Origin of the sequence: Shewanella litorisediminis, assembly GCF_016834455.1 — a bacterium.
GTDB classification, from domain to species: domain Bacteria; phylum Pseudomonadota; class Gammaproteobacteria; order Enterobacterales; family Shewanellaceae; genus Shewanella; species Shewanella litorisediminis.
Genome location: NZ_CP069213.1, coordinates 107,672 through 165,342 on the forward strand (window position 1 = coordinate 107,672; position 57,671 = coordinate 165,342).

At 55.3% G+C, this 57,671-nt stretch carries 49 protein-coding genes, 1 pseudogene and 1 riboswitch (2 of these 51 running past the window's edge); of the genes and pseudogenes, 22 read left to right on the plus strand and 28 right to left on the minus strand.

What is annotated here, in order from left to right; translation table 11 throughout:
* Positions 1-248, plus strand: partial view of a lipid IV(A) 3-deoxy-D-manno-octulosonic acid transferase gene (waaA, locus tag JQC75_RS00480; RefSeq protein WP_203327081.1) — the final stretch only. Its footprint begins 1,015 nt before the window's first position; 248 of the gene's 1,263 nt are visible here — the last part of the coding sequence; its start codon lies off the left edge, out of view; it ends in the stop codon at positions 246-248.
* On the opposite strand, the gene JQC75_RS00485 is transcribed toward waaA, so the two are convergent.
* Positions 233-946 (minus strand): 3-deoxy-D-manno-octulosonic acid kinase, encoded by a 714-nt coding sequence (locus JQC75_RS00485; RefSeq protein ID WP_203325617.1) that lies wholly within the window; start codon positions 944-946, stop codon positions 233-235. The genes waaA and JQC75_RS00485 overlap by 16 nt on opposite strands.
* An 81-nt stretch (positions 947-1,027) precedes the next feature.
* Here JQC75_RS00485 and JQC75_RS00490 point away from each other — a divergent pair, with 81 nt between their 5' ends.
* The 4 genes from JQC75_RS00490 (at position 1,028) to JQC75_RS00505 (ending at position 5,344) form a co-directional block, all read left to right on the plus strand.
* Positions 1,028-2,080 (plus strand): glycosyltransferase family 9 protein, encoded by a 1,053-nt coding sequence (locus JQC75_RS00490; protein ID WP_203325618.1) that lies wholly within the window; start codon positions 1,028-1,030, stop codon positions 2,078-2,080.
* A gap of 262 nt (positions 2,081-2,342) precedes the next feature.
* Positions 2,343-3,410, plus strand: a complete 1,068-nt coding sequence (locus tag JQC75_RS00495; RefSeq protein WP_203325619.1) for a hypothetical protein — start codon at positions 2,343-2,345, stop codon at positions 3,408-3,410.
* Positions 3,407-4,519 carry a glycosyltransferase gene (locus tag JQC75_RS00500; RefSeq protein WP_203325620.1) on the plus strand — a complete coding sequence of 371 codons (1,113 nt, stop codon included), beginning with the start codon at positions 3,407-3,409 and terminating at the stop codon, positions 4,517-4,519. Before JQC75_RS00495 ends, JQC75_RS00500 begins: the two co-directional genes overlap by 4 nt.
* A 69-nt stretch (positions 4,520-4,588) precedes the next feature.
* A complete protein-coding gene (locus tag JQC75_RS00505) occupies positions 4,589-5,344 on the plus strand; it encodes a glycosyltransferase family 2 protein (protein WP_203325621.1) in 756 nt (251 codons plus the stop codon).
* On the opposite strand, the gene JQC75_RS00510 is transcribed toward JQC75_RS00505, so the two are convergent.
* From JQC75_RS00510 to JQC75_RS00520, 3 genes are all read right to left on the minus strand, one after another.
* Positions 5,309-6,163 carry a glycosyltransferase family 2 protein gene (locus tag JQC75_RS00510; RefSeq protein WP_239002056.1) on the minus strand — a complete coding sequence of 285 codons (855 nt, stop codon included), beginning with the start codon at positions 6,161-6,163 and terminating at the stop codon, positions 5,309-5,311. The genes JQC75_RS00505 and JQC75_RS00510 overlap by 36 nt on opposite strands.
* A 187-nt stretch (positions 6,164-6,350) precedes the next feature.
* The gene (locus JQC75_RS00515; protein WP_203325622.1) at positions 6,351-7,373 is read right to left on the minus strand and encodes a glycosyltransferase; all 1,023 of its coding nucleotides are present in this window, start codon (positions 7,371-7,373) and stop codon (positions 6,351-6,353) included.
* Positions 7,373-8,128: a glycosyltransferase family 2 protein gene (locus JQC75_RS00520; RefSeq protein ID WP_203325623.1), complete on the minus strand. Its 756-nt coding sequence runs from the start codon at positions 8,126-8,128 to the stop codon at positions 7,373-7,375. Before JQC75_RS00520 ends, JQC75_RS00515 begins: the two co-directional genes overlap by 1 nt.
* A gap of 178 nt (positions 8,129-8,306) precedes the next feature.
* Here JQC75_RS00520 and JQC75_RS00525 point away from each other — a divergent pair, with 178 nt between their 5' ends.
* From JQC75_RS00525 to JQC75_RS00535, 3 genes are read left to right on the plus strand one after another with little or no spacing between them, the layout of a single operon-like run.
* The gene (locus JQC75_RS00525; protein WP_203325624.1) at positions 8,307-9,071 is read left to right on the plus strand and encodes a glycosyltransferase family 25 protein; all 765 of its coding nucleotides are present in this window, start codon (positions 8,307-8,309) and stop codon (positions 9,069-9,071) included.
* 2 nt (positions 9,072-9,073) lie between these two features.
* Positions 9,074-9,559, plus strand: a complete 486-nt coding sequence (gene coaD / locus JQC75_RS00530; protein WP_203325625.1) for a pantetheine-phosphate adenylyltransferase — start codon at positions 9,074-9,076, stop codon at positions 9,557-9,559.
* Between the two features lie 19 nt (positions 9,560-9,578).
* Positions 9,579-11,063 (plus strand): capsule assembly Wzi family protein, encoded by a 1,485-nt coding sequence (locus JQC75_RS00535; protein ID WP_203325626.1) that lies wholly within the window; start codon positions 9,579-9,581, stop codon positions 11,061-11,063.
* A 71-nt stretch (positions 11,064-11,134) separates the two neighbouring features.
* Here the strand turns inward: JQC75_RS00535 and JQC75_RS00540 are convergent, their stop codons facing one another.
* The 9 genes from JQC75_RS00540 to JQC75_RS00580 form a co-directional block, all read right to left on the minus strand.
* On the minus strand, positions 11,135-12,025 hold the full coding sequence (locus JQC75_RS00540; RefSeq protein WP_203325627.1) for a DMT family transporter: 891 nt from the start codon (positions 12,023-12,025) through the stop codon (positions 11,135-11,137).
* Between the two features lie 165 nt (positions 12,026-12,190).
* Positions 12,191-13,006 (minus strand): bifunctional DNA-formamidopyrimidine glycosylase/DNA-(apurinic or apyrimidinic site) lyase, encoded by an 816-nt coding sequence (mutM, locus tag JQC75_RS00545; protein WP_203325628.1) that lies wholly within the window; start codon positions 13,004-13,006, stop codon positions 12,191-12,193.
* A gap of 19 nt (positions 13,007-13,025) precedes the next feature.
* Positions 13,026-13,484 (minus strand): hypothetical protein, encoded by a 459-nt coding sequence (locus JQC75_RS00550; RefSeq protein ID WP_203325629.1) that lies wholly within the window; start codon positions 13,482-13,484, stop codon positions 13,026-13,028.
* Between the two features lie 61 nt (positions 13,485-13,545).
* Positions 13,546-14,529, minus strand: a complete 984-nt coding sequence (moaA, locus tag JQC75_RS00555; protein WP_203325630.1) for a GTP 3',8-cyclase MoaA — start codon at positions 14,527-14,529, stop codon at positions 13,546-13,548.
* 9 nt (positions 14,530-14,538) lie between these two features.
* A complete protein-coding gene (locus JQC75_RS00560; RefSeq protein ID WP_203325631.1) occupies positions 14,539-16,338 on the minus strand; it encodes a bifunctional molybdopterin-guanine dinucleotide biosynthesis adaptor protein MobB/molybdopterin molybdotransferase MoeA in 1,800 nt (599 codons plus the stop codon).
* Positions 16,339-16,353: 15 nt separating this feature from the next.
* Complete coding sequence (mobA, locus tag JQC75_RS00565) at positions 16,354-16,944, minus strand: molybdenum cofactor guanylyltransferase MobA (protein WP_203325632.1); 591 nt, start codon at positions 16,942-16,944, stop codon at positions 16,354-16,356.
* Entirely contained in the window at positions 16,928-17,620 is a 693-nt protein-coding gene (locus JQC75_RS00570; protein ID WP_203325633.1) for an energy-coupling factor ABC transporter ATP-binding protein, read from the minus strand. Before JQC75_RS00570 ends, mobA begins: the two co-directional genes overlap by 17 nt.
* Positions 17,620-18,327: an ABC transporter permease gene (locus JQC75_RS00575; protein ID WP_203325634.1), complete on the minus strand. Its 708-nt coding sequence runs from the start codon at positions 18,325-18,327 to the stop codon at positions 17,620-17,622. Before JQC75_RS00575 ends, JQC75_RS00570 begins: the two co-directional genes overlap by 1 nt.
* A complete protein-coding gene (locus JQC75_RS00580) occupies positions 18,324-19,136 on the minus strand; it encodes an ABC transporter substrate-binding protein (RefSeq protein ID WP_203325635.1) in 813 nt (270 codons plus the stop codon). The genes JQC75_RS00575 and JQC75_RS00580 overlap by 4 nt, the downstream gene beginning before the upstream one ends.
* Positions 19,137-19,411: 275 nt before the next feature.
* Here JQC75_RS00580 and JQC75_RS00585 point away from each other — a divergent pair, with 275 nt between their 5' ends.
* Together JQC75_RS00585 and JQC75_RS00590 are read left to right on the plus strand one after the other, a co-directional pair.
* Complete coding sequence (locus tag JQC75_RS00585; RefSeq protein ID WP_203325636.1) at positions 19,412-20,794, plus strand: sigma-54-dependent transcriptional regulator; 1,383 nt, start codon at positions 19,412-19,414, stop codon at positions 20,792-20,794.
* A 2-nt stretch (positions 20,795-20,796) separates the two neighbouring features.
* Entirely contained in the window at positions 20,797-22,923 is a 2,127-nt protein-coding gene (locus JQC75_RS00590; RefSeq protein WP_203325637.1) for a sensor histidine kinase, read from the plus strand.
* 768 nt (positions 22,924-23,691) lie between these two features.
* Here the strand turns inward: JQC75_RS00590 and JQC75_RS00595 are convergent.
* Both JQC75_RS00595 and JQC75_RS00600 read right to left on the minus strand, forming a co-directional pair.
* A complete protein-coding gene (locus JQC75_RS00595; RefSeq protein WP_203325638.1) occupies positions 23,692-24,153 on the minus strand; it encodes a GNAT family N-acetyltransferase in 462 nt (153 codons plus the stop codon).
* Between the two features lie 82 nt (positions 24,154-24,235).
* Positions 24,236-24,895 carry a 7-cyano-7-deazaguanine/7-aminomethyl-7-deazaguanine transporter gene (locus JQC75_RS00600; protein ID WP_203325639.1) on the minus strand — a complete coding sequence of 220 codons (660 nt, stop codon included), beginning with the start codon at positions 24,893-24,895 and terminating at the stop codon, positions 24,236-24,238.
* 269 nt (positions 24,896-25,164) lie between these two features.
* Here JQC75_RS00600 and JQC75_RS00605 point away from each other — a divergent pair, with 269 nt between their 5' ends.
* Positions 25,165-25,896, plus strand: coding sequence for a substrate-binding periplasmic protein (locus JQC75_RS00605; protein ID WP_203325640.1), 732 nt, complete (start codon positions 25,165-25,167; stop codon positions 25,894-25,896).
* Positions 25,897-25,965: 69 nt separating this feature from the next.
* Here JQC75_RS00605 and JQC75_RS00610 read toward each other — a convergent pair whose 3' ends face one another.
* Positions 25,966-27,324 carry an isochorismate synthase gene (locus JQC75_RS00610; RefSeq protein WP_203325641.1) on the minus strand — a complete coding sequence of 453 codons (1,359 nt, stop codon included), beginning with the start codon at positions 27,322-27,324 and terminating at the stop codon, positions 25,966-25,968.
* 876 nt (positions 27,325-28,200) lie between these two features.
* Between JQC75_RS00610 and JQC75_RS00615 the strand changes: the two genes are divergently transcribed.
* Entirely contained in the window at positions 28,201-29,397 is a 1,197-nt protein-coding gene (locus tag JQC75_RS00615) for an HD-GYP domain-containing protein (RefSeq protein ID WP_203325642.1), read from the plus strand.
* Between the two features lie 21 nt (positions 29,398-29,418).
* Here the strand turns inward: JQC75_RS00615 and moeB are convergent, their stop codons facing one another.
* The 4 genes from moeB to JQC75_RS00635 form a co-directional block, all read right to left on the minus strand.
* Positions 29,419-30,183, minus strand: coding sequence for a molybdopterin-synthase adenylyltransferase MoeB (moeB, locus tag JQC75_RS00620; protein ID WP_203325643.1), 765 nt, complete (start codon positions 30,181-30,183; stop codon positions 29,419-29,421).
* 5 nt (positions 30,184-30,188) lie between these two features.
* The gene (gene moeA, locus JQC75_RS00625; protein WP_203325644.1) at positions 30,189-31,430 is read right to left on the minus strand and encodes a molybdopterin molybdotransferase MoeA; all 1,242 of its coding nucleotides are present in this window, start codon (positions 31,428-31,430) and stop codon (positions 30,189-30,191) included.
* A 135-nt stretch (positions 31,431-31,565) separates the two neighbouring features.
* Complete coding sequence (locus JQC75_RS00630) at positions 31,566-32,636, minus strand: efflux RND transporter periplasmic adaptor subunit (RefSeq protein WP_203325645.1); 1,071 nt, start codon at positions 32,634-32,636, stop codon at positions 31,566-31,568.
* Positions 32,633-35,713, minus strand: coding sequence for an efflux RND transporter permease subunit (locus tag JQC75_RS00635; RefSeq protein WP_203325646.1), 3,081 nt, complete (start codon positions 35,711-35,713; stop codon positions 32,633-32,635). The genes JQC75_RS00630 and JQC75_RS00635 overlap by 4 nt, the downstream gene beginning before the upstream one ends.
* A gap of 212 nt (positions 35,714-35,925) precedes the next feature.
* On the opposite strand from JQC75_RS00635, the gene ftnA reads away from it, so the two are divergent.
* Positions 35,926-36,453 (plus strand): non-heme ferritin, encoded by a 528-nt coding sequence (gene ftnA, locus JQC75_RS00640; RefSeq protein WP_203327083.1) that lies wholly within the window; start codon positions 35,926-35,928, stop codon positions 36,451-36,453.
* Between the two features lie 40 nt (positions 36,454-36,493).
* On the opposite strand, the gene JQC75_RS00645 is transcribed toward ftnA, so the two are convergent.
* Entirely contained in the window at positions 36,494-39,703 is a 3,210-nt protein-coding gene (locus JQC75_RS00645) for an EAL domain-containing protein (protein WP_203325647.1), read from the minus strand.
* 384 nt (positions 39,704-40,087) lie between these two features.
* Positions 40,088-40,756, minus strand: coding sequence for a 3,4-dihydroxy-2-butanone-4-phosphate synthase (gene ribB / locus JQC75_RS00650; protein ID WP_203325648.1), 669 nt, complete (start codon positions 40,754-40,756; stop codon positions 40,088-40,090).
* Between the two features lie 176 nt (positions 40,757-40,932).
* A riboswitch (FMN riboswitch) is annotated at positions 40,933-41,143 on the minus strand.
* 151 nt (positions 41,144-41,294) lie between these two features.
* On the opposite strand from ribB, the gene JQC75_RS00655 reads away from it, so the two are divergent.
* The 6 genes and pseudogenes from JQC75_RS00655 to JQC75_RS00680 all read left to right on the plus strand — a co-directional run bounded on the left by JQC75_RS00655 (position 41,295) and on the right by JQC75_RS00680 (position 47,382).
* Positions 41,295-43,442, plus strand: a complete 2,148-nt coding sequence (locus JQC75_RS00655) for a S9 family peptidase (protein WP_203325649.1) — start codon at positions 41,295-41,297, stop codon at positions 43,440-43,442.
* 5 nt (positions 43,443-43,447) lie between these two features.
* Positions 43,448-43,759 (plus strand): annotated as a pseudogene (locus tag JQC75_RS00660) (GIY-YIG nuclease family protein); the annotation flags it as partial.
* Positions 43,756-44,415, plus strand: a complete 660-nt coding sequence (locus tag JQC75_RS00665; RefSeq protein ID WP_203325651.1) for a response regulator transcription factor — start codon at positions 43,756-43,758, stop codon at positions 44,413-44,415. The pseudogene JQC75_RS00660 and the gene JQC75_RS00665, both read left to right, overlap by 4 nt.
* Entirely contained in the window at positions 44,412-45,626 is a 1,215-nt protein-coding gene (locus JQC75_RS00670; RefSeq protein ID WP_203325652.1) for a sensor histidine kinase, read from the plus strand. Before JQC75_RS00665 ends, JQC75_RS00670 begins: the two co-directional genes overlap by 4 nt.
* 52 nt (positions 45,627-45,678) lie before the next feature.
* Positions 45,679-46,479, plus strand: a complete 801-nt coding sequence (locus tag JQC75_RS00675; protein WP_203325653.1) for a phosphatase PAP2 family protein — start codon at positions 45,679-45,681, stop codon at positions 46,477-46,479.
* Positions 46,480-46,590: 111 nt separating this feature from the next.
* Positions 46,591-47,382, plus strand: a complete 792-nt coding sequence (locus JQC75_RS00680) for a class I SAM-dependent methyltransferase (RefSeq protein WP_203325654.1) — start codon at positions 46,591-46,593, stop codon at positions 47,380-47,382.
* A 222-nt stretch (positions 47,383-47,604) separates the two neighbouring features.
* Here JQC75_RS00680 and JQC75_RS00685 read toward each other — a convergent pair whose 3' ends face one another.
* Genes JQC75_RS00685 through JQC75_RS00695 form a run of 3 tightly spaced genes read right to left on the minus strand, consistent with a single transcriptional unit; the run spans position 47,605 to position 48,729 of the window.
* Positions 47,605-48,090: a DUF2846 domain-containing protein gene (locus JQC75_RS00685; RefSeq protein ID WP_203325655.1), complete on the minus strand. Its 486-nt coding sequence runs from the start codon at positions 48,088-48,090 to the stop codon at positions 47,605-47,607.
* Between the two features lie 10 nt (positions 48,091-48,100).
* Positions 48,101-48,400, minus strand: a complete 300-nt coding sequence (locus JQC75_RS00690; protein WP_203325656.1) for a hypothetical protein — start codon at positions 48,398-48,400, stop codon at positions 48,101-48,103.
* A gap of 11 nt (positions 48,401-48,411) precedes the next feature.
* Positions 48,412-48,729, minus strand: a complete 318-nt coding sequence (locus tag JQC75_RS00695) for a hypothetical protein (protein ID WP_203325657.1) — start codon at positions 48,727-48,729, stop codon at positions 48,412-48,414.
* A gap of 460 nt (positions 48,730-49,189) precedes the next feature.
* Between JQC75_RS00695 and JQC75_RS00700 the strand changes: the two genes are divergently transcribed.
* Positions 49,190-49,549, plus strand: coding sequence for an ATP-binding protein (locus JQC75_RS00700; RefSeq protein ID WP_203325658.1), 360 nt, complete (start codon positions 49,190-49,192; stop codon positions 49,547-49,549).
* 312 nt (positions 49,550-49,861) lie between these two features.
* Complete coding sequence (locus JQC75_RS00705) at positions 49,862-53,188, plus strand: NPCBM/NEW2 domain-containing protein (RefSeq protein ID WP_203325659.1); 3,327 nt, start codon at positions 49,862-49,864, stop codon at positions 53,186-53,188.
* 87 nt (positions 53,189-53,275) lie between these two features.
* Here JQC75_RS00705 and JQC75_RS00710 read toward each other — a convergent pair whose 3' ends face one another.
* Positions 53,276-54,214, minus strand: a complete 939-nt coding sequence (locus JQC75_RS00710) for an MBL fold metallo-hydrolase (RefSeq protein ID WP_203325660.1) — start codon at positions 54,212-54,214, stop codon at positions 53,276-53,278.
* Between the two features lie 117 nt (positions 54,215-54,331).
* Here JQC75_RS00710 and JQC75_RS00715 point away from each other — a divergent pair, with 117 nt between their 5' ends.
* Entirely contained in the window at positions 54,332-55,240 is a 909-nt protein-coding gene (locus JQC75_RS00715) for a LysR family transcriptional regulator (protein ID WP_203325661.1), read from the plus strand.
* Between the two features lie 299 nt (positions 55,241-55,539).
* On the opposite strand, the gene JQC75_RS00720 is transcribed toward JQC75_RS00715, so the two are convergent.
* Positions 55,540-57,372, minus strand: a complete 1,833-nt coding sequence (locus JQC75_RS00720) for a M14 family metallopeptidase (RefSeq protein WP_203325662.1) — start codon at positions 57,370-57,372, stop codon at positions 55,540-55,542.
* A gap of 229 nt (positions 57,373-57,601) precedes the next feature.
* On the minus strand, positions 57,602-57,671 hold the end of the coding sequence (locus tag JQC75_RS00725; protein WP_203325663.1) for an ExbD/TolR family protein. 335 nt of this gene lie beyond the right edge of the window; the window shows 70 of its 405 coding nt (coding positions 336-405); the start codon falls outside the window, past its right edge; its stop codon occupies positions 57,602-57,604.

Sequence of the window (57,671 nt, forward strand, 5' to 3'; positions counted from 1 at the left end):
CAGCCATGGGCTTACCGGTGGCAATGGGGCCAAACCACTGGGACTTTAAAGAAATCACCCAGCTGCTGCAGCGGGCGGGCAATCTTACCCTGTGTGCTAATCCGGACGCCTTCAACGACTGGTTGCTGACCTTTGCTCAGGATACAAATGGTCGCGCCCTTGCCGGCGAAGCTGGTCTCAGAGTGGTTGAGAGCAATCGCGGGGCGCTCAGTCGTCAACTGGCGGTGCTGGGTTACGCCGCGGCGTAACCCTCCAGCAGCCATTGCCAGCAGGATTCATCGAAGGCAAGCGAGGGAAGCTTGCCTTTTTCTTTATCAAAAGAACGTCTCAGTCTGGACAGGTTAGCTTGCTGCCAGCTATTTGATGGTGTGCGGATTTCACCCCGGTCAAAATCAATCAGCGCAAAGCCCTGCGGCCCCTTGAGGATATTTTTGGCGTTGAGATCGGCATGGTAGACGCCGCGGCGATGAAATCGGGCGATGCAAGCCCCCAGTGCTTTCCACTCAGCCTCATCCAATGGACCTTGTTCCAGCCAGGCCAGCAGGTCGCGACACCCCGGCATCCGCTCAATCAGGATGTCGGCGCTGTACCAGAGACCATATCGACGTACCCTGGCACCCACTGGGCGGGGTACGGGAAAGCCCTCTGCATGGAGTTTTTCAAGCAAAGCCAGCTCTGCGATGGCGCGGGTATTCGCCATACCTGTGTACAGGTATTTATCTTTACTGAACTTTTCCATCAGTCCGCCGCGCCAGTAATGTCGCAGCACCCAGTCCTGATTTGCCTCTGGGTGGCGCACAAACCAGGTGGTGTAGCGCCCCTTGGAGGTGCCAGTGACGGCACTCACCCCTTGCCAGTGAGCAGGCTCAAAGTCGCTGGGGATCAGTGAGCAGGGTTCACCCGCGGCCGTGGCCACGAAAAAAGGGGGATGCTTTTGCAGTTGCATGGGGGAATTCTTGTCCAAAGCGTGGAACCTGCGGCCATTCTACATTAAGATCCGGCCTTTGCACCAAGCTGTGTCCATGCCATGAACTTTGACCCCAACACGATGAAATCTTTGTGCCTGCTGCGCCTTTCTGCCATTGGTGATGTGTGCCATGCGGTTGCCATGGTGCAGGCAATTCAGCGCCGTTATCCCGAGCTCGCCATCACCTGGGTGATAGGCAAAGTGGAATATCAGTTGCTTAAGCATTTACCGGGCATCGAGTTTGTGATTTTTGATAAGTCACAGGGTTTTAAGGCCTATGGCCAGCTGCGCCGTACGCTCAAAGGGCGCCATTTCGATGTTCTTTTGCATATGCAGGTGGCGCTAAGGGCCACCATCGCCTCATTAATGATCCCGGCTAAAGTGCGAATGGGTTTTGACCGTGCCCGCGCCAAAGAAGGCCAGTGGCTGGTGACCAATGAGCGGGTTGAAGCCCTGGCGACGCCCCATGTGCTGGAGGGATTTATGGGCTTTGCCAGGAAACTTGGCGTGACCGACCTGTCTCCCCGCTGGGACATGCATGTTCCTGCCGCTGACGAAGCGTTTGCGAAGGATCTGGTTGCCGATGGCGAAAAGGTGCTGGCCATTTGCGCTGCTGCCAGTAAGGCCGAACGCAACTGGCTGCCCGAGCGTTATGCCGCCGTTGCCGAGCATGCGGTTGCCAATGGATATCGGGTATTGCTTTGCGGCGGCCCGGCCCAGCTTGAAAAAGATCTGGCAGCGGCGATTGAGGCTAATTGTTCGGCCAAGCTAACCAATCTTGTTGGAAAAACCTCTTTAGTGCAGCTTCTCGCGGTATTGAAGCGGGTTTCGCTGGTAATTGCCCCGGATACGGGCCCAGCGCATATGGCGGTGACTCAGGGCACGCCTGTGATAGGTCTGTACGCTCATTCCAACCCGGGACGCACCGGCCCTTATCTCTATCAGGGCTCTGTGGTGAGTGTTTATGATGAGGCTATCCGCGAGCAGCACCCGGGCAAAACGATTCCCTGGGGGCTTCGCGCCAAAGGCAGTCATCTGATGGAAAAGATAAGCACAGACACTGTGATAGCCATGTTTGATCGGGTGACTGCCAACACAGATCGGCCAGTATAAATCAGGCGCGATAGACAGGCCGCAGCCGCCATAGAATGTTTGTAATCAGCTGGTCGTAATAGACAGGTTGCATCAGACCTGTCGAAATAGGCCGGCCGCAACAGCCTGGCGCAATAGCCAGGTCAGATCATTTGAAAGCAAGGCTTTTTAAGCCACCGAATCGCGGCGCGTTTATGGCCAAAGCTTTTCGGGGCTGGCACAGACAATTCAATAATCAGGCAGGCAAGATAGCCTGCACCAAGTAAAGGGAACCAGGCTACCAGTGGAAGGGAAGCAACCTAAGTTTCTGTTTTTACCCGTTTCTGATGCTACCGGCATCGGCGAGTATATGCGCTCGGTGATCATCGCCGACGAAATAGTGCGCCTGTATCCAGAAGCGAGAATCCATTTTTTGCTGAGTTGTGAGGCGCCTTACGCCAGCAGTTGCCCCTATCCTGCAACCTTACTTGACGACAGCCCGACCCTGGCGGTCGGCGCCGTGTGTGACTTTATCAGCGACTTCAGCCCGGACGTGGTGCTGTTTGATGCCTCCGGCCGCCGCTCGCAGCTTGCCCACGCCAAACGCTGCGGCGCGCGGGTGATTTTTATCAGCCAGCATGCTCGTAAACGCCGCCGTGGCATGAAGCTTTCCCGCGCGCGCCTCACCGATGTGCATTGGGTGGCGCAGCCTGAATTTGCCATTGCGCCGGTATCAGGGTTTTCCCGCAATAAACTCAAGTTGTTTCGCCTGCCGCAGCCGGTGGCAACCGGCCCTTTTTTCAGCCGTCCGACCGCGTCGCATCAGCTGGCGCTGCTTGAGCAATTTGAGCTTGAGCGTGACAACTATTGGCTGGTCAATGCCGGCTCCGGCGCCCATCAGTTGCAAGGGCAGCCAGCCGTGCTTAAGTTTGCCGAGGCGGCCTCTGCCAGTTTTGCCAGCAGTCAGGTTCCGGCGCTGGTGGTGCTCGGCCCCGGCTTTAAAGGCGAGACGCCGAGCCTGCCTGGGGTAACTTTTGTGCCGTCACTTGGTAATCGCGATTTTATTAACCTGCTAGAGGCGGCCCGCGGCGCCTTGCTCTCGGGCGGCGATGGTTTGTTGCAGGCCATTGCCCTGAAAAAACCTTGCCTTGCGGTAGCCGTCGCCAAAGATCAGCCGCTGCGGATAGCCGCCTGTATGCGCATGGGCCTTGTTGTTGGTGGTGAGGCCGATGCCATTAGTGAGGGAATGGTAGTGCTTAATGCAAAATTGCCTGAGCTTAAAGTTGCGCTGTCGCAGCATAGCTGCGGCAATGGTCTGGACTGGGTCGGCGCTGAATTGTCCCGGCTGCTTGATTGGAAACATGCAGGATGAAGAAGCGCGTCGCGATAGTGATAGATAGCCTGGCTGGCGGCGGCGCCGAGCGGGTGATGCTGACGCTGGCAAGCTCATTCCTTGAGGCCGGCCATTCGGTCGACATGATTACGCTCGAAGATGACAGGGAGCACAGCCTACCGCCGGGGCTTAGGGTGCATTGCTGCTTTGGCGCCAAATCCGGTGCCATTACAGGATTTTGGCGGGCGGCGCAGTCTGCAGCCAAGCTTGGGCGCTTTATCGGCGCCATTGAGGCGGCCCATGGCCCGTTTGACCTTATCCTCTCTAATCTTGATAAAGCCAACCTCTTGATGGCGCGGCTTAAGCTGCCACACCTCTTTTTTGTGGTGCATAACTCAGTAGAAGAGGAGCTTAAGCGTCAGCGTAAGCTTGGGCCTTTGGCGTATTTTTCCATGCTAAGAGCAAAGCTGGCGCTTACAGGTAAGCGTCTGGTGGCGGTGTCGCGCGGCATTGCCGATGAAATCCTGCAGACCGGGCGCATCCACCCCCTCAGTATTGAGGTGATTTACAATCCATTCGATTTTCCCGCGTTGGCGGAAAAAGCTTCCGAGCCGCAGGACTTGCCCAAGGGCGATTATCTGGTGCACGTTGGGCGGATGGCCAAACAGAAGCGACATGATGTGCTGTTTCAGGCGCTGGCACAAAGCCGCCATGGTTTGCCGCTGGTGCTTTTGTGCCAGAATGTAAAAAAAGCCCGTAAGCTTGCCAAAAAATATGGGGTCGAGGACAGGCTTATTTTGCCGGGGTTTCAAACCAATCCTTACCCCTGGATTAAAGAGGCTAAATTACTGGTACTGAGTTCAGATTACGAAGGCCTGCCGACTGTGCTGATTGAGGCGCTGGCGTTAGGCACGTCCGTGGTCAGTACCGATTGCCCCCATGGCCCGAATGAAATTTTAACCGGCGAGCTTAAGCGCTTTTTGGTGCCAAGGCGCGACAGCGCGGCGCTGGCGGCTGCGATGGATGATGCTGTTAACCATGCCGCGGCATCTGATGCGCTGCGCCCCGCATTGCCAGAATCGCTCAGGCGCGAGCTTGAGGCAACGCAGGTGATGGCGCGCTATCTGGCGCTGTGCGATAAAAGTTGATAACTTGCTCGCGCATAACAGTCAGCTTATGTGCTCAGCATAAAGACGGATTTCAATCCAAGGATTTTTATGACCCAACGTGACGTCGCTCTGGTGATTACCAGCTGCAACAGATTCGATTTGCTTGAAGATACCCTGCGAAGCTTTTTTGCCTTCAACACCTATCCCATCAAGCAGCACATCATAGTGGAAGACAGCCACAACATCGCCAAGTTGCGCGCGACCCTGGCCAAGTTCCCCGGGGTGGATTTCACTGTGCTGCACAACGACCCGCAGCTTGGGCAGATGAAAAGCATCGACCGGGCCTACGCCGAGGTGCGCTGCGATTACATTTTTCATTGTGAGGATGACTGGGAGTTTTATCGCAAGGGCTTTATCGAGGATTCGTTCAAGGTGCTCGACAGCGATGAAAAGATAGTGACTGTGTGGCTAAGAGAGCAGGACGACACCAACGGTCATCCGGTGGCGCCTGAGATTTATAAAACGGCGGATGCCGAAGCTTTGCCATATCAGCTGATGATCACCCATCATCGCAAGCATGAAAAAGCCGATTTATGGCACGGGTTTACCTTTAATCCCGGCCTGCGCCGCTTAAAGGATTACCAGTTGGTGGCGCCCATCAGCAGTTATTCAGGGGAGCGTACCCTGTCTGAAGCCTATTTCTCCCACGGCTTTCGCGGCGCCATTTTCCCAAAGGGTTATGTACGCCACATAGGTGACCATCGCGGTATCCGCTATAAGCTAACAACGCCGCTGTGGGTTAAAGATTTGTCGGTATCGTTTCGCCGTTTACGCCGAAAGCTGGCAGCGCTGGTCGGCCGCTGAGGTTGGCGTCGGGCACTCATTCACGCACTCATTCAGACCCTGGTCGCAGCGCACTTTGCGCTCGGCCAGGCAGGCCTCAAACAGCAGGTTGTTTTTCTCAAGTGCCGCTTTGCAGTTCTCTTTGTGATACAGATGAAAGGCAACCCCGGCAAATTTCAGTACTTTGCGTTTAAGCCCCAGATGTAACAGCCGGGCGGCAAATTCTTTGTCTTCCGGTCCCCAACCTTCAAAACCAATATTAAAGCCGTTGATGGCCAGTGCATCGGCGCGCCAGAAGGCGAGGTTGCAGGCATGTATGCTGTCGGCCGAGCTGCATTTTGACATTGCCACTTGCCGGGAGAGCCAGGCAAAGCGCAGCGCCGTGCTGCGGCCGCGATACAGGCCTTTTGAAAAGACACTGGGCACCAATCCTGTTTTAATGACTTTGTCACTGAGCGCTGCAGTCATGCGGGCGCGTTTGCCGCTGACAAAGTGCCCGCGTGCCGCGGCCTTCAGGTGATCGGCGATAAAGTGGCGCTGCAGCACCAGATCGCCATCAATCAGCACTATGTAATCACCCCTGGCTTTGGCGATGGCCTTGTTGCGGCTCATGGCAACCCTGAAGCCCTTATCCTCTTGCCAGCTGTGAATCAGCGGCACCGGAAACCGCGCCTGAAAATCTGCAATCAGCGCCGCGGTGGCCTCGGTTGAACCGTCATCTGCGATGATCACTTCATCGGGCAGATGCGATTGGCGCAGCACAGATTCGAGCACGCACTTGAGCGCCTCGGGCCAGTTGTAGGTGGTAACAATCAAAGAGACAGACAGAGCTTCGGACATAGTCGCAAACAGAAAACGAATATTCCGGACATTATATTGTTTTAAGCGTATGCGGCGTAATGAAAATATGTTAATTAACCATTTCGTTGTATTGGTTAACTTTATATTTACACTTTGTCATGGTTTGCACGAGAGCCGCTAACCAAGCGGCAGCAAAGTCGCGCAGAAATGTTGGGCAGCAAGCCTTTCAGAGCGTGGCCACAAAGGCTTCGAAGGCGTCGGTCACTGCCGCTGTGGAGTAATGCTCTGGCAGCGGTTTGGTAAAAGACTGAGGGTTTGCCAAAGCGTGCGCGATAATGTCGCCTAACTGCGATTCATCGTTTACCAGCCCGGGAAACTCTTTGCCAAGCACTTCGCACGCCCCCAGGGTTGCCGTGCTGACCATGGGCACATTCAGCGCCATGGCTTCGAGCAGCACATAGCCCATGGTTTCTGTATCAGAACAGAGCACCAGACAGGATGCCTGCTTAAGCAGCGGGAAAGGGTTATAAAGATTGCCGGTAAATATCAGGTTATCCACCACCCCAAGCTCGGTAGCAAGCGCCTGCAAACCGGGAATGCGGGGCTTGGATTCGTCCTGCTCTTTACCGACAAACACCAATTTATGGCCATGCAGTGCCGGGGTTTGTGCATAGGCACGAATGAGCCTGTCCTGCCTTTTCTCGGCGCTGATGCGGCCGATGTGGATAAGGTAAGGCTCAGTTATGGCGTGGGTGGGCGTTTGCTGTGCCTGATGTTGCACGGCCTGCTCATCGAAAGGGTTGTTGATTACCCTGTGCTGCCGTCCGGTCCAGTGACTGAGCTCATCTGCCATAGCGCGGGACACCAGAATTTCGCGGCCGCGATAGCGCTGGCGTGCCTTAAATCGATTCAGCAGGCGCGTAAACCTGCCGCGACCCTGGCGATAGGTGGCGCAGCAGTCGCTGTGGATGATAGCGATGGCGGCATTTTTGGGGGCATGGCGATGGCCGACGTTATCAACCAGCACCAGTTGCTCATTTTCCTTTGGCTGGTATTGCCTGAGCCACTTTTTATCGATGGCACATACCGCATCAAAGCCCTGCCAGTGGCTCGCTTCTTCGCTGCTGAATGTGCCAAGACAGAGTATTTCTACCCTGTGGCCACGGCGTTGCAGCGCGTTGCCAAGCAAGGTTGTAGCCAGCTCAGCGCCGCCCGGGGCCAACTGGCGCAGTACAAAACGGTAGTGCATTAGGGTTTGTTGTTTTCGTGGAATTCGTACAACTTGGCCTCTTTCAAAAAGGCGTAATAGGCTTCCATCACCGACAGAATAAAGCCGCGTTTGCCGGAAAAGATTTTACGTTGCAGCAGGTATTCTTTTAAGAATACCAGCGGGAATACCAGCAGTAATTTGGCGAGGGAATAGCGCTTACCCTTCACAAACTTCTCGTTGGCCTTGAGTGTTGAGTAAGTGTTGTTTTTGGTGGTGATAGCTGAAATAGAATCGTAGCCGTAATGATCGAAGGCGTGATTGATGAATATTTCCTTGCCATCCACAGAGGCACTTTCGTGGGCCATACGCGAGTCGTCAAAGTGCGATTTGGACTTTTTATAAAAGCGATGATTGTTGGCTTTTTTGCTGAAGCGCGACAGGGGTTTTCCAATGAAAATATCGTTGCGCCAGAAGCGCACGCTGTCGGCCTTGTCCTGTGTCATGATGTCGCGAAATGCGGCCACCAATTCAGGGTTAATGGCTTCGTCACCATCGAGATTAAGCACCCACTCGTGCTTGCAAAGCGACATAGCGTATTGTTTTTGCTTGGCATATCCCATCCAATCGTGGTGGTGAATGCTGGCGCCATAGGCTTTGGCTATCTCGAGGGTTTTGTCGGTACTGCCTGAGTCCACCAGGATGATTTCATCCATGTCCTGCACGCTGGCCAGGGTTTTGGCCAGATGCTTTTCTTCATTCTTGGTGATGATAAAGACACTGATGGGCAGCTTCATTGAAATCTCGACTCTCCGGGTTAAGCTGCGGATTATATCATTTGTCGCGCCCTTGTCTTGTTAACTCGGTTTTATCCGTCTTTGAGACAGAATGAATTTAACACCGCTTGTGGTACTATCCGGCCAATTAGTTGGTGTACGGCGGCGATATCGCGGCTGATGAAGGGAAACAGTTCTGATGAAATTTAAGGTCCTGGTGATCAATCTGGACTCCAGTGTCGACAGATTGACTTCAATGCAACAACAGCTCGACCAGCTCGGGCTGGCCTTTGAGCGCATCAGCGCCGTGCGCGGCAGTTTGCTGAGCGCCGCCGAAAAGGCAAAGGTGTATGACCTTAAGGCCAATCAGGCCAAGTACGACAAAGTGCTCAACGATGGCGAAATCGGCTGCTATCTAAGCCATGTGCGCAGCTGGGAAAAAATCCTCGAAGACCACCTGGATTTTGCGCTGGTGCTGGAAGACGATGCGATTTTAACTCCTGAAATCACCGGGTTTATTAGCAAGCTGGCAGAGCTGTCCCAGGACTGGGATTACATCAAGCTGTCCCACGGCAGCAAGACCAAACGTATCGAGCAACAGCTTGATTTGGGTGATGGCCTGTCGCTTGGCACCTGTCTTAAGCTGCCATCCACCACCACGGGGCAGTTTGTCTCGGCCAGTGGCGCAAAAAAGCTGCTCGCGAGCGCCTATCCGATTGCCCGCCCCATCGACATGGATATTCAATACTGGTTTGAAAAAGACCTGCGCTGCCTGGTAACCCGGCCGTTTCCGGTGCTCAATGGCGACTTTGGCAGCGAAATCAACAAGACCGCCGATCGCCGCCAGGTGGAGCGCAATCGCCTCAAACGCCTGTGGCAAAAATTGACCTATGAAACAGGCCTGTGGCTCTCCCGCTCGCGGATGGGAACTTTGCCTGTTCCATTGAAGCGAGAGGAGCGCTGAGCATGCATACCCGTGCCATCTACCCGGGCACCTTTGACCCGGTCACCAACGGCCATGCCGATTTGATAGAACGTGCCGCCAACCTGTTCAGGCATGTGGTCATAGGCGTTGCCGCCAGCCCCTCGAAACAGCCGCGCTTTTCGCTGGAAAAGCGGGTGGAGCTTTTGAAAGAAGTCACCGCCCACCTGGACAATGTGGAAGTGGTGGGTTTTACGGGTCTGTTGGTGGATTTTGCCAAAGAACAGCATGCCAGTGTATTGGTGCGGGGCTTGCGCGCCGTATCCGACTTTGAGTATGAGTTTCAGCTGGCCAATATGAACCGCCGCCTCAGTCCGGAGCTCGAAAGCGTGTTTCTCACACCTGCGGAAGAAAACTCCTTTATTTCTTCGACGTTGGTGAAGGAAGTGGCCCTGCACGGCGGTGATGTCAGTCAGTTTGTTCATCCCGAGGTTGCCAAAGCGCTGCTGGCGCTGCCCCGCAAAAAGTGATTAACGAAAAGGGATTTCGATGAAGTACGTAACACTCTCAGCCCTGAGTCTGGCAATGTTTGCCACTCAGGCCCACGCGGCTCCCTGGGTCGACAGTTCAGATTTGTACCTTCGCGCCGACATTCAGGCGCTGGCGGATGCCGGCGTTATCACTATGCCGGTGAATACCTTCCCCCTGATGTGGGCGGGTATTGGCGTGGATCTGGGAAAAGCTGAACCATCCGTTATGGCGCCTGATATTGCCGCCGCCTATGCAAGGGTTAACTATTACTACCGTCAGGCGGTTGATAATCGTGGCAATACCCGAATTAAGGGGGCCATTGCCTCTGACCCAGCCCGCTTCCAGCATTTTGGCAGTGATTACCGTGAAAAGGCTGAAGTTAAAGCATCCCATGAATACATGGATAACCGCTTCGCTTTCAAAGTCTCAGCCACCGCTGCATACGATGCCCAGGATGACAAAGATTTCCGTCTGGATGACTCTTGGGGCGCGGTCGTGCTGGGGAATTGGATTATCAGCGCTGGGGCTATTGAGCAGTGGTGGGGGCCCGGGTTTGATACCGCGCTGCATAAATCCAATAACGCCCGTCCAATGCCATCTCTGATACTGAGTCGCAATAATGCGGCGGCTTTTGAAACGCCCTGGCTGTCGTGGATTGGTCCCTGGACCCTGACTACGGGCATCAGCTGGATGAATGATGACCGTGCTGTGGAAGACACCTTGCTGTGGAACTTCCGAGGCACTTTGCGCCCCATCAAGCAGGTCGAAATCGGCGCCTCCTGGACAGTGCAAATGTGTGGTGAAGGTCAGGACTGCGGTTTTGGTACCTTCTGGGACACCATCACGGGTGGTGGTGAGTGTGCCGATGGCTCCGTGGACTGCGACCCATCTTTGAATTCGCGTCTCGGTAACCAGATGGCCGGCTGGGATATCCGCTACGCCGATACCTGGTTTGAGGTGCCCGTGGGCATTTACCTTGAGCGTACCTGTGAGGATTCAAGTGGCCCCATGCCCTGGGATCTGGCAGATTGCGCCAAGCTGGCTGGGGTGGACACCCGCTTTGGCAGCAAGGATCAGCAATATAAGCTGTTCCTGGAATACACTGACACCATGGTGGCCTGTGGCACCGACAGTAACGCTTTTAACTGCTTCTATGAGCACAGTACTTATCTTTCCGGTTCGCGTTATTATCGCCGCTCGCTGGGTTCAACCTATGACAGCGACGCTAATACCTGGGTGTTGGGCCTGATAGGCCAGTTTGGCGACAGCAAGGGTATTAATGCCTATCTGCGTTATGCTCAGCTTAATAAAGACGGCAAAAACCGGGGTGGCGATTGGGTACCTCAGCCTCCCAAGGAAGATTTACTGATGCTGGAAGTATCCTACCGTCAGCCGCTGCTCAAAGGCATGGTGACTGTGGGTGGCACAGTATCGAAATCGGATTACGAGCTAGACTCAAGTAACGATGCGACCGTGTTTGGCAGTTACGAATACCGTTTTTGATTACCTCGTCCCCACGAAAGACATCAAATAGAAAAAGCCCCCGATTCGGGGCTTTTTTGTATCGGGCAGGCCTAGTGCGCCAGAATCAGCACAGTGCCCGCTACTGTCATGATGGCGCCGAGCCAGGCGCCCACAGCCGGACTTTTGCGATACACCAGCCACAGCAGCGGCAACACCAGGATAGGGCTCACGGACGACAATATGGCCACCAGACCGGCGTTACCGTGTTTGAGAGCCTGCAATATCAGGGTCATACCCAGCACCATCGACAGTGCTGCGTTGCCAATGGTGAGTGCCAGTACCTTGGGAGTTGCGGGGGTTCTGGCCCTGGCAACGGAAAAGCCCAGCAGCAACAGGGCGAAATGCAGCACAAAGGCCGTACTCATGCGCACTGCCGACGCCGCCACTGCATCTATGTCGGTTTCCATCAGGGGTTTGAGCATCAGGGTCGACACCGATTGGCACAGGGCTGACAAGAGTGCCAGTGCCATACCGCGTTTGACCTGCTGATTACCGTTTTCCCAGGCATGTTCTTCGTTTTTTCGTTTACCGAAAAATATAGCTACCATCACGCCGCTGATGAGCAGGCTACTGCCAAACAGGGTCCATCCCCACAGGGTTTCACCGAGAAACAAATAGGCCAGTACAGCCGAAAACAGGGAATGGGTGGCAAAGAGTACCCCGGCTCTTCTGGGGCCTAAGCGATTCATGGCGGCAAACAGCGCCGTATCACCAATGAAAATGCCGATAAGCCCCGAGAGTGCCAGCAAATAAAGGCTGTCCAGCGTCAGGCTGTGCCAGCTGCCAAGGAGCAGCGTCAGCAGCCAGAGCATAACGCTGGCACTGAGCATTCTGATGCGGGTGAAGGCAAAGGCGCCAAGATGTGTGGCGGCGGTGGCCGACATCAGGCTGCCAACGGCCCAGCAGGCAGCGGCGAGTAACGCGAGGTATTCAAAGCTCAAGGATCGGCCTGTGAGTGCAATGGAGATCAGGGGGCGCCATTATAGAGACTTGGCTATTAATGCTCCAGCATTCGGTAAAGGGTAATCTGCCAAAGTGCATTTATAGATGAATAAAAAGAACTCAAAAACGCAAATTGGACATGTTTTATCTGATTACGGATGAAATTATTTTGTCTGACATAGGCTGCAAAATACCGTGGTGCGCTGACCGAGGCGGATTTCACTCAGCAGGTGGCCACACTCGGTGCAGGTCTCGCCGCCGCGGCCATACACATGTAATTTCTGGGCAAAGTAACCGGGCTTGCCGTCGGCGTTGGTAAAGTCTTTGAGGGTGGTGCCCCCCTGCTTGATGGCGTGGGCAAGAATGGTCTTCACTTCGGCGGTGAGCACAGTAAGGCGCTTGGCATCCACTTTACCTGCCTCGGCCTCGGGATGAATACCGGCGGCAAACAGGGCTTCGTTGGCGTAGATATTACCCACACCCACCACTATGGCATTGTCCATCAGGCACAGCTTGATGGCTTTCTTTTTGCCTTTGAGCGCCCCTTGCAGGTAATCGGCATGGAAAGCGGCTGACAGTGGCTCCGGCCCAAGCTTTTCAAGCAGTGGGTGAGCAGCCTCCGGCAATTCGCTCCAGAGCCAGGCACCGAAGCGGCGGGGATCGTTAAAGCGCAGCACCCGGCCGTTCTGCATTACCAGGTCGATATGGTCATGCTTTTCGACCGGGGTATCCTTGGGCAGCACTCTCAGGCTGCCGGACATGCCCAGATGCACTATGGTGGTACCCGCCTGCGTATCTATCAGCAGATACTTGGCCCGGCGCCTGACACCCAAAATGGTTTGGCCAACGATGTTTTGCGCAAGCGCAGGCACCGGCCAGCGCAGGCTGGCATTGCGAACTATCAGGGCTTCAACGCGGTTGCCTTCCAGATGGGGGGCAATACCCTGACGGGTGACTTCAACTTCCGGTAATTCTGGCATGCTGCTCTCGTGCTGCGGGTTATTGGGGTTGGGTTGCCACCTGGGGTTTCAATTGAGGTTCCAGGGCTTGGCGCAGGCTGGGGGGAATAAGGTACCAGCGTCCCTGGGGGGATTGCAAAAATCCGTCATCAAACAGCAGCCAGGTTTGTGGGGAGAGGGTACCTATGAGGATGGTCAGCTCCCTCGGCCCGGTGGGCTGGCCCGGCGGCTGAGAAAGTGCTGAAACCTTGAGGCTTAACCAGGCCTTGCCCCAGTCATCACAATTGCTGACCTGACTGTCGCAGGCAAAGATGCCATTGGTACGCTCCAGTGCCACGCCGTCCAGTTGCAGGCCGGTAAGCGGCGTGGAGGCATCAAAGAGCGGCGCGGCATCTTCCGGCAGGCTGTTCATGCGCTGGTCAAGCAATGTCAGCACAGAGACCATCAGGATGCAGGCGATGATAATGATGTTGTTCCAGGTACGGCGTTTAAGTCCCATGGGAAAAAATCAAGCGAAACCCTGGCGTTGAGTGTAACACGAGATGCGTTGGGGTGAAGGGTCAGCCTCCGGTCGCATTCATGAACCTGAGGATCTGTATCTCGCCGGTCTCGAACCTGTGCTCACGGGGTTTAAGCGGCATCGCGGCGAGAATGGCCGCTTTAAGCGCCTCTGTGTCGTCGGGGTGGTTTCTCAGGACAGCCTTGAGGTCGACCGAGTGCTCGTTTCCAAGGCATAACAGCAAACGTCCCTCAACCGTCACCCTGACCCTGTTACATTCGTGGCAAAAGTTATGGCTGTGTGGGGAAATAAACCCTATGTGGATTGGGCTGTCACTCATCCGGTAATATCGTGCCGGACCGCCGGTGCGCTTGTCTGAACGTGTGAGCGGATAACGGCTTTCAATGATGGTCCGCACCGCATCGCTGGATAAGTGCCTGGATGATGCTCTCTCATCCATCACTCCTATGGGCATCTCTTCGATAAAAGCGATATCCAGCCCACGGCCGCGGCAAAACGCTACCAGATCCAGCACTTCATCGTCGTTGCGGCCCTTGAGGATGACGGCATTTATCTTGATGCGCTTGAAGCCGGCATTGATGGCGGCATCGATACCGCCAATCACCCGCTCCAGCTTGCCGTTGCGGGTCAGGGCCTCGAAGCGTTCCGGTTTTAAGGTATCCAGACTGATGTTGAGCCGCTTGAGACCGGCTGCCTTGAGGGAGGGGGCCAGTTTGGCGAGCCTCGAGCCATTGCTGGTCATCGAGAGATCGTCCAGCCCCGGCAGGCTGCCGAGCTGCCTGACCAGCTCTTCGCAGTCGGTGCGGATCAGCGGCTCACCACCGGTCAGACGAATTTTTTTCACCCCAAGCTCGGTAAAGGCGCGGCCAATCAGAGCCAGCTCCTCAAGACTCAGTACCTGCTCCTTCGGCAGAAAACAGGGGTCTTCTTCCATGCAATAGACGCAGCGAAAATCACAGCGGTCTGTTACCGATAGCCTCAGGTACTCGACCTGACGGCCAAAACTGTCGTACAGGGCCGGCATGGTCAGATCTCAGAGCAAATCGGCAAAGGGCTGGATATAGACCCTGCTGCCGACAGCCAACTGTTCGTCGGGCTCTGCGAGCACTATCAGGCAGTTACCTTTCACCATGGAGCTCAACATCCCGGAACCCTGTGCGCCTGTGGTTTTCACATGAAGCTGGCCATCATCACCCAGATAGTAAATACCCCGGAAAAACTCGGTGCGACCCGCACGGCTTCTGAGCGCCTCGTCGGTGATGGCGGGGATAAACTTGGGCTGATAGTCTTTTTCACCGGCGAGTTTACGCAGGGCCGGCTGCACGAATTGCAGGAAAGACACCATCACGGCCACGGGGTTGCCGGGCAGGCCAAAAAACAGGGCCTGGTTGATTTCACCAAAGGCCAGCGGCCTTCCCGGGCGCATGTTGATGCGCCAAAAGCCAATTTGTCCAAGCTTCGCCAGCGCCGTCTTGATGTAGTCGGCATCGCCCACCGACACGCCGCCAGAGCTTATCACCACATCTGCACAGCTTGCGCCCTGCTCGAGGGCCGCCATCAGGCTGGCTTCTGAGTCTTCGATAATACCAAGGTCAATCACCTCACAGCCCAGACGTTTGGCCATGTTTTTGATGGTGAAGCGATTAGAGTCGTAGATACAACTTGGCGCGAGGGGTTCTCCCGGGGCACTGACTTCATCGCCGGTGGAAAATACAGCCACCCTTGGACGACGTTTTACCTGCACCTTATCAAAACCCAGCGACGCCAACAGGCCGGTGGCGGCGGCATCGATGCGCTCGCCTGCGCCAAGTGCCACTGCACCTTTGGCAATGTCTTCTCCGGCGAGGCGCACATGCTGACCGACGTCCAGCTTGCCCTGCAGCGACACAGTATCGCCTCTGTCATCGGCAAGCTCCCGCGGCTGCACCGTATCGGCACCCTCGGGCAGTGGCGCGCCTGTCATAATACGTACCGCCTCACCGGGCTGGACGACGCCTGCAAAACCGTGTCCGGCAAAGGAGGCGCCAACAATATTGAGCGCGTCCGGCATGGGGTCGGCAAAGCGGAAAGCAAATCCATCCATGGCCGAATTGGTTTGCTGGGGCACGTCCACCGGCGAGATGGCGTCGCTGGCCAGTACCCTGCCATCAAGCTCATCCAGCGGCGCCAGTTCGGTTTCACTGACCGGGGTGACTTTGGCGAGAATGGCGTCCATACCCTGACGGACCGACAGGGTTTTGCTCATATCTGCTTCGCAGCCGCAAGCAGGGGCCAGGGGTAATGACGGCGTGGCCGGGCACCAATCGGCAATATATCGCTGCACAAAATCAGCGATTTCGGCCACATTGTTGATATCGAGTCTTGGCAGGTCGGACGGCAACTGGGTGTCACCACAGCAGGCCACGGCAAGAATATCCGGGTCCTGGGTATGGATAAAAGGCTTGCCGTGGGCGGCCCGGTGCAGCTCTATCTTGGGCAGCGACAGCTTTTTAAAGCCCTCTACCAGCACTATATCTACCTTGTCTGCTTCGATTTGATTCAGCAGATGGGGCAGCTCGGGGTCTGAGTCTCTGGCATCTTCTGTCATCAGTGCCCAACGCACATGGGAGGCAACCAACATCTGTCGTGCACCGGCCTTGCGCAGCTCGTAGCTGTCTTTGCCGGGAATATCCACATCAAAGTCGTGGTGGGCATGCTTAACGACAGCCAGCTTTAAGCCGCGGCGATTGAGCTCGGGGATGAGCTTCAACAGGAGTGTGGTTTTACCTGTGCCACTGTAGGCACAAAATCCCAGTACAGGCACGGGAAGGGGATTGCGAAAGGCTGTCGTCATGCTCACCTCAAAAAATCACTGTGTCAGCGCCTTGGATAGTTGTTCTATTTGCTCTGGCGTGTTGACGTTTACAAAGGCATTGGGCTGGTCGGCAAAGGGCACCACGGCCACCTTGTGTTTGGCGTACCAAAAATCAATTTTGCGCTCACCGGCCGCTAAAAAAGCCTTCATGGAATCGCGCAGTGATGGCTTGAGCAGCATCACCACGGGTTGTTCATACTCGCCATCGCTGGCCACGGCGAGTTCCGCCGCTTCGGCCTCCAGCGCGGCGGCCATCCTTGCCACCAGGTCTGCGGGCAGGCAAGGGCAGTCACAGGGGACGACCAGCAGCAGATCGGCCTCGGTTTTCCCCATGGCGGTTACCATGCCGGCGAGGGGCCCCAAAAAGCCGCTGTCTTCATCACCAAATACGCAGTCGGCAAACTCAGCATACAGGTTTTGATTGCGGTTGGCGTTGATCAGGATCTCCTTAACCTGAGGCTGAATGCGTGAAATGGCATGTTCAATCATGGGTTTGCCAAGGAGCTCTACCAGCCCCTTGTCCTGGCCGCCCATGCGACGGGCCTGGCCGCCGGCGAGGATAACGGCATCAATGCGCAAGGACATATTCGCTTTCCTGTGGTTGTGGAGGTTTGACTTCGAGGCGGCCGGTGAGGATATGGCCGTCCTGGATCAGCCAGTGGTGTTGGCACAGTGCCGTTAAGCGGCCGTGCTGGTGGCTGGCTATCAGCAGGCCCGTGCCGTCTGCCTTGAGCTGCTGTGTCATGGCGAGCACCAGCTCGCGGGAGTCCTTGTCCATATTTGACACGGGTTCATCGAGCATCAGCAGTCTGGGTCTGAGTAGCCAGGCGCGGGCAATGGCGAGGCGCTGGCGCTCGCCGCCGGACAAGTGGCTCGCCTGACTTTGTTTAAGGTGCCCCAGCTGGGCCATGGCCAGCGCCTTTTCGATACGGGAGTCTTCCTGGCATCCCAATTTAAGGGCAAGGTGCAGGTTTTCCAGCACTGTGCCTTCAAACAGGTAAGGATGCTGGTGCAGGTATACGGCGCAGCCATGGAGCTTACTCTTTTGCCACAGGCCGCGGGATGGAAATCCTTCTGCGGTTATTGTGCCCTGGGAGGGAGTCAGCAAACCGGCGAGGATTTTCATCAGTGTGGTTTTGCCGCTGCCGTTGTCACCCATCAGGTAAATACAGTCACCCTCGGCGAAGGTTAAATTGGCCGAATGGAACAGTCTTCTTTTGCCGAAGGCAATGCCCACATCATGGGCAAGTATCCTCGCCATCAGTGACTCCTTACCTGATTCTTACCCCTGAGATTCCCCAGGGCAAAGTTCATAATAATCGCCAGAAACAGCAGCACCAGTCCCAGAGCTATTGCCTGAGCAAAGTCCCCCTTGCTGGTTTCCAGTGCAATGGCGGTGGGAATATTGCGGGTGACGTATTCGATATTGCCGCCGACCATCATGGAGCAACCCACCTCAGTCACAATGCGGGAAAATGCGGCGATAACGGCCAGCAGCAAGGGGCCGCGCAGCTCGCCGCTGACCATGAGTATGGCCCTGGGCAGTGAGGCACCCAAAGTAAGGGCGGTTTCCCATGCGCGCCTGTCTGCGCTGGTAAAGGCAGCCTGGCTCATGGCTATCAGCACTGGGGCGCAAATCAGCATTTGCCCTAGGATCATCCCCTGCTGGGTAAAGAGCCAGCGCAGGTCGCCCAAAGGCCCCATGCGGGTCAGCAGCAAATACACCAACAAACCAATCACCACCGTGGGGATGGATTGCAGTGTTTGCACCAGATTAAGGACAAAGTGACGGCCGGGAAACTGCTTGAAGGCCAGCACAAAGCCCAGCAGCATCGAAGGGAGCAGGGTGATCAGCAAGGCCGCAAGGGAAACGCCAAAAGACACCCAGATAATCGACCAAAGGTCTTTATCGAGGGAAAATAGCAGGCCCAGGGCCTGCTGTATCAGTTCAAACCAACTTTGACTCATTGACGATAAGTGGCCTTGAAGAGCTGCTCTCCCTGTACCTTAAATTCACTGATCATCTTCTGTCCTTCGGCGCTGATCAGCCAGTCACTCAGTGCCTTGGCACCCTTGTGGTTCAGATTGGGGTGCTTGGCAGCATTAATCAGGATGACCTGATAGGGGTTGGCCAGGGTGGCGCCGCCTTCAAAATCGATATCCAGATCCAGCTTGCCCTTGTAAGCGATATACGTGCCACGATCGGTCAGGGTGTAGCCCTGCAGCTCGTTGGTCATCAGCAGGGTTTTGCCCATGCCCTGGCCCACGGAAGTGTAGCCCTTGAACTCAGGCTTCACATTGGCGGCTTGCCAAATCTTCAGTTCTTTCTTGTGGGTGCCCGAGTCATCGCCACGGGAAATAAAAGGTACGCCGGCAGCGGCAATTTTACCGAAGGCCTCTTCGGCGCTGGTGCTGCCTTTAATATTGGCGGGGTCATTCTTGGGTCCCAGGATGACGAAGTCGTTTTCCATGATGCCACGGGGTTCGCTTCCAAACCCTTCTTCAACAAACTTGGCTTCGGCAGCGGGGGCATGGGTCATCACCAGGTCAACGTCACCCTGACGGCCCAGCGCCAGCGCTTTACCTGTACCCGTGGCGATAACCTGTACCTTGTAGCCACTGTGGGCTTCAAAGGTGGGCAGCAGTTCTTTCAGCAGGCCTGAGTTTTCTGTGCTGGTGGTGGTGGCCAGCTTTATCACTTCTTCGGCCTGTACAGGGGCGATACTCAACAGGGTGGCCGTAAGGGCTGCGCCCAAAATATGTTTGGTGTAGAACATGCTTTCTCCTTGGCTTTACTTCGTCGCCTTCAAATCGGGCCCGACAGACATTGCGGGCAAATAGCGCCATACCATTAGCAATTTGAGTGCCAAAGAATATATAGGGATTTGCTTCACATTCCTGTCGGCAAATTGTGAAGCAGCTCCCAAGTGCGACAAAAACCTTCAGACAAATTGTCCCAACGCTCACTTTAGCTGGTCCATAGTGACCTATCGACCATTTTCCGGTGATAGAATGACCGCATTATGCGTCAAAATGTCCAGAAGAAGACAAGATGAACCAGAACGAAGCCATTGCTAAACCTCTGCCTACTGCTGTGTCTGTGCTGATTGTTGATGATGAGCCGGGCATGCGTTCCTTTTTAAATAAGGCGTTGTCGAAAAAGTTTGCCCTGGTGGAAACCGCCGGCAGCGTGGAGGAAGCTGAGCAACTAAGAAGCCGTTGTCACTTCGATTTGATCATTGTCGACATTCGTTTGCCGGGGCGGTCCGGCATCGAATGGCATGAGGCCCTCTCTGATGAAGACAGGCGCTCGGACATTATTTTCATGACCGGTTATGCCGACATGGAAGTGGCCATTCAGGCGCTGCGGGCCGGAGCTTCCGATTTCATCATGAAGCCTTTCCATCTGGAACAAATGCTTAAAGCGGTGGACAGGGCTATAGAGCGCAGGCTGCTCAAGCGTGAAAACCTGATGCTGCGCCGGGAAGTGTCTATCGGTTATTCCTCCAGCATCATAGGCAACAGCGCCGCCATGCAGGAAGTGAAAAACATCATCGCCCGGGTGGCGCCCACCAACGCCGTTGTGCTCATTGAAGGTGAGTCGGGCACAGGCAAAGAGCTGGTGGCCAGACAACTGCATCAACTCTCTGGCCGTCAGGGACCCTTCGTACCCGTTAACTGCGGTGCCATAGCGCCTGAACTGCTGGAAAGCGAACTCTTTGGTCATGCGGCAGGCTCTTTTACCGGTGCCAAGGGAGCCCGCGAGGGACTGTTCAGTTTTGCCTCGGGCGGCACCATCTTCCTCGATGAAATCGGCGAAATGCCACTCAAGATGCAAACCGCGCTGCTGAGGGTGCTGGAGCAAAAAGCCATACGCCCGGTGGGCAGCGAAAAAGAGGTCAGTATCGATGTGCGGGTGGTGGCGGCCACCAACCGCAAGCTGGCTGATGAAGTGGAGGCCGGGCATTTCCGCCGCGATCTCTTCTATCGTCTGAACGTGCTGGAAATTCAAATACCTCCCCTCAGAGACCGGCCCGAAGACGTGGTCGAATTGACCCATCACTTTACCCGGGTGCTGGGTGCCGAACTTGGGGTGCGTGAGTTGGTGTGGAGCCATGAGGATTTAAGCCGCCTGCAACAACACGACTGGCCGGGCAACATCCGCGAGCTGCGCAACCTGATTGAGCGCAGTATTCTCTTGGGTAAACCTCCGGCAGAATACTGGAAGACCACCATCAAGGAAGTTGAACCCGGCCAGTTTGGATTCCCGCTCGAATGGCCGCTCAAGGACGTGGAGAAACACCACGTACTGGCGGTGGTTGAGGCACATGGTGGCAATAAATCTGCGGCTGCCAGGGACTTGGGCGTTTCCCGCAAGACATTGGACCGAAAATTCAAAGAGTGGTTTGGCACAGACAGTGACGAGGAAGAATAACCATGTCCTTCTTCACCCAATTGTTTGGTGTTAATTGGCGCCAAATGCAGGCTAAGGTGCGCTACCGCATTCTCATTCTTACTCTGCTGCCAATATTACTGACCCTGGTGAGCCTGGTGTTTATTACCATCTACTGGAACATCAGCTACACAGGGCAGCAGCTGTTTATGAAGGTAAAAGCCGACCTCACGGTGGCCAACAACACCCTCGAACAGGTCCAGAGGAGGCAGGAAAAAGAGCTGGAGAATCTGCTGCAGTCCTGGGAGTTCCAAAACTTTTTCCGTGCCGCTCAAGGCGATAAACTGCAGCTTGCCACCGACTTCAATGCGTTTTTGGCCGAGCGTCAGGTTGCCATGGATTTGGACTTTTTACGGCTCATTAATGTAGAGCGAGCCGCGGCCGATCCTGACTTGCGCCATTTACTGACCAAGGTGAAAGGTGGCGAGCCTTACACAGGCCTGATGGTGCTTTCGTCAAAACGCCTTGCGCGGTTGGATCCGGTATTGGCCGAGCGAGCCAGGCTGGCGCTGTTGCCCACGCCCCGCGCCGATGTCCCCGACAGGGAAGCTGAAGACAGGGGAATGTTGAGCCGCAGCCTGATGCCTATCGTCGACAGCGAGGGTGAAGTAGCCTGGTATCTGGACGGCGGCACCCTGCTGAACCGGGATACCCGCATTGTCGACCACATCCGCGATCTGGTGTACGACAAGGGCACATTGCCTGAACGTTCCATCGGCACAGTTACTATCTTTTTGGACAATGTGCGTATCAGCACCAACGTGCCGCTGCACTTCTTCCCCCGGGATGGCGAAGACAAGGGGAGGGCGCTGGGCAGCCTGGTGTCCGAAGAGGTTAAGCACAAGGTGCTGACACAGGGGCAGACCTGGGTCGACAGAGCCTTTGTTTACAACGACTGGTTTATCTCTGCCTATGCGCCATTAACCGATGTGCGCGGTGAACGTATCGGCATGATCTACACCGGATTTTCCGAAGCGCCTTTTATCCATAATTATCTGCTTAATATCATAGAGCTGGGCACCATCTTGATGTTGGTGCTGCTGGTCTCCGGCATGTTGGTGTATCGGGGGGCTTATAGTCTGCTGCAGCCTATTGAGCGTATCCACCATGTGGTGAAGGCAGTGCAGTCTGGCCGTAATGTGCGCATCGGTGAATTGGGGCTGGAGAAAGACAACGAGCTTGCCAACCTGGCGGAGCAGTTTGATCGCATGCTCGACCTGCTGCAAAGGCGCAACGCACAGATCCAGTCTGCTGCCGAGCAGCTGGAATTAAAAGTGGAAGAGCGCACCCGCAGTTTGCAGGAAAAGACCGAAGAGCTGCAGCGTAACGTGTCGCTGCTCAACGAAACCCGCGCCCAGCTGGTCACCAACGAAAAACTCACGGCACTGGGTGAGCTTACTGCGGGTATTGCCCACGAAATCAATAATCCCACGGCGGTGATCCTCGGCAACATGGAACTGCTGCGCTCTGAGCTTGGTGACAAGGCAGGGCAGGTAGAGGAGGAAATCGACCTGGTTATCCAGCAGGTTGGCCGCATAAGCACCATCATTCGCAGCCTGCTGCAGTACAGCCGCCCCGGTGAGTTCAATGCGCCGCTGGAGATGCACCAGATTACTCCCATCATCGAAGAGATGCTGGTATTGGTGCGCCATTCCATCAAAAAGCAGGACGTGGTGCTGCATCAGGAACTCAACGCCAGTTATCCGGTACAAATCAACCGGCCTCAGCTGTTGCAGGTTTTGATTAATCTTGTGGTTAACGCAGCCCATGCCATGGATGGAAAAGGACGGATTTGGATCCGCACCTACGACTGGGTGGTGCAGGACGAGCCGGTTGGGGTCAAGATTGAAATCGAAGATGAGGGCTGTGGTATTGCCGCTGAGCAGCTTGGCCGTATCTTTGACCCCTTTTACACCACTCGACCGGATGGCACGGGTTTGGGGTTGTCTTTGAGCTACGGCATTATCAAACGGATTGGCGGCACAATTGAAGTGACCTCCACATTGGGCAAAGGCACCCTCTTTACCATAGGCCTTTACCATGAGGCGAGGGAAGAGAGCGGCTTGAATCCATACGAGGGCTTGATGCTGGGCGCCGGTGGACTGGCCTGAAACGGAGTAAGTAAAAAAAAGCCGGACGCTGAGTCCGGCCACAAAAGTGTGTGAGCAATGTCGTGCATGTTAACTCGGAGGCACCGACCCACTTGCAGAGCGGTGATGAGTTTGGAACGCATCTAAATAATAATCATTCTCATTTTTAATGCAAGCACTTTTGTGACTTTTTATTCTCTTTACCCTTTGTTGACTCTCTCAGAGGTTATCATCAAGTGCGCTCCAGGGAGCCGGATAATCTGCCTGACTCCCGGCAAGCATAAGCCAGCCATTGGCCCTGAAGTCCGGCATCCCCGGCTCAAACCCTGCTTGTTGAGTGTAGCCTCGTCTGCTTCTTCACTGTGGCTTAGCCTGTTTACGACTGAGTCAACTCATGCAAAGCAATCCAACCTCGCACCCTCAGACCTGCAGCGCTTTATTCTCGCCAGGCACCTTCAGGTGTCGCTCTATATCAACGCGGCACTTAACAGCACTCGGCAAGTTGCAGTGAAATGGCGGCTGCCGGAAACGAAAGGTGATGACGGTAGAGATGATGTCGGCAAGGCGGGTGAATTGGCGCTAATAACGTAAAAGATGGGCAAGCGCCAAAGATAAAAAAAGAGCCGGGTCAAGGACCCGGCCACCAAATGAGTGTGTGAGCAATGTCGTGCTATGCAAACTCAGGAACACCATAACCCGAAGAATTCGCTTCAGTTAAGGATGAGTTTTGGAACGCAAGTTAACGATAATCATTATCAATTGCGTTTGCAAGTTATTTCTGCACCTTTCTCAGACAAGCGATTTTTGCAGACTGATTTTGTGTTCGGTCAGAGGCAATCCGGCGCCGTTAAGGTCGGTGATCTGATAGCGGTTTTGCACCAACATTGCCAGCATGGCTCCAAAGCGGTTAAGGGTTTTCACGCTCAATTCGCTGTAACCCTGCTCAGTGGCCCAACGTTCCTGAACATCCAGCATCTGCTGTGCCAGCCCCAGTTTCCGGTAGTCCGGCAATACACCGCCAAGCCAGCTGTAGAAGGCTCCCGGCGCCCTCTGATAACCCAGTTTAAAGCCTGCCAATTCACCTTCAACATAGCAAAGCAGCAACAGGGCTGGTGCATCGCCAATACGTTCCAACATGGCTTCACCGCTGACAGGGGCATCAAATTCAGGGATTTGTTGCATCAAGCCAGCAGTGATTTGGGCGTCGGCCAGCGTCAGTTGGGTAACGGCCTGTATCTTAATGGAGTACATCTTTTTCTCCCGGTGAAGATGCCGTCGCCCCGCGACGGCTGAACAAAAAAGCGCCGCATTATAACAGGTCTGGCCAGTTGGATCAGCAGATTTGCTGCCGGGCCTCGGTTGCCAGGATCCTGTCCTGCAGGATGCGCAGCAGCATACCGTAGGCGGGCAAGAAAAGAGCGAGGCTTACCAGCAACTTAAAGCCGTAGTCCACGGTGGCAATCTCAACCCAGTGTTCGGCCATAAAGGCATCGGTGGAGGCATAGAAGGCAACACTGAAAAACACCAGGGTATCCAACAGATTGCCGATGAGGGTCGATGCGGCCGGCGCCACCCACCAACGGCGGCTTTGACGAAGACGGTCAAATACCCTGATGTCCATCAGTTGCCCTACCAAGTAGGCTGCGAAGGAGGCAAAGGCGATACGGAAGACAAAGCTGTTGAACTCCATGGCGGCCGCGCCGCCCTGCCACTGACCCTGATGAAAGAGCACGCCCATAAAATAGGATATGAGCAGCGCAGGCATCATGGCACGGAAAATAATGCCACGGGCGGCTTGCTGGCCGAAAATCCGAACCGTCAGATCGGTCGCCAGATACACGAAGGGAAAACTGAAAGCACCCCAGGTGGTGTGAAAGCCAAACAGCTGAAAAGGAAGTTGAACCAGATAGTTACTGGCACTGATAACCAGAATGTGAAATCCAGCCAACAGCAAAAGGGCGCGCCTGTACTGCGCGTGAGATAACTGCAACATATTGTGGCCTTTTTATTGGGTTAGGCGGGGTGAGGGAACCCGCAATGGAACAAGTGGCGCCGTGCCTTAGTGGCTGGGCATAGTGCCTGTGTATGGCCGAGTCTGTACTCAGTTGTCGGCCGGGCTGCGCATTATAAGAATGGTAGCCCGGAACGCAAGGAAAAAGCGCACAAAATCGCCGCTCGCTCCTGCTTCCACTACACTTAATGCTCTGACATTACCACTGGCGATACCGCTGTACAGCATGGCCGTGGGCGGGAGACTGGGGCATGGGATTAAAATCTGTCTGGCTTGGGATACTGATGTGGGCGCTTAGCTTGGCTGTGCCTGCCGCGCCCGTAGAAGTGCGGGTTGTTACTGCGGCCTGGATGGGTTACGCCAATGCCCAGGGAGAAGGTTACTACTTTGAAATTCTCCGCCAGGCCTTTCCATCCCCTGAGTGGCAACTCAAGGTGACTGTTGTGCCCTTTGCCCGCAGTATTCAGCTATTGCAGCATGACAAGGCCGACATAGTCCTTGGGGTTTATCAGGGCGATTTGCGCAGGGGGCTATACAGCGATGCTGCCGTGGAGATGGATACTGTGGATGTGGCGCTGACGCCCGCCATGGCACGCGACTGGCAGGGGCTTGAGAGTTTAAACCTGCGCAAGGTTCAGGCCTATATCGCCTACGGCTTTGATCGCCTCATTCCATACCCCATGTACTACGAAGAAAGCAGCAGCCTGAGTGATATGTTGCAGCGGCTCAACGATGGCCGTATCGATGCGGTGCTGGACTACAGACCAGGCATGGAAAACGCCGCCAAGCTATTGGATAGCCGGCCAAACTTTGTGATTGTGGATGATGTGGTGAGTGCGGCTGTGTATTTTGGCTTTGCAGACACCCGCTTTGGCGAATCTCTCAAACTCAGATTTGATGAGGCACATCAGGAGGCAATAGCCTCTGGGTTGCAGCAGCGACTCTTTGAGGCAACACAGCGGAAGCTGGGATTAATCCCCTGAACCTGTCCATAAAGCCTCAGGTTTGAGAGAGCAAGGCGAAACCGCATGCTCGGGTGGTGGAATGCTGTGCTAAAGCTCCACCAGAATCGATAGGATGGTGGCGAGCTTATTGTCCAGTTCCTGCCATTCGGCTTCCGGGTCTGAACCCGCCACTATGCCTGCACCGGCAAACAGGTTGATGCGTCCCGGCTCAATCAATGCACTGCGAATGGCCACCGAAAATTCACTCTCATGGCGATTAAGATAGCCACAGGCGCCTGCGTACCAACCCCGGTTATACCCTTCCTGCTGACGAATAAAACTCAGGGCGCTGGGCCTTGGCAGGCCACCGACCGCTGGCGTGGGGTGCAAGGCCAGCAGCAGCTGAAAGTCATTGATGCCGGGCTTCAGCTCAGCGCGAATGGCCCTGTGTAAATGCTGGATGTGGGGCAGCTTAAAGATGCGTGGCGACTCTTCCGCCCCCACATAGTGACTGAGGGGGGAGAGGTTTTCGACTATGTGTTGACGAACGAGCTGATTCTCGTGGCTGTTTTTACTGTCTTCCAGCAACTGTTTTGCAAGCAGCTCGTCTTCTTCCTGAGTCAGGCCGCGCAGCGTGGTGCCGGCGAGCGCCTCGGTGAAGAGTTCCTGCCCCCGACGCAGATATAGCCGCTCGGGCGAGCAGGAAATAAAGGTCCTGTCTTTTGAAAACTGAAACCCAAACTGAAAGCTGCTGGGACAACGGCCCTGCCAGCAGGCCAGTACCATCCAGGGGTCTACAGGATCGTTGATTTCCAGCTGTGACAGCCGGGAGAGCACGACCTTGGGGGTGTGCCGGTTAAATTTCTCCGCTGTCACCTGCTCCACCAGTTGCTGCCAGCGGGGGTATTCGGGATATTCACTGCGCCCCAGTACATTCACCTTGCCGGGTGGTGTCAGGGGGCGAGGACGCTTGAGGGCCTTGAGGGCCTGCAGCGCGGCCTGACATTCGTCATGCCTGTCGTTGCCATCAAAATTCAGGTTCAGCAGCAGCCTGAAATCTTTGCCGCTGCGGCGCAGCTCAATGCGCGGCAAGACAAAACGGGCACGGCCAAACTCAGGCCAGCCTTCCACCTCACGGTCAAAGGCCACACCGCCGTAATAGCGGATACTTTGGTTGTAGCTCAAAGAGCGCTGACGTTGGTAAACCTCTGCCAGCTGCTGATCGGCCACCCTGTCATCGAAGAAAAAATCACAGGTGCAACCTATGGCAGCAACCTCTTCTTCTTTGTCGCGGCCATGCCAGTAGATCCTGGGATACAGCTCCTGAGAAGCCAGCCAGGATATCAATGGCAAGGCAGACACTGCCTCTGTCAGCTGTACCAAAGGCTCACTGCTTTGGGTTTTGCTGAGATGCTGAATTTTTGCCTCGAGTGACAGCAAGGCATCGGGCAGGGACATGACTGACAAAAAGGGTCTCCGGTCGGTACGCAACACACTGCTTTTATTGTTGTTACCCAACGTTAAATAGCATGGCTGTCGGTGTCAATCGTCCAGGCACCAAGCTGTGAATGACGCCAAAAAGCTATATGAGTCTTTGCTGAATTTGTGCGCCGCTCCTCAAATGTACCGCATTTTGTGATCAACCTCGCTTTGGCCCGGATTGCGAAAAGCAGCCGGACAAAATTTCCAGTGGGGTAATCTTGACTCTGGAGGTGTTGCCAATCTGTCGAATGGCGGAAGCTTTTGTCACTCTTTTGCTTGGGCAGGACCTTCAGGCCTCTGAAATTGAATTGTTTTTGCGCGAGGCAAAGAGTCTGAACCACACTCAAACCTTCTGCTTTTACACTCTCGCGCCTTTCACTTTTTTCGCGGCCACGACGGACAATCCCCTGAGTGAGCCTCGAGTCTTTCCTCAAGGTCGCCGCTGAAATTCTGGTTTATGGAGTAAAGCCGGCTGCCATGCCCCATCGGTATCTGTCCTTGTAGCCTGCATGGCATTTTCCTGACGACTGTGATGAGTAGCTCGATGATGTTTCCCTGTCCCGGGTGACTTGTTGCATGCAGCGTCGGCAGCAGGCCAGTTTTCAGTGTCTGTATCTCAAAGGCATTCCCACCAACAACTCCGCTTAATCCCGGGAGATGCAATCAGCGCCATTCTGCTTAAAAATGCTACAAAAGGATTTGCGTAAATGCTGGAAAGGTGCTGTCGGCCGTCATACAATGCGAACCCCGGGGCTTGGCCATATATAACGATAAATAGGCCGTCAGGGCGCCGGGCAGGCTGCTTTTGTGTGGCTTGGCATTATACTCGGGCTTTCATTGTTGACGTTGGGGGTGAGTGACATGGCCGAAAGGGCATCTGAAGCCGAATTGTTAAAGTTACCTGTCAGCAAGCTCACCCGTGGCATGTTTGTGGCGGCCATTGAAAATAACGGCAGGGTCGCCGTCGCCAATGCAGGACAAATCAAGAGCCAGGAGACCATCGCCAAGCTGGTGAAAAGCGGTATTCACCACGTTTGGGTCGATGTGCAGCGCTCCTCCGACGAATCCGGCCTCAAACCCAAATCTCCCCAGGGTGCTACTGCGCTTGCTGCCGGAGCTGTGCGCCCTTCCCGTGCCAACCGCGATCTACGCCAAACCCAAGCCAAAAAACTCCTCAATGAAGCCAAGGAGCTTATCCGCAAGGTATTGTCAGAAACCTTCGAAGGCAAAGCCATTGAAGTAGCGCCTTTTGAGGCGCTGGCCGACAACATGATTGAGTCCATCATGCTCGATGATGACGCCCTCAAGTGTGTATCGGCATTGCGAGACAAAGACGCTTATCTGCTGGAACATTCGGTGAATGTGGCCTTTTTGCTGGTAACCTTTGGTAAGTATTTAAACCTTGACCGTGACACCTTAAAGCAGATGGCTGTGGGCGGGGTGTTGCACGACATTGGTAAAATCAAGGTTGATAACAAGATATTGCATAAGCCCGCCAAGCTGACACCGGAAGAATTTGAGCACATGAAACTGCATCAGTTTTATGCGCTCGATATCATGGCCGAAGCCGCGGACCTGTCGCAGGTCTCAAAAGATGTGTGCCTGATGCACCATGAAAAGCTTGACGGACGCGGCTATCCACGTGGACTGAAAGGCGATGAAATACCCCTCCATGGCCGTATGTCCTGTATCGTGGATATCTTCGATGCCTTGACTGCCACCCGCTGTTACAAAGAAGCCATGAGCCCGGCAGCCGCCTTTAAGATTTTGCTGAGCCTGACCCCGTTCCACCTGGACACCGAACTGGTGTACGAGTTTATTCGCTGTATCGGTGTATACCCGGTGGGCTCGCTGGTGGAACTTTCAGACGGGCGCGTAGGCATCGTCTGGGAAGCCAAAGACAGGGATGCCTTAAGCCCCATTGTGAAATGCTTTTACTCGCTCAAGCACAGACGCTACACCGAAGTGAATTTTGTCGACCTGCTCAAGTCAGATTTGAACATTGAGCGGGGCATCTCCCCATCCAGCCTGGATGTTGACCCCAAACCATTTTACTGAAGAGGCCGCCCAGCCGGGAGTTTAAGCAGATGTGCCGCCGCAAACAGGGCAATTTGGCTGAGCCGGCAGCATCATCTGACGCATTTCCATGGTCATGGCATCCACCATCAGAAGGCGTCCCAGCAGCGGCTTGCCCATACCCGCAATAAGCTTGATGGCCTCAACCGCCTGTAAACATCCCATTAATCCCACCACGGGAGCCAGAATACCCGACTCGACACAGGTCAGTTGCTGCTCACCAAACAGGCTGGCGAAGCACTGATAACAGGGGCTGCCCGCCCCATAGTCAAACACGGTGATCATGCCTTCCATGCGGATGGCGGCGGCCGAGACCAGTGGCACCTTATGGGCAAAGCACGCCAGATTCAGCTGCTGTCGCACTGCCACATTGTCGGTGCAGTCCAGCACCAGCGTATGGTCTGCCACCAGCGCGGCTATTTCGGGATCGTCCAGCACCCGGCCAACGGGATTTATTTTCACATGGGGATTGAGCTCGTTGAGTGCCAGCCTGGCCGATTCCACCTTGAGCATGCCGATGCGGTTGTCCCTGTGCAGTACCTGGCGCTGCAGGTTGGACAGCTCCACGGTATCAAAGTCCACCAGGGTCAGCTCACCAACACCGGCCACCGCCAGGTATTGGGCCGCGGCGCAGCCAAGGCCGCCGGCGCCTATCACCAGCACCCGTGCCTGCTTGAGTTTTTCCTGCCCTTCGATATCCATGGATTTGATGGAGATCTGGCGACTGTAGCGCAGCAGTTCGGTGTCTGTGAGTATGTCGTCGGTCATTGGGTTTAATCCAAAATGCTGTCGAAGGGTTCAACCAGGATGGTATCACCGGCCTCCAGACTGCCCTGAAACTGGGGCAAGTGGATAAAGCAGTTGGCCAGGCTCATGGAGGTCAGCATGCCCGACCCCTGGCCACCTGTGGTGCGTACCTTCAATCCGTTCTCTTCCCGCGTCAGTACGCCGCGCTGATATTCAACCCGTCCGGGCTGGCGGCGAATGGGGCTTGCCAGCTGGGCTTCCACCAACAGGGCGGGGCGCTGGGGCATACCCTGCATTTTGCGCAGCATGGGCCATACCAATTTATGGAAGGTCACCATGGATGACACAGGGTTGCCGGGCAAGCCGCAAAACAAGGCCTTACCGATACGACCACAGGCGAAGGGTTTACCGGGTTTGATGGCGAGTTTCCAGAAGGTGATTTGCCCTTCTTCGTCCAGAATTTGTTTGGTGAAGTCGGCCTCACCCACAGACACTCCGCCCGAGGTCAGCACCACATCGGCGCGGCTCGCCGCTTCGCGAAAGGCTTGTCGGATGGCTTCGGGGCTATCAGGTACCACTCCGAGATCCAGCCATTCAAAACCGGATTTTTCCAGCAACCCGCGAATGGAGTAGCGGTTGGAATCGTAAATCTGTCCCGGTGCCAGCTCGCTGCCAACGGGTCTGAGCTCATCACCTGTGGAGAAAAAGGCGACCTTGAGGGTACGAAATACCCTGACCTGGCTGATGCCAACGGTGGCCAGTACCCCAAGCTCTGCGGCGCGAATGCGTACACCGGAGCAAAGCACAGTATCGCCCGCCTTGAGTTCTTCGCCGCGGCGGCGCACATGCTCGCCAGCGGCTTTGGGGGCTGTGATATGGATGCGTTCACCATCGACCCGGGTTTCTTCCTGCATCTGCACAGTATCGAGGCCTGCCGGGATCGGGGCGCCTGTCATGATGCGTACACAGTCTCCGGTGCCCACCTGGCCTTTAAATGGATGGCCTGCGAAGGACTGTCCCTTGAGGGTCAGCACCCCATTGCATGGGGCCAAGTCGGCAAAGCGGAAGGCGTATCCGTCCATGGCAGCGTTATCGAACGGGGGCAAGTCCAGCTGGCTTTTCAAGTCTTCGGCCAGAACCCTTCCCAGGGCGTGGTTCAGAGTAACCACCTCGGTATCTGAAATGGTATTGACCTGCTCGAGCAGTTTCTTGATGGCCTCATCCGGATGCATAAGTCCGGGTTTACTGCATGGATCATGGCTGGGCATTCAGGCTCCCTGGGATTGGTTTGCTTGGATGTAAGGCCGCCATTATGCCATGGCATGGTGGGGTAACTGTATGATCCAGACAGGCAAAAAGTGTGAATTTGCTCACCTTTGCCTGTCTGGATTGGGTCGAAATGGCTATTTGGCGCTGGCCGTGGCCTGGGCTGCCGCCTGCTGCACGGTGAGTTTCACGCCGTCGGTCAGGGTCTCGGCGCCGCGGATGACCACGCTGTCACCGGCGCTGAGTTCGCCCCGAACCGCTATCCAGGGGCCTTCACCGTCTCCCAGGGTCACAGGGATACGCTCCGCTGTTTGCCCGGCGGTGACACGAAACACACTGGCGCCGCTGGAGCGCAGTACCAGTGCATCCCGGGGAACCAGGGTAGTCAGGGTCGCCGGTGCTATGGGCAGGGCCATGGACACCAGTTCACCAATGTTGATTTCACGCGCCATGGCCTCTGGCAGGTCGAGTCGGGCTTCAAAGGTTTGGCTTCGCACATCCGATACGGGGATCAGGGTCCGGATGCGGGCACTGAATTCGCCGTTGCTGTGGTACACCTTGAGCTCATCCCCGGCATTCACCCTGCGGCTGTGCTTCAGGGGGGCATGGAGTCGGATTTCCAGATGATCCGGGTCTGTGATGGTCAGCACAGGCTCAGCAGGGCCAACATCTTCGCCGGCCTGATGGCTTCGGGCGATAACAATGCCACCGAAGGGCGCCTTAAGCTGGGTGCGGGCCAGATTGTCACGGATGATATCCAGCCTGACTTTGGCCAGCTCCAGACTGCTTTTGGCCAGGTCCCGCTCGGAGCGGGTGTCGTCGATCTCGGTGCGGGAAATGCTTTGGCTGGCGGCAAGCCGCTCCAGTCGGGTGAGATTTCTCTCGAGGCGTGCCAGTGCAATTTCTTCCCGCTTGACCAGTGCCTGTTGCTCGGCCAGTTGCAGCGTCAGCGGCGTGGCATCCAGACGGGCCACCACCTCGCCGACAGCCACCCGGGTGCCTGCTTCCTGCACCCATTCAAGCTTTCCGGCAACACCCGTGGTCAGCTGCGCCAGGCTGCGACTGTGCACAGTGCCTACCACCATGAGTTTGGGTGACAGGGGGCGCTGCTGCACAGTCGCTACCCCAACCGAACGCTCATCTGCCGCCAGCGCTGGAACACAGAGGATCAGCGCCATAGCCAGCAGGGCAGTTTTAAAATAAGTCATTGAGTTACCTCATGTGTCAGAACGTTCGTGCTGGGGGTTGGGGTGGCAGTAAGGCGAAGCAGGCTGGGCATGAGAACGAGGGTGAAGAGGGCGCTGAAGGTCATGCCGCCCACTATCACGGCTGCAAGACCACGATAGATTTCACTGCCCACACCGGGTACCAACATCAGGGGCAGCATGCCAAAAATGCTGGTGAGGGTACTCATGTACACGGGGCGGGCACGGGTGGCCACCGCCTGATAGATGGCATCGTCCAGTGACAGACCTTCGCGGCTACCCTGACGGGTTTGGTCCACCAGCAGGATGGCGTTGTTGACCACCAGTCCCAGCAGGATGATAAAGCCAATCATGGTGAGCAAATCCAGGCTCTGGAAGCTGAAAAGATTCAGCAGTCTCAGGCTCAACACACCACCGCAAATCGCCATTGGCATGGAGAGGATCACCAGCAGGCTGTCTTTAACTGACTTGAACAGGGCTGCCATCAACAAAAACAGGATAACCACCGCCATCAGAAAGTTGGTGCCCATTTGCATGATGGTGTGGCTTAGGCGGTCGGCGGTGCCGCGAAACGCCAGCGAGCCGTCGTCGGGCAGCAGGGCGCGGATCTCATCCAGCGTACCGCCGTTGAGCTGTTCCATGGCTTCATCCATGGACAGATTCTGGGGCGGAATAACCAGCAGCGAGATGGCCCGGCGGCCATTGACCCGCTGCAGCTGGGTTGGCCCGACGGTGCGCTGAATGGTGGCGAGTTCGCCTATGGTCTGCACGCCTGCCCCCGGGGTGTATACCGGTGTGGCCGCCAGCTGTTCCGGGTATTGCCATTCGGGGCCCTTGAGCAGCACATCCATGCGTTCGTTGCCGTCGAAATACTCGCCCACCCACAGGCCCGAGGTGTAGGCACGGATGGCGTTGGCGATCTGAGTGCGATCCGCCCCGGCCTGGGCAAGCCTGTGTTCATCCGGTATCAGTTGCAGCTCGGGCTGTGCCAGACTCAGTCCCGGAATGGGGCGCACCACGGCGCCGGGCATGGCGTTGTTGATAAGGGGCATGGCCGCCGATGCCACCGACATCAGCTGCTCCATATCCGGCCCTATCAGGTCGATATTAATGGCGCGGCCGCCGTTAAAACCAAAATTGAGCAGGGTGCTGCGATTGGGAAACGCCTGGGTGTCCGGCAGGTCTTTGAGGATTTCATTATTCAGCAGCCCCAGCATCTCATCGATACGGGTCGGGTCTTCCGGGTAGATAAAGAGCACGTTGAATGCGCCGAATACCGAGAAGTTATAGCCCTTGATATACGGCTGTTTTTCCTTGTCGTAATAGGGTTTCAGCCTGCTGATAAGGCGGGTGCCCAACTCGGTTTCCATGGCATCTATGTTGGCGCCGGGGGGCAGGGAGAAAAAAGTATAAATGCCATCGCCACTGGCCTGGGGCAAAAAGTCGACCCTGGGCATCAGCAGCAGGCTCAGGGCACTGGTGCCCACAATCAGCAGCGCACACCAGAAGGCCGCGAGCCTGCGGCTGAGGGTAAGGCGTTTTACCCAGGCACTCAGCGGCTGCCAATAGTCTTTGCCATTTTGCCGGGTATCGGTTTTGAGCCACAGCATGTTCAGCATGGGGATAACGCTGATGGCGCTGATAAAAGAGGACACTACGGCCACCGAGAGAGTCAGGGCCAAATCCGAAAAGAGTTGTCCCTCCACGCCGGGCATAAAGAGTACCGGCAAAAAGATGGCCACCGTTGTGGCTGTGGAGGCCAGCAGCGCGCCTTTAACCTGTGCCGTACCAGCGAGTACCGCCTGAGCCAGCGCCATGCCCTGATGCCGCAACCTGACGATGTTTTCCTGCACTATGATGGCCGCATCCAGCACCAGCCCCACCGCAAAGGCGAGCCCCGCCAGTGAAATGATATTCAGGGTTCTGCCCATGGCTTCGAGGGTGATAAAGGCTATCAGCAGCGCAAGTGGGATGGTGACCCCAATCATCAGGGTGGCGCGGATATCCCGCAAAAAGCCATACAAAATCAGCAGCGCCAGCAGCACCCCTATGCCCAGATTGCCTTTGACCAGCAGGATGGCGCGTTTGATATGGACCGAGGCATCGAAGGACAGCTCAAGCGTCAGCCCCCGGGGATTGAGTACGTCCCGATTCAGCTCTTGGATGGCCTGATTGACCCCATCCAGTGCTTCAACGGTGTTGGCATCGAAGGTGCCTTGCAGGGTGATGTAGTATGCGGGGTAGCCGTTGCGCTTGGTGAAGCCTCGCTGCTCGGCGGTGGTGACCCGAATGTCAGCCAGCTCATGCAGATACACGGGGCGACCGGCATTGTAGGCCACTATGAGTTGCCCCAGTGTCTCGGGGCGATATTGGCCGGCAAAGCGTACCGTGTATTCCCGTCGCCCTACCTTGGCGGTGCCGCCGGAGATGTCTGCCGCGCGGGAAATGGTGCTTCTGAGCTGGTCCAGGGTAATGCCCAGTGCGGCCGCCCGAAAGGGGTCGAACTCAATGTGCAGCTCTTTGGGCAATTCACTTTGCAGCTGCACGGCGCCGACGCCGGTTATCTGCCTCAGCCTGGGCTCCACCAGATCGTCAATCAGCTTTTGGTACTGGGATAAGTCGGTTTGCGGATTATCCGGCAGGGTGTAAATCAGCAGCGATGCCAGATTGGGGGTACCGCCGTTGCCGCCGCCCACGTTGATAAAGGGCTCGCCCGCATCCAGCGGTCTGGGGGGCGTTTGATTGAGGGCGTTGATGACGTTAATCATCGCCTCCTGCATATTGGTGCCCACCTCGAAGGTGAGCGTAATGCCACCAAAACCCTGGGAAATATTGGATGTCATTTCCTGAACCCCGGGGACCTGCCTGAGCACGTTTTCCTGGGGCTCTATGATATTGGACTCCATTTCCTGGGGCGCCGCAGCACGCCAGTTGTTGAAGACGGAAATCTGGGGTTGTTCTATGTTGGGCAGCAGCTGTATCGGCAACTTGGCGATGGCAAGCAGGCCAAACATCAGGATCAGCATCAGCGCCACTGTGGTGGCGGCGGGGTTTTGCGTGCTGGCGTGGGTCAGGTTCATGTTGTGGCGCACTTGGCATAGTTATGCAAAGCAGCTTAGTGGCTATATGTAAACAGAACATGTTTGCTTGGTAAGCAAATGTAACTTGAGCATCAGCAATAATGATAAGTGTTACTATTTGAAAATCATTGATTTAGGTAAATTTTATTGATCTTTGAGACTGCCTTGGTGACAATGCCGATTCATGAAAAAGACGTATGAAGGACGCAACAATGCTGGCTGCCACCATGATTGAAAAGCTCAATGAGCAGATTAACCTCGAATTTTTCTCTTCCAATCTGTATCTGCAGATGAGTGCCTGGTGTGAGGATAAGGGGTTTGAAGGGGCCGCCCACTTTATGCGTGCCCATGCCGATGAAGAAATGGGCCACATGCGCCGCCTGTTTACCTATGTCAGCGAAACCGGTGGTGTGCCGCTGATTGGTGCCATTGCTGCACCCAGAGCCGAGTTTACGTCTTTACTGTCACTGTTCGAGTATACCTACGAGCACGAGCAGACCATCACCCGTAAAATCAATGAACTGGCCCATGTTGCCTTTTCGACTCAGGACTACTCTACTTTCCATTTTCTGCAGTGGTATGTGGCTGAGCAGCACGAAGAAGAGAAGCTGTTCAAGAGTATTGTCGATAAAATCCGCCTGGTTGGTGAAGATGGCAAGGCCCTGTTCTTTATCGATAAAGATTTGGCCATGCTGGCGACCCAAGAGGCCGAAAGCATCATGAAACCTTCCGCGCAGTAATGCAGCGCTGAAACGAAAAAGCGGCCATTGGCCGCTTTTTTTAACTGTTTTGACAGGCAAATCCATCCGATGAGCTGTGTTGGCGGCGCTCCAGCCACGGCAGCAATTCATCAAAGGGCAGGGGGCGTGAATAGAGATAGCCCTGACCGAACTGGCTGCCCAGCGCCTGCAAAAAGGCCTGTTGATCTTTGGATTCTATCCCCTCTGCCACCAGTTTCATGCCCAGTGACTTACCCATGTTAACGATGGCACGCACAAGACTGGCATCTGACTCGCAACCCGGCAGCTGCTCTACAAAGCTTTTATCGATTTTGATGGCAGAAATAGGGAATTTTTTCAGGTAGCTCAGGGACGAATACCCAGTGCCGAAATCGTCCAGATAGATGGCGCAGCCCAAGTCACGAATATTGTTCAGGGTTTCCAGACAGTGATGACTGTTGTCCAGCAGCAGGCTCTCGGTAATTTCCACATGCAGATGGCGGGGCGCAATACCATGGCGGGACAGTGCGCTTCTGAGCTGTTCATCCAGGCTCTGGCGCTTACAGTGACACTGGCACGCTGACACGTTGATAGCCATGCTCAAACCAAACCCCATGGCATGCAAACGGGCCAAATCGGCCAGCGCCTTGTCCATCACCCACTGGCCCAGTTCGCCCATCAATCCCATGTCTTCTGCCACCGGAATAAAGCGAACCGGTGAGACAAGACCCTGCTCGGGATCCTGCCAGCGAAGCAGTGCCTCCAGTGAGGTGACCTCGCCGCTTTCCATGTCCACCACGGGTTGGTAGAACAAACAAAACTCGTCGTTGGCCACGGCCCGGCGCAAGTCCCGCTCCATACCCAGGCGCTCAATCAGCGCCAGGTTCATTTCCTGGGTGAAGTATTTGAAGTGATTGCGCCCTTCGTCCTTGGCCCCATACATAGCGGTTTCAGCATTACTGAGCAGGGTTTCCACATCCAGTCCATCCTGCGGGTACAGACCTATCCCCAGGCTGGCCGACACAGACACCGAGCCTTGCTCGACCTTGAAAGGGTCTGCCATGGATTGCAGCAGCCGTTTGGCATATTGCTCCACGGCATGTTCCTGCCCCAGACGGGGCAGCACTATCGCAAATTCATCGCCGCCGAGACGGGCAATAAAGTCGGTGGAGCCCATGACGGTTTGTAATCGCTTGGCCACGGCTTTAAGCAGCAGGTCGCCACAATCGTGGCCCTGGGTATCATTGATGTACTTGAATCTGTCGAGATCCAATACCATCACCGCCAGCTTGCGCCCATCGTGTTCGGCCATTTTCAGCTCATGGCCGAGTCGCTCCGATAACAGCTTGCGGTTGGGCAAGTCTGTGAGGGCATCGAAGTTGGCCTTGTACCAAATGTCCTGCTCGTACTGTTTTCGGCGGCTGATGTCCATAAAGAGGCCAATATGGTGCACTATCCGCCCTTCATCATCGCGCACCAGGGTGATGGCCAGATATTCGGGATACACTTCGCCGTCCTTACGGCGGTTCCAGATTTCGCCTTCCCATTTTCCTGTGCTGCGCAGCGACTCCCACATGGCGTCGTAAAGATGTGGTGGATTGCGGTGCGAGCTGAGAATCGAGGGGTTGCGGCCTTTGACTTCGTCGATACTGTAACCGGTGATTTGACTGAAGGCCGGGTTAATGAGTTCGATATGGTTGTCGGCATCGGTCACCATGATGCCCTCGGCAGAATATTCAAATACCGCGGCGGCACGCACCAGAGCCTGACGGTACTTTTTACGCTCCTTGAGCATCTTGTTCATGGCTTCGGCCATGGCGGCAATTTCATCGCTGCCCTTGGTTTTGATCGTCAGCTCCAGCTTGGGATCGTCGGCCATTTTTTGCATGTCCGAGGCAATGCTTTCGATTTTTCCCATAAAGCTGGCGGTGATTTTACGCCCCAGCAGCAGGGAGAGTATCAGGGTAAGCAGGGCCGATGCCGCATAGATCCCGATATAGATGAGCGATATCTTCATCTGGTACTGACTGAGGCCTTGGATATGGGCGGCAATACTGCGCGCCATGTCCTGCAGCATCGCGGTGCGCTCGTTGGCCAGTTCCCACCAAAGGCTGGCTTTCACCGGGGGCGCCGGGTATCTCAGGGTATCCAGGGCGCTTCTCAGATGGGAGTCATCCACCCGCACTCTGGCATCAATGGTTTGCACAGGTACGCCCGAGGCTCGCAGCTGGCGTATCTTGGGTATGCCTGTGTGGTAGCGCAGCAAGGTTTGTTTGATTTCATCGATGGCATCACGCTGTACCGGGCTGAGGTTGGGCAAGGCCTGTAGTTTGGCCAGCAACAGACTCATGGCTTCCCACTTGGTGGTAAATTGGGTGGCGTAATCCTCATCACCCCGCAGCAGGAAATTTTTAAAGCAGTGGATTAGCCCGCCATACCCCAGACTGTCAGACATCTCCCAGGCCAATTGGCTGATGTTACGTTGCTGCGCCACCTGTGCCCGGATGTTCTCTACCTGCTGGCTGGGCAGGGAATATTGCAGCTTTTGCAGCAGCACTCGGTGCTGTTCTTCAAAGGTATCCAGCGCCAGGTTTTCACCATGGTCCTGCTCTTTTATCAGGGTTTCCAATTGGTTAAACGATGATAACTCCAGGGTGTTGGCGCTCAGCAGTCGTGTCATCAGCCCCCGTTCCCGCGCCGCCAGTTCCTGAATTCTCAAGACCAGCAAGAGATCGGAATAAGCCCGTGACTGAGCCGCATCATCGGTCTGGTGCTGCAACTGATTGATGAGCAGCAGGAGTTCATCATTGAAACGATTGAAAAAACCGGGTTCATCCCATTGCCGCTGCGCCAGAGCCTGGCGTACCAGGGGCAGACGATTGGCACTGGTCTTGATATTGGTCATGACCTCGTTGAAGTTCTTGGCCTCGTCGTTGGTCAGACCCGCGTGGAATTTTTCCAGAGCGTGGCTTTGCAGCAAATGACGATAACTCAGATCGGTTTTGGCCTGTTGCGCCCTGAGATCCATTTCCGTTGTAGTGGGTTTGTCACTGAGATAGTTCAGACTCAGGCTGCGCTCGTTCTGCAACGCATACACGAGTTCGGCGGTTTGGCCGCTGATTTGAATGGCGAGAGCATTGCGACTGGCAGTTTGAAATTCTTGATGCAGGCCCATTGCGCGAATGATGCCAAAGAGAGCCAGGGTGAGAATAGGCAGAACTGCAAACAGGATTAGCTTCTGTCTGAGGCTGTAGTCATGCAGCGAGGCCATTTGCAAAAGAACTCCATGGTGATTCGAAATTTTCCCCTAAGTCTTCCTTGCCGGGGCTATTGAGTCGCAAACAATTAACACAGCCGTCGACCGGGGGGCGACCACTAGTTCAAGGATTTCTAATCCACATCACAAAAGCCATGAAAAAACTGTGTGTTCCAGAGTAATTGTTCGGTTTTTGGTCACAGGATGCTAAGGGGATACTGAAGATGCCAACCGTGATGGCGTTTTACCGGGTTGGCCTTGGTATAGAGGGGGCAATGGCGAGAACCGTAGCGGGCGCTGCTGGCTGAATCTGTGCATGTGTCCTTAACATCAAAAGGCGACCACGGGTCGCCTTTATCGGGGTAGTCCTGACCAGGACTCCTGATGATCCAACTGGCGTCAGGCGCTTTGGCCCATCAGAGCCTCACGGTAGAGCACCAGGTCTTCAATGCTGAGGACCGGCATTTGGTGAACCTGGCCGAAGGCGATGATTTCCGGCAAACGCGCCATGGTGCCATCGGGGTTGGTCAGCTCACATAAAACACCAAAGGGCTTAAGCCCCGCCAGCCGCATCAGATCTACTGTGCCTTCGGTATGACCACGGCGTCCAAGTACGCCGGCAGGGTGTGCCCGCAGCGGATAGACATGGCCGGGACGGGCCAGATCGCCGGGTTTGGCACCATCGGCGATGGCGGCCTTGATGGTGGTGACCCTGTCAGCGGCAGACACGCCCGTGGTGACCCCTTGTTTGGCTTCAATGCTCACGGTAAACGCGGTGCCATACTGGCTGCTGTTGTGCTCCACCATGGGCGGCAGTTCGAGCTGGCGAACCCGTTCATCGGTCAGGCACAGGCACACGATGCCCGAACATTCGCGGATGAGCATGGCCATCTGCGCATTGGTCAGGGTCTCGGCGGCAAAAATCAGGTCGCCTTCGTTTTCACGGTCTTCATCGTCGACCACAAGGACGCCCTGGCCGCGGCGCAGTGCATCGAGTGCGGCTTCGACCCTTGCTAGTGGCTGTCCGAACTGCGCGAGCAGTGAAGGGGATGTTTGAATCTGATCCATAATAGTTCCTTAAATCACATAGGGTTATTGGATCAGGGCATAGCAGGATACACCTGTGCCAAATGGCAAGGTGTTAAGGTGCGAAAGCCGGTAATGGCTATCCCTGCCCACAGTTTACAGACTGCAGGCAGCCAGCGTCAGACGCGGCTGAGGCGGTGCCAGAACCGGATAATCTCGACCATTCTCTCCCATCCGGACTGAGCCTGGCTGACAGGGATGACTCCCCGCACCAAGACAACACCGTCGGCTCCGGAATACCCGTTAACGGGATCACCGGATCTGCTGACCCTGCGCAAAACCATGCTCGCAGGCGCTCGCGGGCTTTGTGGCACCCAAAGGTGCCCCTTTACCGCCGGTGGGGAATTTCACCCCGCCCTGAGAATGTAACTTCACCCGGTGCTTGCACCGGGCGGGCACATTGTCTGCTACCGGTGCGCCGAATGCAAACCTTGCCCTTGCCTTGATGTGATGGCCCAAGGCACTATGTTCGGCATAATTTTGATGTTCCCCATAATGTGAATAACCGATGGATTTGGGTATGAAACGACAGGCGTTGGTCGCAGGAGTATGTTTAATGGTGTCCGCATGCAGTCACAATATCGATAAGCATTCAGGGGCTCTCGCCCGGGAAGATGCTGTGCCTTTGGCGCCGGTTGCAGCAAAGGTACCCTATGAAATGACCCACCATGGGGTAACCCGGGTGGATGACTATTACTGGCTGCGGGACGATGACCGCGCCGACGCGGATGTGATAGCCCATCTCAATGCCGAAAATGCCTACGCCGAAGCCCGAATGACCCCCTGGAAAGGGTTGAAAGACAAGCTGTTTGCTGAAATGACCGCCCGCATGGTGAAGGACGACAGCTCGGTGCCTTATCTGTGGAATGGTCAGTACTATTATCGCAGGGTCGAGGGCGACAGAGAGTACCCCATCATCGCACGCAAGGCCTCCCTTGACGGGGCTGAAGAAGTGCTGCTGGATGCCAATGAGCGTGCCGCCGGGCAGGAGTTTTACTCCCTCGGCAATGTCAGTGTCAGCGCAGATGGCAAGCTGCTGGCTTTCGGGGAAGATCTGCTGAGCCGCCGCATTTACAAGCTCTATTTCAAGGACCTTGCCAGCGGCGCGTTACTGGACGATGTGCTGGAAAACACCGAAGGTGAAGCCGTGTGGGCCAACGATGGCAAGCATGTGTTTTACATTGCCAAAGACCCGCAGACACTGCTGGGCTACCAGGTCTATCGCCACAGATTGGGCACGCCGCAAAGCGAGGATGTGCTGGTGTATGAAGAGGCCGACGACAGTTTCTATATCGGCCTTGGCAAGACCCTGGATGGCAGCCGGATTTTACTCTTCCATGAAAGCACTACCACCACCGAAGTGCAGCTTTTGGATGCCGACCAGCCGCTGGGCAATTTCACGCCTTTCCTGCCAAGGGAGGAAGGCCACGAATATGCCATCGCCAAGTTGGATGACGACTATTATGTGCTCACCAACTGGCAGGCTACCAATTTCCGCCTGATGAAAGTCAGTGGCAAGGACACCGCCGATAAATCCCGCTGGCAGGAGGTTGTACCCTATAACGAGCAGGTACGCATCGAAGATATGCTGCTGCTGAAAGACGCGCTGGTGCTGCAAACCCGCGAAGCGGGCGCTACCCACATACGGGTGTATGGACCGGATGGCAGTCAGGGCAGGGAAATCCATTTCGATGAAGCCGCATATGTGACCTGGCTGGGTACCAACCGAGACCAGAGTGCCAACACAGTACGTTTTGGCTATTCCAGCCTGACCACACCGGACGCCACCTACGAATACAACATTCATACCGGTGAGCGTAAGTTGCTCAAGCAGCTTCAGGTGCCGGGGTTTGAAGCTGGCGCCTATCAGAGTGAAAGGCTGATGCTGCCCGCGCGGGATGGCGCACTGGTGCCCGTGTCTGTGGTGTATCGTAAGGACAGGTTCAAAAAGGATGGCACCAATCCCCTCTACCAATATGGCTATGGTGCCTATGGCAGCGTGGTCGACCCGGACTTTTCCCTGTCGGCGCTGAGCCTGCTCGACAGAGGTGTGGTTTACGCCATCGCCCACGTGCGCGGCGGCGAGATGCTGGGCAGACCCTGGTATGACGCGGGTCGCATGTTCGACAAGAAAAACTCCTTCACCGACTTTATTGATGTGACCGACGCACTGGTGAACGCAGGTTACGGCGCCAAAGGCAAGGTTGTGGCCAGTGGCGCCAGTGCCGGTGGCCTGCTTGTGGGCGCCGTGGCCAACATGGCGCCCGACAGGTACCTGGCGATTCACGCCGGCGTCCCCTTCGTGGATGTGGTCACCACCATGCTGGATGAGTCGATTCCGCTGACCACCAACGAATACGACGAGTGGGGTAACCCCAACGAGAAGCCCAGCTTTGACTATATGCTGAGTTATTCACCCTACGACAACGTGGCCCGTCAGCCTTATCCCCATCTGTTGGTGACCACGGGGCTGCATGACTCCCAGGTGCAGTATTTTGAACCGGCCAAGTGGGTCGCCAAATTGCGTGAGCTGAAAACCGACAACAATGAACTCTTGCTGGTGACAGACATGGAAGCGGGCCATGGTGGTAAGTCTGGCCGCTATCGCCAGTTTGAGGACACGGCGCTGGAGTTCGCGTTTTTCCTCCACCTGTGGGGGCTCGAGTGAGTCCCATCTGGCAGCTCTATGTCATTCGCTGCGCTGGTGGTGAGCTGTATACCGGCATCACCACAGACGTGGCGCGCCGTTTTGATGAACATCAGCATGGTGGTCCCAGGGCGGCCAAGTATTTGCGTGGCCGTGGCCCCTTGACCCTGGTGTATCAAGAGAGCGTTGGCAGCCGTGGCGATGCGCTGCGCCGTGAGCTGGCGGTAAAGAAACTGACCAAAGCGGCCAAGGAAGCCCTGATAAGTTCATCAGCGTCCGGGAACCCAGCCCGGCAAACCTTATCTAAATCGAAAAAGGCGGTTGAGGTTTTTCGTTGAAAATTCTGCTGGTTGAAGACAATGCGGACATTGCCGCATCCCTGGCTGAAGAGTTATCAGATAACGACTGGGACTTTGCCATCAATGGATTGCAGGGATTCCGGTTGGCACAAACGCATCATTACGATTTGATTTTGCTGGACCTTAATCTGCCCGGCATGGACGGCCTGGTGCTGTGCAGCCGCCTGCGTGAAGCCGGGGTGAACACGCCCATTATCATGCTGACAGCCCGGGATACCCGTGAAGACCTGCTTGCCGGGCTCACGGCAGGCGCCGATGATTACATCGTTAAGCCCTTCGACCTTGACGAACTGCGTTTACGCATCGGCGCTGTGGTACGGCGCTGCTCGGGCCAGGGTTTTGTCCAAACCCTCACCTATAAAGACATCAAGCTGGATTTGCACAGCCACAAGGCTTTCAGGGCTGGCGTGGAATTGCTGCTGCCGCCGGTGTGTTTTGCACTGCTCACCTGCCTGATGCGGCATCCGGGCAAGTTGCTTGGCCGAGAAGAGCTGGAGCGCGCGCTCTGGCCTGAGGGGCCGCCGGATGACGATGTTCTGCGCAAACACATCTATCTGCTCAGGCAAAAACTCGACAAACCCTTTCCCGAGAAACGCATCCATACCCAGGCCCGCAAAGGATATCGCTTGCTGTGAACGCCAATATTGAGCAGAAGATCAACCGCAGCTTTATGATTGGGGCGGCGGTGCTGCTCGGCTGCTACGCCCTCTTGATTGAATACGGCATTCATGCGCTGGAAAACCACCTCAGTGGTGCCTTTTTGCAGACTGTGGCACCTCAACTGATTGATGCGTATGAACACGGGGCTTTGTCGCCCTCCGATGAGGCGCAAATTCAGTTGTTGCCATCGCTGCCTGCCGAGCTTGCTGTCCAGTTGCCGTCCAAGGCTCCCGGTCTTTATAACCTGCGCCATCCCAACATTGATGTGGAATTCAACGTGCTGGTGGTTGCCCGGGATACCGGGCCTCTGTATCTGGTACAGCGCCCTGATTTGTTCGAACTGGAGGGATGGCAGGACTTTTTGCTTGATATTCTGCTGATTGGTGGTGGCGCCTGCCTGCTTTTGTTTTCAAGCCTCTATATTCGCAGTACCGCAAGGCGTATTGGTAAACCGTTCGACTCCCTCGCACGGCATCTGGAAACCGATGTTTGGGCACTGGAGCCCATCACGCTGAAAGATGACACCCGGGAATATGTGGCCCTGGTCAATGCCCTCAATCAGAGCCACGCCCGGGTGAAGGAAGCCCTGGCCCGTGAAAAGAATTTTACCCACTACGTCAGTCATGAGTTTCGCACACCGCTGACGGTGCTAAAGCTTGCCCTGGGGAAAATGGCTGATAGGGAAGCCCCGGCCATGAAGCGGGCGATGCGTGCAGCCCAGCAAATGGAGAATCTCGCCGGTGTACTGCTGCTGCTTGCGCGCCGCACCGAACAGGATGATGGCCAATGTCTGCTCGATGAGGCCTTTTTGGCGCCTTTACTGGAGCGCTTGGCTAGCGGCAGACAGAGCAGCGCCGCAGAATTTTCCATGCATGTCAGCCCTTGTCTCCTGTCTGCGCATCCGCTTTTGCTCGGTTGCCTGATTGAAAATCTGCTGGCCAACGCCTTTATCCACAGCGTGGGTGCCCGGGTATATTTACGCACCGATGCCAGTGGCATTCAGATAGCCAATCTTGGCGGTGAGACCATAGAGCATGGTGAGAGCCACGGAATTGGTCTCATTTTGGTGGAAGACATTTGCAAGCGTTATGGCTGGCACTTTTCCATGGCCATGGCGCCCGATGAAGTGGTGGCCAAAGTGGTGTTCAACCAAAGTATGACGAATGTGGACACTTTATTGACATAAGCGGCGATATGCTGCCCTAAAAGATTACAATTAAACAACATTGGGGCAGCTGATGAAGCTGGGTAACACAGGTATTTCCGGTGCTCAGGCCGTTTTTTTGGCTTTGGGGTCGCTGGCCATTTTTTTCAGTCTGGTGCCTTCCGCCAGCCAGCAGTTGTTTCTCGTTATAAATCAGGCGGGCAGGCTGGTGCCCGATACGCCCCTGGCCCTTGTTACCGATTGGGGTAATGGCATCACCGCTGCCTGTATCTGGTTGACTATTCTCTGTTTTCGACCATCCATTCTCTGGAAGTCCCTTACTGCTATCGCAGTTGCAGCCTTGTTGATCAACGCCATGAAGCAAGGTTTGGATGTGATGCGCCCGGCTGCTGTGCTGGAACATATCCGTATCGTTGGCGCAATGCGCCTCAACCACAGTTTCCCTTCAGCCCACACGGGCACGGTATTTGTGCTCGCGGGCATGGCCTGGACACTGTGTCGCCGCGCCGATGTTAAGGCCTTGATTTTGTTAGCTGCCATAATGGTTGGCCTGAGCCGTATTACCAATGGCGCCCATTGGCCGTTGGATGTGGTAATGGGGGCCTGGCTCGGATGGGGATGCGCCCGGCTTGCCGCACACTGGGTGCCTGAGTGCCAACTGACGGCAAAACATATGCTGCTGGTAATGAGCGTTTTTTACGGCATTGTATTGATTTCAGCCCTGCAAGCCCGCGTGCCATTTCCAAACCTGCCGCTGGTGGGTGTACAACTTAGCCTGCTGTCGTTATTGCCCCTGGTTGGGATCTCGCGGCTCTATCGGCAGATGCGTGTCCAGCAGACAGACGCCAAAAGCAAGGTGTCTCTCGCTGGCTGAGTGTCGGCCCCAGAGTGCTGATGGAACGCGGTGTAAATCAGGGCTGGTGTAACGCGGCCAAGGGGCTTATGGTTGACAGCATCTATCCCTTATCCGCTTTGACTACTTATCATGGATGACTTTCTCTCTATCAATCAGCGCGCGTGGGACAACCGCACCGAGCTGCATCTGGAATCTGACTTTTACGATATGCCCGGCTTTATGGCGGGTAACACAAGCCTTCGCGAAATTGAACTTGCCGAGCTGGATGTGCGAGGCAACAGTTTGCTCCACCTGCAATGTCACTTCGGTCAGGACACCCTGTCCTGGGCCCGTGAAGGCGCCGCTGCTGTCACGGGTCTCGACCTCTCGCCCAAGGCCATCGCCGCCGCTGAGCAGATTGCACAGACACTCAATATCGAGGCAAACCTTGGTGTGCCGGTGCAATTTGTATGCGGCAATGTACTGGATGCCCGCAACCTGGTTGAGGGTGATTTTGACCTGGTCTATGCGTCTTACGGCGTGCTTTGCTGGTTGCCGGATTTAACTGTCTGGGCCAACACCATAGCGTCCTGCCTGAAAACCGGTGGATGCTTTTACCTCGCGGAGTTTCATCCCATTAAGTCGCTGCTCGATGGCTATGATTATTTCCATACCGGCAAGGCCGATGTGGAACAAGAGGGCAGTTACACCGAAAACAGCCGGGATGCCGAAAACACCATGGTCAGCTGGTCCCACGATTTGGGAGAGGTGGTGTCGGCACTGGTGAACGCCGGGCTGGTGATAGAGTCGCTGCGGGAGTATGACTTCAGCCCCTACAATTGCTTCGATAACCTTGCAGAAGAAGAGCCTGGCCGTTTTCGCCAGCGCATCAACGGCAAGCCCATTCCGTTGGTGTTTTCACTCAAAGCCCGCAAGGCCTGAGCTGGAAATAATAGTAAATATCTTGATGGATTATTTCGATACTGCCTTGTAATTGATTTATAGGGATGAAGCCCAGGTTTTTATTTAGAGTGATTTTAGCTACTTTTAGCAGATTTTTTTGCACAGAACTAATAACGGAATATTGAAGTTCTCAAAGAATTGCTCAGCTAAAACTGAGCAATTCTAAATCAGATGGATGCCTTATCCATTTGCAAGGTTTAATTAATTTTTCTGTATTTTTTTAAGATAGACTTCGGTTTCTGCTTCTTTGGCTAGTCTACACTTTTTAACTGCATTCATGCCTTTATCAGACTCAACTAATTTCAGTCCAGCGCCACCAACAAAAACACCCATCTTTAAGTATTGTTCAACGAAATAGTTCTTACCTGATTCAACGTTAATGCTTAATTCGTTCTCGCTGAACTCAGATTCAGTTGAAATCACATGTGTACCAGGAGTTAGCTCTTGATAGAAAAATGTTTTGTTTGCAGTCTCGCCAATCAACTTGCCATTTATGTAAACGCTTTTCTTAAGTGCCTGCCCAGCAAATGTATCACGATAGATATAGAGGCCAGCGAAGTTTTTCGTTGGCTTTTGAAACTCTTTAAGGGCCGCATCTCTGCTCTTATCTGCCATTGGCACGGTTGCGCATCCTGCTAAGATGGCGATTGCAAAAAAAGAAGTGAAGATAGACTCTATTTTGAACATCATTACCTCCTTATTTTGGGCAGTAAGTAGATTCGACTGCGTATGTAACGCTATGGCCAACTATATAGTTAGAACTTATATAGTTATTCACTTGGCGTTCGCACCATTGCAATGCATCGCCTTGGCTTTCGTAACCTTGTCCAGGAGCATTCCAACATTGTCTTAAGTCTTTCTCTCTATCTGTTGCTAAAATTGCTTCAGATTTGGTAATTTTGCATGAAGAATAAGTTGATTTTGATGAGCCGTCAGAATTACTTCCGCCGCATCCTTGAAGTATTATCAAAAGAGTCAAAACTATAATTTTTTTCATCGTGATGCCTTTCAATCTACAAGTTTAAACTTGTCTGAGAATGTCACTTTGCTGGGGCATGAAACTTCAAAATAATCATGAATTTTATTTTTTATTTGAATTTCCACGTAACTTTGACTCTCACAGTCGAAGGATAAGCCAGAGCCATTTGCTAAAGTGAAATTTTCCCCATAAATATCAATTGTAATTTCTTCTTTGGATAGATTATGGATTGCTAAAGTCGAACTATCAGAGGATGAATAGAGTACACCTGGGATGTGAAAATCATCGTTTGAAACAACACTCATGGATGTGAGCGTGAGCAACGAGAGTAGCATGAATCGTTTCATTGAGTTTCCTTCTCAATCTATATTGGGCATTAGCGTACACTGAAAACGATTAAATGGTGTGTAAGGTACAATACCGTGTGCAACGTCCATGTAATTGTTGCCTAGCATACAGGGCGACAAATTTATGGCAAAACCCCTTTTTTTGCAACAATAAAATTTATTTGTTCACTTAAATAAGCCGCTAATTGGTGAATGCTTAGTGATACATGCAATGTTTACATAGCAAACCATGTTCCTGTAATTGTTCAACTCCGTGCTGGTACTCAACTAATATCCTTGTCCCTGCTATAGACGCTCGATACAGTCTGCGACATTTCAGGACAAACTGGGACAGTCATAACATCCATAAAACAAGACAATCACAACTGGGTGTTTTTCGTCCTGCTGTGGGTCTGTGACTCGATGAAGCTCACCTCCAAACCTCAAATCCATTACAAAAATAATCCAATGGAAAGGAACAATGAGCAAACTAACTCACGTCTCTCTGATGGTGACCTGTGCGCTGCTGATATGCTGTCCCCTCTATCTGGGTATCAAAAAGCTGCAGGCATTTTGTGCCCGGGTCAGCCTGAACGGTGAGAAGAATCTGCTGGTGCAGGTTGAAGACGATGGTCCCGGCTTTATTGCCGCCGATACCGATTCGCTGTTGGCTGCCTTTCATCAGGGCGAACTCTCAGCACACCAGCTCTATCAGGGGGTTGGCTTGGGCCTGTCTACGGTCGCGCTGCTTTGCCGTCATCTGTCAGCCAAGGTTACCCTGGGACGCAGTCAGACACTGGGCGGTGCCTGCGTTACCCTCGAATTTCCCTCCGCTCCCTGAATCCCAACGCCTTGCGCTTTGTTTTGCAGGTAAGCGTGACTTCAGCTGTCACGCTTCCAGTATAAGCAGTACCGATTGTTAATTTTCTGATTTGTATTGGTTTTAAGTGCTTTTTCTGCTCGAAACTATTTTACGATAAACCGTTGTGTAAATGGTTTCGAAAGATTTCAAAAGTGTTGAAAACTTTCGTTATAGCTGTTCTTATAGTCAGGTGACAGACAAGATGACCCCAGTCTGCTGCCGCTTGGCCTGAGTTGCCTGCGTGTCACCAGTCGCTGCAAGTCACCGGGCCGTTTGACGATAAGGATAATTATGGCAAGCCTCTCTCCCTCACTCTGTGCATGGCGCAACTGTGTCAGGCCAAGCCCATTGGCGCTGGCCGTGGCATTGGTCATTGCTCCCCTTGGTTTTAGTGCCAATGCTGCCCCCGTGGGCAAACTGGATACCCTCAGACAGGAAGGTTCCAGCATCCATATTCACACCGACAGCGGCGTCCTGGTGCAATTGGATGTACTCAAGCCTTCACTTATTCGTATTCAGGCGGGAGCGAACGGCAAGCTCTCCGGTGAAGGCAGCAAGGCCGCGGCGATTGTGATTAAAAGCGATTACCCGGCGGTGGCCTTTACCCTAAGCGACGAAGGCGACCATCGGCTGCTGAGAACCGAGGCGCTGGCGCTGCGAATCTACGAGGCGCCGCTGCGCTTCGCCCTGTATCAGGCTGATAATCAAACGCTTATCACCGAGGAATTGCAAAGCCTGGAGCTGGGTGACACCAGCACGGTACAGACCCTCAGCACAGATGCCGATGAGCGCTTTTTCGGTGGCGGCCAGCAAAACGGTGCCTTCGAGTTCAAGGGCAAGAGCCTGGAAATCTCCTACTCAGGTGGCTGGGAAGAGGGTGACAGGCCGAGTCCGGCGCCTTTTTATCTGTCGAGCAAGGGCTATGGCGTGCTGCGTAACACCTGGGCCAATGGCAGTTATGACTTCAGAAGTAATGACGCCCTGCGCCTCGGCCACGATGAGGCGCGTTTCGATGCCTTCTTCTTTGCCCCCGGCAGCATTCAGCAGGTGCTGGCCGATTACACAGAGCTCACCGGCCGCGCCAGACTCATTCCCCGCTGGGCCTTTGAATATGGCGACGCCGACTGCTACAACGACGGCGACAACGTCAAAAAGCCCGGCACAGTACCCGATGGCTGGAGCGATGGCCCAACAGGAACCACGCCGGATGTGATTGACTCTGTTGCCAAAAAATATCGCGAACACGATATGCCCGGCGGCTGGATCTTGCCAAACGACGGCTATGGGTGCGGCTATACCGACCTGCCCAGGGTGGTGGAAGGGCTCGCCAAATACGGTTTCCGCACCGGACTGTGGACTGAAGATGGCGTGGATAAAATTGCCTGGGAAGTGGGCAAGGCGGGCAGCCGCGCCCAAAAGCTCGATGTGGCCTGGACCGGCGAGGGCTACCAGCATGCGCTGGATGCCAACAAGGCTGCCGCCGATGGCATTCTGGATAACTCAGACTCGCGTCCCTTCCTCTGGACTGTGATGGGCTGGGCCGGCGTTCAGCGCTATGCGGTGACCTGGACCGGCGATCAGTCCGGCAGCTGGGACTACATCCGCTGGCATATTCCCACTTTGATTGGCTCGGGTCTGTCCGGTCAGGCTTATGCCACCGGCGATGTGGACGCGATTTTTGGTGGCAGCCCGGAAACCTTCACCCGCGATTTGCAGTGGAAGGCGTTCACCCCGGTGCTGATGGGCATGTCAGGCTGGTCAAAAGCGGCGCGCAAGCACCCCTGGTGGTTCGATGAGCCCTATCGCAGCATCAACCGCGACTATTTGAAGCTGAAAATGCGCCTCACCCCCTACATGTACACCACGGCGTTTGAAACCGAGCAAACCGGCGCGCCCATAGTGCGTGGCCTGATGTGGGACTACAGCGACGACCCCAATGCCAATACCGAGGCGCACAAGTATCAGTTTTTGCTCGGTAAAGACATGCTGGTGGCACCTGTTTACCGCTCACAGACCGCCAGCAAGGGCTGGCGTGAAGACGTGTACCTGCCCAAGGGCCAGTGGATTGATTACTGGGACGGCCGGGTGGTGGATGCCTTTGATGGCGGCAAGACCCTGGACTATCCGGTGGATTTGAGCACCATCCCGGTGTTTGTCCGTGCCGGCGCGATTATCCCCATGTACCCGGAGGCGCTGTACGACGGTGAGAAGCCCAAAGACGTGCTGACGCTGGATATCTACCCCTATGGCGAGTCTGAGTACCTGATGTACGAAGACGATGGCAACACCCGCCGTTATCAGCAAGGGGAGTTTGCCCGTCAGCGATTTGCGGTGAAGGCGCCTGAGGGCAAGGGCGGTGATATCGAGGTCAGCATTGGCGCGGCCGAGGGCAAGTTTGACGGTCAGGATGAAGAGCGGGTCTATGAGTTGTGGCTGCACACCCGCACCAAGCCACAGGCTGTGCTGCTTGATGGTAAAAAGCTTAAGGCCCTCAAGGATGAAGCAGCCCTTGCCAAGGCCAAGAGCGGCTGGGCTTATTCGGATACCAAGTACGGCACTGTGCTGGTGAAAACCCACAAGGTGTCGGTGCGTGAAGCGCTTACAATCAAGCTGGAAATTGATGAGTCACAGCAGCTTGCCGCCACCGCCGCTTACCCAGAGGCGCCCGAGCTTGGCAATGAAATCCCCGCCGACAGCCTGCTGGTGCTCGGCCGCCCAGCCGAAGAAGCGGGTCACCCGCTGGAGAATGCCTTCGACGGCAACCCGGATACCTGGTTCAGAACCAAGCGCGATCAGGCACAAAAGACAGGTGCCCACGAGTTTACCCTGGCTTTGGGTGAGCGCCGCTTTATCGCCGGGTTTGAAATCGCCCCCCGGAACGACAAGCATTGGGAGTATGGTCAGGTCGCCGACTATGAGCTGTACCTCGGCGAAAACAATGGCGAGTGGGGCGAACCCGTGGCCAAGGGCAGGTTGGAAAAATCACAAACCATGCAGAAGGTGGAGTTTGCGCCCAAGCCCGGCAGTCTGCTGCGTTTCAGGGTGCTCAGTACCCAGAATGAGCTCGGTAACGACCCCATGGTGACAGCCGCGAGGAAGCAGGGCGGCGCCTATAATGCACTGCTGCCAAAAAGCGTCACCCCAATCACCATCAGCGACTTCAAGGTGCTGACAGCGCCTGAGCCCAAGACCCCGAGAACCCAGCTGTTCCTTGCTGAGCTGACGCCGCAACAGCAGGATAAATCCGCTGGTAGCCGTGTGGCGCTGAACAGTGCCATCGGTGGCAAGCCCATGAGCATGAACGGCCTTAAGTTCAGTAAGGGGTTGGGGATGGCAGCAAACGGCCGGGTCGATTATCGCCTCGAAGGCAACTGGCAGCTGCTGCGGGCCGATCTCGGTATCGATGACAGCTGCAAAACCAGGGGTGGCATGCACTTTAAGATATTCGGTGATGGCAAGCTGATGTATGACTCGGGCCTGATAGAGGCGCCGGCGGTGGTCAAGCCCGAGCTGGATATTCGCGGCGTTGAAACTTTAAGCCTGCAAACCGAAGGCACTGCCAAGGGTGTTTGCGGCAATTGGGCCAATGCCTCAGTGCTGGGCTGGCCCAAGGGCTGAAGCCTGTCCGTCACATAAAGCAGACCCGGCGTTTCCGGGTCTACTTTTTTTATGCGGCGAGCCTTTGCACTTGTTAAAAGCAGGGCGTTATAGCAGCTGATGGCCCAGATACACCTTCAGTTGACTGTGTCTGTCACTCAGGGCCTTCAGCGCCAACAGGCTTTTGCGGTTTTGCCGCTGATCCCGGGTGAAGTCGCCGGGTTCGACACCCTGTTGCCATCCCCATGCCGTATGGCAGGTATCGCCAACAATCAACACGGGTCCATCAAGGGTATTGAGCACATAGGCGGTGCTGCCTTCGGTATGCCCCGGACTGGGCAGAGCGAAGACGCTGGCGTCACCAAAAATATCTATTGCTTCGCCTTTATCGAAACCCCATTCATTCAGCGGCGGTCTGCCCGACAGCAGGGCATCTGTTGCCGCCTGGGTCATATGATTCTGGGGACTCAGGCTCAGATGTTCGTTGCGGCCAACATAGAGTGGGATATCAGCAGGGAGATCCGGCAGGCCGCTGATATGGTCCAGATGCAGGTGGGTCAGAAAGATACCGCTCAGGGGCTTGCCGCCTGATGCAATTTCACCGCTGCTTTGCAGCAGTTGGATTTTTCCGAGGCCAAATGCCTGGAAGAGTTCAGCTGGTACACCATGCCGGGCGGGCGCCTCCAGTAATCCCTGCGCCACGCCGGTATCGATAAAAAAGCGGCCATGCTGTGGGTGCGTAAATTCATACAGGTAAACCTGAATGGGTTCATCCCCATCTGTCTTCCCGGCCGCTTTGGCGGCGGGAGCCTCAAGATTGAGTAAGCCCCTCAGCGGCACCTGCCAGTTGGCGCTGCTGTGGGCGCTGAAGCCCAGGCGACCTGATGTGGCGAGGCTCGCTTCCATCTCGGCCAGGCTCACGGGCGTGCCCAGCACGGCAGCCTGGCTGGTGTGCTGGGTTTGCGGCGCGCCGCCGTCGGCAGCAAAAAGTGGGCTTGCCGTCATCAGGCCGAGCAGTAACGTGGCGGTAAGGTATCGGGTCGTCATATTCCATCCTTGCGGTTTTAGGGCTGTTTTGGTGGTAAGGCTATGCTTTCATGGATGGACATTGGCCTCAATTGGCGAATATCGTATGTGGGTATTCGTTTTTGGATGGAGTATGGGATGAAGCAGGGTTTGAACTGGGAAGACATTCGTCTGTTTGTGGCGGTGGCCGAGCTTGGCAGTTTCAGCGCAGCGGCAAGACAACTGGGCCTGGGGCAACCCACCCTGAGTCGGAGAATCGCAGAGCTTGAGGGGCAATTGGGTGAGCCCTTGTTCATCCGTCAATCCCAGGGCTGTGACCTCGCACCGGCGGGGTTGCGGCTGTTACCGGCCGCGGCCCAGATGGCCCAATGGGCCCACGATGCAGAGGTGAGCCTTGCCAGACCTTCAGAGCGCGTCGCCGGCAAGGTGCGTATTACCGCCCCCCCGGGGATAGCACTGACCTTGCTGACTCAACTGGCGCAGGGGCTGAGGGGGCGTTTTCCTGCATTGACGCTGGAAGTGCTGTCGTCCACCCAGATGCTCGATTTGTCCCGGGGGGAGGCGGATATCGCCCTTCGCACCCAAAAAGTGGTTGAGCCCGGGCTGCTGACTGTTGGCAAGATACTGAGTAACCCCGGGTTTTATGGTAGTCGGGACTATGAAGCATCACTGCCACCGGGAGCGACAATCTCGGATCTCGCACTCATCTGCTGGAGTGAGGACCAGGGGCATTTCAGGATAAACCGTGAATTGCATCGCCTGTTACCTGGGTTTAAACCCGTCTTTGCCAGCGACGACTTCAATGTGCAATTGGGGGCTTGTGTGCAGGGACTGGGCGCCATGGTGCTCTATGACGCCTTGATGTCGCATCCCATGTTGAGTTCATTGGTACGCTTGCCCGTGCCTTTTGACAGTGAGTATCGCGGTGAAATCTTCATTCAGGTACATAAGCGACTGCACGGCTTACCAAGGATAATGGCGGTACTGGACGAGCTTGAGTGCTTTGGTCGCGACATCGCCGGGTATGAGGGGCAGGCTGAGGTGTAAGCCGTGGATAATCAGGGGGAAATTACCTGCCCCTGTGGAAATGCTGAACCTGTTCGCTAGACCTGTGGGTATCAAGAACTTTTGGTATCAAGAGTTTGCGTGGCTCGAGGCTAAACTGCTGTCGTTGCAGGGGCTGACTCTACTGACCCATCAAAGGTGGTGGAGATTCCAGCCATTTATGGGCTGTCTGGTTGCTGCAAAGCCTGAGCTTGTTTGATGTCATCTCCTGTTTGGGCGTCCGGAATCAAGGTCGAGGTCTGACAGGAATAAAAAAGCCGGGCAAGCCCGGCTTTTTTACATCAGAAGCTGCGATATACGGGGTACTTGAGGTACTCCCGATCGAAGTAAGGGCTCTTTTCATAGAACCAGCGCAGGCGGGCACTTGGGTCTGCGGCAAAGGCGGGATCCTTGAGGGCTTCCTCAAAGGCCTTTTTCAGCTCTGGGTCTTCGGCCAACATCTTTGCTGCCATGGGCTCTACTGCATACTGCTCCATGTATTCGGTGCGGGTGAAAATGGGGTTGAACAGGCCCCACTGCAGCAGTGAGTCGGGGGACTGGGGTTCCAGCAGCAAAATGGCGAGGTCGCCCAGCGCCTGCTCTGTGCTGATTTTGATGGTGCCCACCGGCAGAGTGGCCTCCACCTTGTTCAGGCTGACGTCGGCGCTGACTCGCTGGCGGCCTTCATAGTCTTTGGTGCCAAACTGGGGATTGCTGAAACTGTACTGGCCCAATGTCAGTTGCTGGGGCTGCTGCAAGCGCTCATAACGTATGCCGTGTATTTCGAGTTTACCTATGACCTCCTGCCATTGGGGCAACACATAATAGGCCTCAGGGCGGCTGACGCTGATGTCCGGCACCGTATTGCCCATTACGGGCAACTGCTCGTAGAGCACAGGTTCACCGGTCCAGCGCACGACCTCTGCACCGGAAATGGGGCTCTTTTCCACCCGATAACCTATGCCTTTAAAATCCCAGCCCTTTGGCTGCAGTGTTTCTTTCCAGGTCAGAGTAACCTTCTCCGGAAAGGCAAAACTGTCGGCCATGATGGCGGCCTTGAGCGCAGTCGCCTGCTCGCCCACCGTTTTAAGGGTTTGCTCCAGCATTACATAGGTGCCCAGTACCCTTTGCTTGAAGGGCTTGAGGCTGTGGTTTTCAATCAGGATAGTCGGCAGGTGGCGGGCATCACCGTAGCCGTTGGAGTAGCGGGGCGATGCGCTCCACAGCGACATACCCTTGGTGATATCGCTGTTATCCAGCGCAAACACCAGAGGGCCGGGAATATGGCCTGCCTTGGTCAGGGCCGCTTCGATTTCCGGGCGGTATTCGCCGTCAAGCCAGGCAAAGGCGGCCGGACTCAGTCCCTGACTCAGGTTATAACCAAAGGTCACATCGTACTGATAGTCGATGCCGTCGGTGACGTGTACATCGATGTAGAGGCTCGGATTCCAGTCGTTGATGGCGGTCAGCATCAACTGCATCTCTTTGGTGTCGGCCTTGGCGTAGTCGCGGTTGAGATTCAGATTACGGGCGTTTGTACGCCAGCCCATGGTGACGGGGCCGCGCTGGTTTACCCGGTTATATTCGCTGGCGCGCTCGTGGGCATCCACGCTGAAGATGGGCACGAAAAGCAGGTTCGCGTCATCGAGCAGGGCACTCTTGCCGCCCATTTCGATATCCCGCAGCAGCATCATGCCCGCGTCCTTGCCATCAATTTCCCCTGAATGGATCCCGGCCTGCACCAGCACACTGGGCTTGCCATGTTTCTCCAGCTTGCCCGGCGTAGCTGCGCCTTCTTTACTGGCAACTATCATCCAGATGTCCCGTCCCTGGGGACTCTTGCCGAGGCTCACCTTGGACAGGTACTTGCTGCGTTTTACCAGCTTATCGAGCCAGGCCATGGTGGCCTCGTAGTCTGGGCTTTCGAGGCCGCCGCTTTGCTCGAAAGGTGTGGCCCATTTGCTGTCTCTTGGCTGCATCAGGGCTTCGCTGGCACCTTGCCAGGCCTCAATGGGGGGCAGCACGGCATCGTTAACAAATTGATTGGCAATAACAGGTGTGGCCCAGGCAGGAGCTGCGCTCAGCAAGGCCACAGAAAGCAGGGTGAGAGACGATTTAAGGGGAAGAAATTGCATGGAACAGGCCTTTTGGGGCGATAAAAATCAAAGGCCTATCTTTTCTTAATTCAGGGGGCTTCGCAAGAGGGCAGACTCATTCCTCTCACAGGAAATCCATTCAGCCTTCGGTTGATGAAGCGGTTGGATGCCACAACTATCCCGAGTGAAAACATCGCGGCCGGGACTCAGGCTAAAGCGCACTTGGGATCCGATGGCCAACAAGCTGGTTTCGTCGTCGCGGATGACGCTATTCGTCGGATTGGGTGACCGAAATTTTGCTGACGCCGGCGGCTTTTACTCTATCTATTACACCCACC

Coding starts and splice junctions, on each gene's coding strand:
- JQC75_RS00505 (WP_203325621.1), top strand. CDS start 4,589: ATGACCCAACGTGACGTCGCTCTGGTGATTACCAGCTGCAACAGATTC.
- JQC75_RS00595 (WP_203325638.1), bottom strand. CDS start 24,153: ATGTACTCCATTAAGATACAGGCCGTTACCCAACTGACGCTGGCCGAC.
- JQC75_RS00560 (WP_203325631.1), bottom strand. CDS start 16,338: ATGACGACAGCCTTTCGCAATCCCCTTCCCGTGCCTGTACTGGGATTT.
- ribB (WP_203325648.1), bottom strand. CDS start 40,756: ATGGATCAGATTCAAACATCCCCTTCACTGCTCGCGCAGTTCGGACAG.
- coaD (WP_203325625.1), top strand. CDS start 9,074: ATGCATACCCGTGCCATCTACCCGGGCACCTTTGACCCGGTCACCAAC.
- JQC75_RS00615 (WP_203325642.1), top strand. CDS start 28,201: ATGGCCGAAAGGGCATCTGAAGCCGAATTGTTAAAGTTACCTGTCAGC.
- JQC75_RS00585 (WP_203325636.1), top strand. CDS start 19,412: ATGAACCAGAACGAAGCCATTGCTAAACCTCTGCCTACTGCTGTGTCT.
- JQC75_RS00600 (WP_203325639.1), bottom strand. CDS start 24,895: ATGTTGCAGTTATCTCACGCGCAGTACAGGCGCGCCCTTTTGCTGTTG.
- moaA (WP_203325630.1), bottom strand. CDS start 14,529: ATGCCGGCCCTGTACGACAGTTTTGGCCGTCAGGTCGAGTACCTGAGG.
- JQC75_RS00685 (WP_203325655.1), bottom strand. CDS start 48,090: ATGTTCAAAATAGAGTCTATCTTCACTTCTTTTTTTGCAATCGCCATC.
- JQC75_RS00605 (WP_203325640.1), top strand. CDS start 25,165: ATGGGATTAAAATCTGTCTGGCTTGGGATACTGATGTGGGCGCTTAGC.
- JQC75_RS00630 (WP_203325645.1), bottom strand. CDS start 32,636: ATGACTTATTTTAAAACTGCCCTGCTGGCTATGGCGCTGATCCTCTGT.
- JQC75_RS00720 (WP_203325662.1), bottom strand. CDS start 57,372: ATGCAATTTCTTCCCCTTAAATCGTCTCTCACCCTGCTTTCTGTGGCC.
- JQC75_RS00520 (WP_203325623.1), bottom strand. CDS start 8,128: ATGAAGCTGCCCATCAGTGTCTTTATCATCACCAAGAATGAAGAAAAG.
- JQC75_RS00485 (WP_203325617.1), bottom strand. CDS start 946: ATGCAACTGCAAAAGCATCCCCCTTTTTTCGTGGCCACGGCCGCGGGT.
- JQC75_RS00715 (WP_203325661.1), top strand. CDS start 54,332: ATGAAGCAGGGTTTGAACTGGGAAGACATTCGTCTGTTTGTGGCGGTG.
- JQC75_RS00655 (WP_203325649.1), top strand. CDS start 41,295: ATGAAACGACAGGCGTTGGTCGCAGGAGTATGTTTAATGGTGTCCGCA.
- JQC75_RS00575 (WP_203325634.1), bottom strand. CDS start 18,327: ATGAGTCAAAGTTGGTTTGAACTGATACAGCAGGCCCTGGGCCTGCTA.
- mutM (WP_203325628.1), bottom strand. CDS start 13,006: ATGCCAGAATTACCGGAAGTTGAAGTCACCCGTCAGGGTATTGCCCCC.
- JQC75_RS00700 (WP_203325658.1), top strand. CDS start 49,190: ATGAGCAAACTAACTCACGTCTCTCTGATGGTGACCTGTGCGCTGCTG.
- JQC75_RS00710 (WP_203325660.1), bottom strand. CDS start 54,214: ATGACGACCCGATACCTTACCGCCACGTTACTGCTCGGCCTGATGACG.
- JQC75_RS00675 (WP_203325653.1), top strand. CDS start 45,679: ATGAAGCTGGGTAACACAGGTATTTCCGGTGCTCAGGCCGTTTTTTTG.
- JQC75_RS00580 (WP_203325635.1), bottom strand. CDS start 19,136: ATGTTCTACACCAAACATATTTTGGGCGCAGCCCTTACGGCCACCCTG.
- JQC75_RS00550 (WP_203325629.1), bottom strand. CDS start 13,484: ATGGGACTTAAACGCCGTACCTGGAACAACATCATTATCATCGCCTGC.
- mobA (WP_203325632.1), bottom strand. CDS start 16,944: ATGTCCTTGCGCATTGATGCCGTTATCCTCGCCGGCGGCCAGGCCCGT.
- JQC75_RS00635 (WP_203325646.1), bottom strand. CDS start 35,713: ATGAACCTGACCCACGCCAGCACGCAAAACCCCGCCGCCACCACAGTG.
- JQC75_RS00680 (WP_203325654.1), top strand. CDS start 46,591: ATGGATGACTTTCTCTCTATCAATCAGCGCGCGTGGGACAACCGCACC.
- JQC75_RS00515 (WP_203325622.1), bottom strand. CDS start 7,373: ATGCACTACCGTTTTGTACTGCGCCAGTTGGCCCCGGGCGGCGCTGAG.
- ftnA (WP_203327083.1), top strand. CDS start 35,926: ATGCTGGCTGCCACCATGATTGAAAAGCTCAATGAGCAGATTAACCTC.
- JQC75_RS00645 (WP_203325647.1), bottom strand. CDS start 39,703: ATGGCCTCGCTGCATGACTACAGCCTCAGACAGAAGCTAATCCTGTTT.
- JQC75_RS00690 (WP_203325656.1), bottom strand. CDS start 48,400: ATGAAAAAAATTATAGTTTTGACTCTTTTGATAATACTTCAAGGATGC.
- JQC75_RS00705 (WP_203325659.1), top strand. CDS start 49,862: ATGGCAAGCCTCTCTCCCTCACTCTGTGCATGGCGCAACTGTGTCAGG.
- JQC75_RS00500 (WP_203325620.1), top strand. CDS start 3,407: ATGAAGAAGCGCGTCGCGATAGTGATAGATAGCCTGGCTGGCGGCGGC.
- JQC75_RS00525 (WP_203325624.1), top strand. CDS start 8,307: ATGAAATTTAAGGTCCTGGTGATCAATCTGGACTCCAGTGTCGACAGA.
- JQC75_RS00535 (WP_203325626.1), top strand. CDS start 9,579: ATGAAGTACGTAACACTCTCAGCCCTGAGTCTGGCAATGTTTGCCACT.
- JQC75_RS00570 (WP_203325633.1), bottom strand. CDS start 17,620: ATGGCGAGGATACTTGCCCATGATGTGGGCATTGCCTTCGGCAAAAGA.
- moeB (WP_203325643.1), bottom strand. CDS start 30,183: ATGACCGACGACATACTCACAGACACCGAACTGCTGCGCTACAGTCGC.
- moeA (WP_203325644.1), bottom strand. CDS start 31,430: ATGCCCAGCCATGATCCATGCAGTAAACCCGGACTTATGCATCCGGAT.
- JQC75_RS00590 (WP_203325637.1), top strand. CDS start 20,797: ATGTCCTTCTTCACCCAATTGTTTGGTGTTAATTGGCGCCAAATGCAG.
- JQC75_RS00695 (WP_203325657.1), bottom strand. CDS start 48,729: ATGAAACGATTCATGCTACTCTCGTTGCTCACGCTCACATCCATGAGT.
- JQC75_RS00490 (WP_203325618.1), top strand. CDS start 1,028: ATGAACTTTGACCCCAACACGATGAAATCTTTGTGCCTGCTGCGCCTT.
- JQC75_RS00510 (WP_239002056.1), bottom strand. CDS start 6,163: ATGTCCGAAGCTCTGTCTGTCTCTTTGATTGTTACCACCTACAACTGG.